Below are 57671 nucleotides of genomic sequence, written 5' to 3' on the forward strand. Positions count from 1 at the left end.
CTTCCTTCGCAATGGGGGGCGGGGGGGAGGAACCAGGAATCTTTAAATTTTTTGTTGGAGTGGGGGAAGTGGGGGGAGCCGTCTGGCGGGTGAAGGGGATTGTGTCACCCGCCAAACAGCGAACGGGGGGATTTCGTAATTCGACACCTTGAGAGCGTTGTCATCACGATATGTATTTTGCCTAAGTCTCAAAAGTCACTTTCATTCTCGGGGGGTGAATGTCTGTTACTCTCAAGACGTCTGTACAATACGAATATGTCCAGAAAATGTATTGAATTATCTTGCTCTTTTCGAGGGTGTTTTTGAACAGTCGTATAAAATTAAATGTTCATATATTGAGTTCTGTAAATCTATTTATTATATAGCTTTTTGTTATTTAGTGAAATTATTACCTGTGTTTTTTTGGGTGAATTTTGAACGATCTTGCTCGTCTGAAAATGGGTGAAAATGCGTGGGTGATGGGCTGTGAGTGTATGGGGACTAGTGGGTATGAGGTGGGGTGAATGGTGTGGGGAAAATGGTGCATGTCAGACTTTGTGAAAAAATTCACAAAGTCGTGCTTGTATCTCTGTGGGAGTGAGACTAGAGGCTGCGCATGGCAGTTTCTGAAGTGAAGAAAGTAGTGATTATTGGGGGTGGGTTTGCAGGTTTGGAGTGTGCGAAGCAGCTTGCGAACAAGTCGAGCTTTGAGGTCACTTTAATTGACAGAACGAACCATCATTTATTTCAGCCTTTGTTATATCAGGTTGCGACAGCGACATTACCCTCACATGACATTGCACGTTCTTTGCGCAGTATATTGGCTGATGCGGAGAACATCACAGTATTGATGGATGAGGTGACCGAGATTGATGCTGTAGGCAAAGCGGTGCATGGCAAATCTGGGCGTCAGTATGATTTTGACACTCTGGTGGTGGCTGCGGGCGCTAAGACTGGGTATTTTGGCAACGACCACTGGGCTGAGCATACGATTGGGATGAAGACTTTGGCGGAAGCCTATGAGATTCGTGAAACTGTGCTGAAGAATTTAGAGAAGGCGGAGATGAGCGATGATGAGGTGGAGCGTGAGCGATTGATGACGATTGCGATTGTAGGTGGAGGACCAACGGGGGTTGAGTTATCCGGAGCTTTTGTTGAGTTGATCCAGCGTTCGATGAAACGCAACTTCCGGCGCATCGACACGAGTAAATTGAAGGTGGTATTGATTGAGGCGGGGCCACGTTTGTTGCCACCCTATCAGGAGGAAAGTTCGGAATATACGCAGAAGCGATTGGAGCGTCTGGGGGTAGAGGTACGGACTGGGACGATGGTGACCGATATTCAAGAGGGCAAGGTGGTGACTGGTGACGAGGTGCTAGAGGCTGGAGTGATTTTATGGGCAGCTGGTGTGCAAGCTGAAGGGATTGTTGCGAAGTTGCCTGTGGAGGTGAACCGTGCTGGCAAGGTGACTCCGGAGGCGAGCTTAGCACTTCCTGGATATCCAGACATTTTTGTCGCTGGGGATGTGACTTTCATGAAGGATGCTGAGGGCAAGCCAGTACCTGGCGTGGCTCCAGCGGCGTCTCAGATGGGGCGCTTTATTGGTAAACTTTTGGTGAGTGAAGCAGTACCGAGCAACGAGGGGCAAGAACGCCCAGGCTTTGTGTATTGGGATAAAGGGTCCATGGCGATTGTGGGACGCTCACACGCTGTGGTGGAATTTGGCAAGATTCAGCTCAAAGGCATTATTGCTTGGCTGGCGTGGTTGTTCATTCACATCATGTTCTTGGTGGACTTCCGCTCGAAGTTGAGTGTGTTTATCCACTGGTTGTGGAACTATGTGACTGATGCACCAGGGGTGCGCGTCTTCGAGTACAAGCCCGAAGATTACGAGGCGCAGTAGTTGTCTACTTTCTCAGGTGCCAGCTCCTTTATGGGGCTGGCATTTTTTATTCAAGGAGTCGGGTGTCATCCTGGGTAAAGAAGCGTTTATCTGGGCCAGCGCTGATCACTTCCATTTGTTTTTTGCTTAATGCGTGGAAGCGATAGGGGGTGCCCCACCGATCGAGTAATTCACCATTGGCTGAGAGTGCGTTGGCGGGGGGAGCGAGTGTGGCGAGGCCAAGCTGGTTTTTTCCCATTAATTGGGAGGTGATTTCGTCGTTGAAGCCAGTGGGGTTGCCGTCCAAGGCTTTGCGGTGCACTCTCAAGAGAGATTGGAGGAGGGCGAGGTCCTGATCCACGGAGTGGGATGGGGCGTTGAGATGTTCACAGGTTCGGGTGATCGGGTGTCGTGTGACGGTTTTTTGGGGCGCAGGTTTATTTTGCGGGGGAGAGTTGAGGCTGGTTGCCTGTTTTTTTGGGGGGGATGGAGCGTGTGTGTGGGGGGCGCCACGCCAGAAGTACGTGGCAATGGCTGCGACAAGGATGAGGATGGCAAGGGTGAGAAGGGAGTTTCTCATAGTGCCTTAGAGGAAGTTCAGGTTGGCTGAGCTTGTGCTGATGGGGTTGTCGAAGCGATGGAGGTTTGGGAGGATAGCATCGAGGGCTGAGCTATCGATCCCAAACCAATGGGAGAGGACGGCTGAGTATTGGTCGACTGAGGTGTCAGGGATGAGTCTGCCGCGAGAGCTGTGGGAGTCGATTGAGCCTGTGGCGTCGCCGACTTTCAGTGATGGGAAGTGGCCGTAGAGGTTGCGGCCTTGGACTGGGCCGCCCATGACGATGGCATTGCCTCCCCATGCGTGGTCGGAGCCGTCGGCTGTGGTTTGACCATTGGGCGTGAGTGTGCGGGCAAAGTCGGAAGCTGTGAAGGTGACGACTTTGTCGAAGGCGTTGATGCTTGGATCTTTGAGGGCATTGCGGAATGCTACGAGGCCTTGAGAGAGTTCGTCCATGAGGTTAGCGTGGTCATCGAGCATGGATTGGTGGGTGTCGAAGCCGCCAATTTGGACGAAGAAGATTTGGCGGTTATTGCCGAGTGGGTCACGGCCTGCGATGAGTTTAGCAACCATTTTGAGTTGGTCTCCGAGGTCGGTTTGGGCATTGAGGAAGTGGGAGTCGAAGTCGACGCCAGTGGTTGCGGCGGCGGTGAGTGAGGCGCCAATGATTCCTTCATTATCGCGGGCGGACTGGACGATTTTGTTGTATTGATCTTCGAGGAGATTTTCGTGGGTAAGGCGCATGATATCCTCGAAGGCTTTGAGGCGGCGGCCTGTATCATTATCCTTGTAGCCTGAGTTAGGGTCTCCGGCGATGTTGTAGGCATTTGAGTAATTGGTGCCGAAACCAGAGAGTGAGACAGTGCCGCTAGGGTTAACGGCATATTGGGTCACTCCGCCAGCGGTGCCCACTTGGAAGGAATTGATACCATCGATGGAGATGGACATCGAGACCTTGCTATTGGGGTTGTAGGAAGCATTGAGAAGGTCGGCAGTGCGGCCGCCCCAGCCGGTGGAGAATGGTTTGTCAGCGATCGATGATTGCCATTGGGTTTGTTGATCTGAGTGGGAGAAGAGTTGGTGGGGGACGGGAATGGTTTCGTTCACGAAGTCGCCTCGTGTTGGGATAGGGTAGGCGAGGGTGCCGACGTTGCAGACGAAAGCCAGCTCTCCGGCATTGTAGAGGTCGGCGAGGCCTTGGGCATTGGGGTGGGTGCCGAGAGGTGGGAAGGCGCTGGCGTAGTGTTTTTTGAATGCGTCGGTGGGGGTGTCAGGTGCGGCAGTGGGGGTATTGAGAGGGTGAGCGAGGTTGCGGTCTAGGGCTAAGATGCCACGAGCAGCCTCGTAGTCGGCACGCGCTTCATCAGAGCTGGGGTCGCCAATGGGGACGAGCATATTATAGGAATCATTGCCACCGGCGAGGAAGAGGCACACGAGAGCCTTGTAGTCGGAGCTTGGAGTGGAGGAGGCTTCGGCAGCGATCGCTGCGGTCATGAGGCGCACTTGGGCAAGGGCGTTGACGAGCCCGGTGACACCTAGGCTGGCACAGGCGGACTGGCGAAGGAAGTGGCGGCGGCTTTGCTGGGCTTCTTTATCGGATGGTCGCATAATTTCGGTGCGTTATTTTTGGATGATGGCCTGTGGGCTTGTCGTGATGAGGTAGAGGGCTTGTTGGAGGCGAAACCTGAGGATTTTAGCTTGGTCTTCGAGGTTATCGTTGTCATCGAGGTAGGTGGCGTAATTGGCCACGTGATGGAGGATGATGTCGCGTGGGTTGTCAGCTCTTGGGCTGCCCTGGGTGTAGCCGGCGGCGTACTCGGACTGAAGGCGACCAGAGCAGAGGAGGAGGTCGAAGTGATTGACGATGGCCTCACTGGCTTGGTGAATAGTGGCGCTATCATCGAAGCTTGTGTCTGCAGAGCTTACGAATCCATCTCCGTTGGTGTCCATGATACTGAGATAGAGTTGGCCGGCAGTGGAGGCGCTGGTGAGATCAGCGAGGATGTGGTCATCTTTTGCTGCGTAAGCGTAGGGGTTGTATGTCGGGTGTGGGTTAAGGTCGGCGTCCAGCTCCCCTTGGTTGGGTACTTCTGACGCGCCAATGCCACTGCTTGAGAAGATGAGTGAGTAGTGGAAGTTAATATTGGTGACGACGGAGGTCTCGGTACAGATTTGGAATTCAGGGATGGCGAGGCCAGCATTGGCGATGGGGCCAGCGAGGGAATAGTCGGGGAGGAACCAGTTGAATACGGTGGGGGAGGCGAGTGGGGTTTGTCCTAAGCTGCTGTCAGTGCTGCTGATTCTGACGCGCGTGGTGTCGGCAGGGAATTTAGCGAGGTCGTCAGCGAAGGCGGCAAAGCGGGTTGGCATGGTGGCGAAGGTGCTTAGGTCGGCAATGCTAGTGTCTGTGGGGTCGAGATCTGAGAGTGGCATTTGGCTCTGGGCGTCGAGGGCGCGCATGAGGGCGACGGCATGAATGATGGGCTCCTTCTTCTTGCCGAATGTGATTGCTTGGGTAGCTTCGAGTGAGCGGGCTTCGTAGTCGAGGAGAATGGCTTTGAAGACTTCTTGAAGGTTGCCGTTGTGGGTGGACCAGGCTTGGCTCACCCGATGGATATAGCCGGCAGAGGGGTTGGAAGTGACGAGTCGCTGGATGAGGCGTTTGCTGATGAAGGGGGCGGTATTTGGGTGTTGGGCCAGGTAGTCTAAGGTCAGGTCTAGGTCACTTTCGCCGGTGCCGCCTGCTGGAATATCAAGGCCGAGGAGTGGACAGGACTTGGCGCCGTTGTCGTGGTACTCAGGGAAATTTTTGAGGCGGGTTTGCCATTGAGTTTCGTAATAACGTTTTCCATTACCGAAGTTGAAGTTGGTATTGTCTTCGACATTTTGGCTGTCGGTTGGGTTATGGATTTTGGCGAAGGACCAGCCGGTGAAGACGCGTGAGAGTTCAGAGATATCGTCTTGGGCGTAGGTGGGGATGGGGAGTCCGGCATTGTCGAGTTTGAGCGAGCCATCGGGGTGGAGCTGGACGAGGCCGATAGAGAAGAGCTGCATGATTTCGCGTGCATAGTTTTCATCGGGCGAAATGATGACATTGCCTTGGTTGTCGTAGATGGCCTTCGAGTTTCTGAGGTGCGAGAGGTACTGGGCCATGATGGGGTGGGTGGATATATGCTCTAGTAAGTTTCTATAGGATCCAGAGCCTTGGTTCTTGAGCATGTCGTAGTAGCTGGCATGGCCGTAGTGGCGGGTGTCTACCGTGTTTTCATTTTCTGAGGTCACGAAGATTTCGCTGAGGGTGAAGGCGAGGCGTTGGCGCGCTTGGTCTGGCGCGTGGCGTGCGAGCAACCACCAAGCACGGCGTCGGTTTGTAGAGCGTGGTTGGGTGTCTTGGCGGAAGTCTGGTGAGCCTGGGATGCTGTAAAGGTAACGGATTTGGGCATCTGCGGCGTGGATGTAGGGTTCGAGATCTGGGGATGGGGTGGAGAATTGGGAATCGAGCCATGCAGTGTAGGCTGAGATTTGGTCTCCATTATGGCTTGGGCTATTGATAAGGGTTTTAAGTTCGGCGATCAGGTCTGGGGTGGGGCCAAAGGTCGACTGGGTGAGGAAGCGGGCTATATCGCGTTCTAGGGCATCGCCAGTGAGAGCGGGGATAGAGGGGGCAGCTGCGGGTGGGGTGAAGGTGTTAGTGCCGTCAGTGAGGGTGAAGTCCCCGCGGATTTCTCCTGCGGGGTAGTTGCTGGAGTGGACATTGATATAGAGTTGGCCATTAAAGAGGGCGTCCAAAACGGCTTGGTCGGTATTGAGGAAATGGGCGGCGCGGATATTCCAGTTATGTTCATTTACTTGGCCCATGGGGAGGCTTTCTACGTGGGGGCCAGTGAAGGGGTTTTTGATATGGATATGGACGGCAGTTTGTGGGGAGGTCATGCCGTAGAAGCTCAGGTTGACGAGGCCGATAGAGTTTTCACCGTTGACGAGGATGGTGGATAGTCCTGAGGCGGATGAGGTGACCCCGGGCTCAGGGCTGAGACTGGCGAGGAAGAGTCGGGCGTTTGCGCTAGTATTTTGGGCATCGCAGATCTGGATGCTGGCGCTGGCATTGGTGGCTCCGATTTGGCAATGGAGGCGTTCAGGGACTTCTACTTGGTTATCGGTGGTGGGGTGGCAGAAGAGGGTGATTGCGCTTTGTCCTGCTGGGATGGTGATTTTATCGCTGATGGGGGTATCGTCGGCCGTTTTGAGTTGGTAATCGGTAGGTGCGGCTGAGCCTTTAGTGGGGTCGGTGTCGCCACTGAAGTGAAGTTGAAGCGTGAGTGGGTATGCTGTGTCACCGCTGCGCGTGATGAGGAACTGGGCTGCTATTTGTTCTTTTTCGTAGGCTTTGGGGACTTCTGCAGAAATGGTGACTGCGTTGGACTGGAGGGCTTGAAGTTGGCTGGTAGCGGCAGTGAGGTCGGAGTTTGTCTGACTCATGGCGAAGGAGTCATTGTTTTGCGGGTCGAAGCCATCAAGTTGGGCCTCCTCCCAGTCATTGACGCCATCATTGTCAGAATCTACGTCCACGATACTGAATCGATAGAATACGCGTTGGTTGGTTTGGCCCGTAAGGATGGATTCGATAGCGTCTGTGGTAGCAAGGATGGGCGGACCGTGGTTTACCCATGATTGGGAAGTCAAGTTGGGTGAGAGAGCGAGTTGGTAGCTTTTTCCTGGTTCAGCAGCTGCGGACACACGGAGCTGAGTGAGATTTTTTTCTAAGCTGTGAATCTTGCTGTGAGAGCTGGCGTCACGAGGGTCGGTTCCTGCGAGAGATTCCAGGTAATTGCTGTGGCCGTCGCCATCGAAGTCACTCGCTTTTTTGGTGCTGTCAGCGACCAGAGCGGTGGCATTGTAGCGGTGTTCCCAGATGTCGCTGACGCCATTGTTGTTGAGGTCGATCACGGCAGCTTGAAGTGGAGCTGAGCTCAGGGCGACGAAAAGAAGGCTTGGGCGCAAGATGGTTGGCATAATCTGATATCGGTTATGGAGCTCAGGTCAGAGACTTGAGGCGAGGTGAGGATCAGCGGCCGGGGGAATGCGAGAGGCGAGCTCTCACAATCACATCTGACAAATTGGCAATCGCCAGATCGTTACACTAGATGGAGCGTTGGCCATTTGTCGAGATCAGAATGAGCGGGGGCAGAAACTTAAGTAAACTAAAGGGTTTGCGTGAGCTTGTCTGAAAAATGTTCCTCCGAACACCATTTTTGTGTTGACCAGAATGAGGGAAAGGAGCAGTGTGCAGGTATACGACTGACCACTTACTATTGTGTCTGCCCAACCTGAACTTATTAGCCATATGTCTACGAAAGAATCAGCAGCTGAAGAGAAAGCTGCCCAGAAGCTCCAAGAAGCCCGCAAGAAGAATCTAGATCTTGCGATCACGCATATTCAGAAAGAATTTGGCGAGACAGCCATTATGCGGATGGGGGATGAACACCGTGTGGATGTGGATGTCATTCCTACAGGTAATTTGTTAATTGACCGAGCATTGGGCGTCGGTGGATTTCCACGTGGTCGTATCATTGAGGTCTTTGGACCTGAATCATCAGGTAAGACCACTTTGACGCTGACTGCGATTGCTCAGGCTCAGAAGAAGGGAGGTCTTGCTGCTTTCATTGACGTTGAGCATGCATTGGACCCGCAGTATGCGCGTCGTCTGGGCGTCAACCTCGATGATTTATTGGTATCGCAGCCGTCTTCTGGTGAAGAGGCCTTGCAGATTTGTGAGACATTGGTGCGTTCGAATGCGATTGATGTAGTGGTGTTAGATTCGGTAGCGGCCTTGGTTACGAAGCAGGAACTTGATGGTGAGATCGGTGACTCGACGGTAGGGGCGCAGGCTCGTTTGATGTCTGCAGCGATGCGCAAGCTGACAGGTTTCATCTCGAAGGCGCGCACGGTATGTATTTTCACCAACCAGATTCGTGAGAAGATCGGGGTGATGTTTGGTAGTCCTGAGACGACACCGGGTGGTCGAGCTTTGAAGTTCTTTGCATCGGTGCGTGTGGATATTCGTCGTATCGGACAGATCAAGGCGACTGACGGTTCGGTGCAGGGCAACCGTACGAAGATTAAGATTGTGAAGAACAAGGTGGCACCTCCATTCACGGAAGCTGAGTTTGACATCATGTACAACGAGGGGATTTCCTCTGTTGGTTCATTGTTGGATCTAGCGCTTGAGTACAATTTGATTTTGAAGCGTGGTTCTTGGTTTTCGTATAATGGCAACCAGCTAGCACAAGGGCGTGATGCAGCGAAAGCGGCGCTTAAAGAAAACGAAGAACTCTATGCAGAGATTGAAGGGCTGGTGAAAGAAGAGCTCGCCAATCGCAAAGGGAAGTAGCCGAAGATAGAATATTAAGTTTGAAGGCTGCCTGGGAGAAATCTCAGGCGGCTTTTTCTGTAGAGGGGGGGGAGTGCTGGGCTTGGTGGTTTTAGGAGTAGCTATTTTGGAGGGGGCAAAAAAAATTAGCGATTGATGTCACAAATGACGTCGCCAGTGCCAATGCTAGATGAAAGACTATGGAAGCTCTAGTAATCATGAATAAAACCAAACAGGAGACCTTCGCGGAATTGGCGAGGGAACATCACCGTGAGATACTGGTGTATGCGCGTGTGCTCACCAGAGAGGATCACCAAAGCCGAGACATCGTACAGGAGTCGTTTGTGACGGCATGGGAGAATATGGAGCGGTTCGATGTGACTCGCGATTTCGGGTCGTGGCTGCGCGGGATTGTTCGGAATAAATGGCGTGAGACGATGCGCCGAAACAAGAAGCAGGTAGCTCTGGAGGATGAGGCGCTGGAGTCTATGGAGGCCGAGATGCTGACGTGGCAAGAGCTCCGTCAGGATGGTGGCCCAAGCGTCTTTGTTAGGCTGGAGCATTGTATCAGTAAGTTACCTGATGCACTGGCTGGAGCTGTGAAGCGTTTTTATTACGAGGGGTGTTCGACAGATGAAGCAGCCGAAAAGTTAGAAATAGGAGGGGCGACCTTACGCAAAAGGTTAGAGAGGGCACGCCAATCGTTAGGTGAGTGTCTTAAAAATCAAAATCAGGAGGGATAAAAAATGGATAAGAAAGATCAATTATTAGACGAGTTGTTGAAGGAACATGCAAAGCATGGGAGTGGGCAGGATGAGAAGTTTCTCAAGGAATTAGAGGAACGTATCGCGGCGAAAGAAAAGGTGGTAGAGATGACGGAGGATCCTGTTGCAGGAGTGAAGAGCCCTGGTATGCGCTGGGCGATGGGAAGTGGTATTGCTGCTTGTTTAGCCTTTGGAGTGACGGTGTTTTATATGCAGAGGAGGGATGTGGAAGAAGATCAAGGAGTGCATAAAATTTTGAGCTATTCGGATGTTGAGAATGAAGTTGCACCAATGAAGGTCGAGTCGCCGAGGGCTGTTGTTGAGGGAAAGAAAGAGATGCCTAAAGCAAGTGCTGAGATCGCACGCGTTGAGGACACTGTACTGAGAGATAAGTTGGCATTCCGCGCTGATTATTCTGGTGATGGGGCCTTGGCTGACCAGAGTGCGTCACGGGTTGACGCATTTGCGGCTGCTGATTCAGCCATAGCGGCGAATTCCGCAGCGCAGCCTCAAATGCGGATGCGATTGCAGAAGCAGATGCCTGGGGCAGCAAGTGCACCCAAGCCGGCTAGGGCGATGGCTTTAAAAAGAGAAGAAGCCTTTTTTGGGCGTGATGTGAGGAGACCGCAGATTGCGATTTGTCCACCGCATCCAGGAGAGCCGCCATTGGAGAAGCCCAATGCTGAGCGTTACGGTGAGCTAAGCGACAACAAATGGACAGCTCCTGTGGATGAGCGTAGTGCACTTTCTACCTTTGCTGTGGATGTGGACACTGCTAGTTATGCGAATTTGCGTCGGATGATCAACCAAGGGCAAAAGGTTCCAAAAGATTCAATTCGTATTGAAGAGATGGTGAATTACTTTGACTACTCATATCCTCAGCCCAAAGGTGAGCATCCATTTTCTGTGCAGGTGGATTCCATGGCAGCACCTTGGAACCAGAAACATCGTCTCGTGCGCATTGGCCTGCAAGGAAAAGATATGGTACAGGAAGAGCGACCAGCAGCGAACTTGGTTTTCTTGTTAGATGTTTCAGGGTCAATGAATAATTCTGCGAAGCTACCCTTGCTGAAGGAGTCCATGAAGTATTTGTTAGAAGAACTGAATGAAGAGGACACAGTGAGCATTGTTGTCTATGCAGGGGCGTCAGGTTTAGCCTTGCCGGCTACGAAGATGGATGATGTTGGGCGTCAGAAGGTCTTGGCTAAGATGGACAGTTTGAGGGCTGGAGGTTCGACAGCCGGTGGGCAAGGAATTAAGCTAGCCTATAAGGTTGCTCAGGAGCAATTTGTTAAAGGAGGGGTGAACCGTATCATTCTGGCTACAGATGGGGACTTTAATGTTGGGGTGTCAGATAGAGAGGCGTTAACGAAGCTCGTAAAAGAGAAAGCGAAAGGTGGGACCTATCTATCAGTGTTAGGCTTTGGATCAGGGAATATCAACGATGCGATGCTTGAGTCCATCACCAACCATGGAAATGGGAACTATAGCTATATTGATACGATCAAAGAGGGGCGCAAGGTGTTGCTAGAAGACATGATGGGTACTTTGGTGACGATAGCCAAAGATGTGAAGGTGCAGGTGGAGATGAACCCGAGTAAGGTGAAGGCGTATCGTTTGATTGGTTATGCGAATCGCATGTTGCCTCCAGAGGCCTTCTTAGATAAGAAGGTGGATGCTGGAGAGATTGGTGCTGGGCACAGCGTGACGGCACTCTATGAGATCATTCCTGCGGACGGAAAGCCCTTCGGGCCTGAGATTGATGCCTCTCGTTATTTTGAGAAGAAAGAAGAGGAGGCGAAAGTGGCATTAAAAGAGAGTGATGAGATGTGCTTTGTGAAGTTGGCATACAAGCAAGCGGAGCAGAAGGTCGATGACGAGAGTACCTACTTGACTGTGCCATTTGTTGATGGGGCTGAGAGTGATTCAAAGGTTGATCTTAATTTCGCAGCAGCAGTGGCTTTGTTTGGGATGCAATTGCGAGAGAGTGAGTACAAAGGGAATGGCGACCTTAAGATGGTGCAGGCACTCGCGGAAAAGGGATTAGGCAATGATGGGAAAGGGCTGCGTGCTGAGTTCATCAAGCTAGTAGAGAAATACGAAAAGTAGTCATGTAATATCAAGTCGTGTGTGTCGCAAGTCAGCCTCCTCGGGGAGGCTGGCTTTTGTGTTGTGACTCAAGAGAGCATGCTAGCGCATCATGGCTGGTGCATAGAGATGTGGTTTAGTCAGAAGGGCTAGTAGTATTCTGTTAGTTAGGGGTGCAATGGTATATACTTGATAGGGAGAGTGTGTTCATTTAGATAAGGAATGTCGTATTTGAAAAGCACCCATAGATTATGAAGAAAGCTATTTTATTGAGCCTCATTACGAGTTTACAAATCGGATCACTCGCAGCCAACACGGCAGTGAGAGAGTGGCAGTACCTAGATGGTAAGAAGTTTCAGGCATTGGTACTGGATTGGAACAGTGAAACTGATGTGGTTACATTAGCAAATGATGCGGGTGAGAAAAGTGAGGTGAAGCGGATGGAGTTAAGTCTGAGTGATCAGGCATATGTGAGGCAATGGTTTACCCACCGTGAAAAGTTAGATGCCAAGTTGACCGAAATGGGAGGGGGTTTGGAGTTCAAACAAACCACTGGGAAGTACACGATTGATTACTACGTTTATAAGCCTTCCAGTTATGTTGCTGATGGGAGCGCGCCGATGATGATTTTATTTTCTTCATCTGGCACGGGATACCGGATGATGTTGCGGCATTTTGAGGCAGCTGAGAAGGCTGGCCTGGTGTTAGTGACTGCGGATTACTTTAGTAATCACACTTTCGATTTTTATAACAAAAAGGGGTTGCGCAAGGTAAGCGAAGATCATTTTAGAGAGATGTTGCCGCAGTTAGAGGTCATTTCGCATGACCCGAGTCGGGTGTATTTGGGGGGAGACTCAGGCGGGGCGCTGAGGGCGTATTTTTACTCGGCAGTTATTGAGCGGCCATGGGCAGGCATTTATGCGAATGGTGGGTGGCTAGCACGTGATTACACGATGCAATGTCGGGAGGGGATGCGTGTAGCGATGGTGAATGGACATAAGGACCACGGGGCAATCGCTTTTACGAAGCCTGATACAGATTATCTGTCAGAGAAACGTGGTTGTGAGGTCGCCTTATTTTCCTTTGAAGGTGGGCACCAGTTAGCAACGACAGATGCTCAGTTAGAGGCTTTCGAATGGCTGCTGGGAAAAGAGGGTGAATGAGAGGTCGAGCTATTCGCTGTGCACTGGTGCGTGGTCGAACTTTCCAGCGAGGTGGTCGGCTGCGATATCTTCTAACTCGTTGACTGAGATGACGGTGCAGAGCTTTTGGCGGAGGGCCTTGGCTCCGGAGAAGCCTTTACAGTAGGCCATGAGTCGTGAGCGCATGGCCATGATAGTGTGTTTTTCTTCGCCACCGTAACGGTCTGATTGGGTAGCGAGTGAACAGTGGCGGATAATGAGTCTCCAGCGTTCTTCAATTTGGATTGGGGGAAGGTGTTCGCCAGTTTCAAGGTAGTGTTTGGCTTCACGGAAGATCCATGGGTTTTGCATGGCGGCGCGACCGATCATGAGGCCTGATACGGCGGTGGAATTTTTACGACGTTCCACGTCTTCGCCTGAAGCTATATCACCATTGCCGATGACTGGCAGGTCGGTCGACTGGGCGCAGGCATCGATGATCTCCCAATTGGCCTCCCCTCGGTAGCCCTGTGAGCGGGTGCGGCCGTGGATAGCAATTTGTTGCATGCCGCAGTCTTCGAGGGTTTTGCACACCTCGATGGCATTGATACTTTTCTCATCCCAGCCGACACGAATTTTTGCGGTGACGGGGACTTGGTCACCGACGGCTTTAGCGACTCCCGACGCCACTGACGCCAAGAGTGGGCAGTCTTTCAGCAAGGAAGAACCGCCATTTTTTGAGACCACTTTACTGACTGGGCAGCCAAAGTTGATATCAATGAAATCTGGTTGTTTCCAATCGATGATTTTTTTAGCGGCTTCACCCATGCGTTCACCATCGGCGCCAAAGAGCTGCACGCCAACCGGGCGCTGGCCTTCATGGAATTCGGTATACTTACGGGTGCGGTCATCACGTCGGACGATTCCTTCTGCGGAGACAAACTCGGTGACCATGACGTCTGCGCCGAGCTCCTTGCAGATGGTACGGAATGTGACATCAGTCACTCCAGCCATAGGAGCGAGAAAAAGAGGGAATTTGCCGTTGTCGAACCAGGGAAGCACGATGGTAAGTAGGTGATGGGTGAAGGGCTTGGGCGGGATGCTATTCACCAATTAGCATCAATGTGCAATCACGAATTAGCAATATAAAATGCGTCCGCAGTTCTCGCACTGGGCCACCGATTTTTCTGACTGGACGGCGACGACAGTGGAGGCAGTCACTTTCATGTGGCAGCCACCACATTGTGATCCTTTGAGCGGGGCGACTGGGTCATCACCTTTGCTTTTGAGCAGGCGGTCATAGAGTGCGAGAAGTGAGCCATCTACGGCTTTGACAAGTTCGGCGCGTTCGGATTGGAGTTCCTGGAGGCGTTCTTTGTTTTGGTTGGCTTTTTCGTCGAGGTCCGCGATGTCTTTATTGACTTCCTTTTGAGTGAGCGCGAGTGCCTCCATGGCTTTAGAGTGACTAGCTTTTAGTTCATCAGCTTTTTCCATCAACTCGAGCTCATTGGTTTCGAGTTCATCGACCATTTCTGTGTAGCGGATGACTTCATTACCGAGTGCGGTATATTCGTCATTTTTTTTGGTCTCGAATTGTTGTGTTTTGAGTTTTGCGATGGTATCGCGGCGGGTAGCGATGTCGAGTTCGAGGTTTTTGATCGCTACTTCGTTGTCTTGGTAGGCGGTTTTGGCATCGGCCACCGCTTTTTTATCTTTGCTGAGTTTGTCTTCGGCGCGTGCTTTGTCGCGGGGGATTTTCGCGAGGTTTTGCTGGACCGTATTGATCTTTTGGTCGCGGTTTTGGACGATGAGAAGGGACTCGACTTCAGGTAACATAGAGAAAGCTCTATCTGGCGAATTCCTTGTACGCAAGTGCTACCCGTCGGATTGGAGAAATTTTGTGACTCGCCATCCTAACAAGGGCACAGTAAGCTCAGTCTAAGAGTTGAGCGAAGCTATGAGTGAGATAAAGATCCAATGCCCAGAGTGTCACGAGCGTTTTGAAGTCCCAGAAGAGCTGATGGGAGAAGCGGTAGAATGTGGAAGTTGTGGGCATCCATTTGATCTCTCAGAGGAGCACATTGATACCCTAGCGATGCGGCATTTTCCGGGTGAGAAGGCAGATCAACTTGCGAGTTTCACAAAGAAAAGTCCAGATATAGGTCAGGTTGCGGATGTTTCTTTTGAGACTGCTGAGTATGACCAGCAGGTTGACCCAAGTGAACTCACGCCCTTGGGGCCGAGAAGGATTCTCTCGATTTTTATTGGGATAGGTTTCATGTCAGGAATGATTCTGCTGTTTGTCTTAGGGGGAGGAGAGGGGGGGATTTTGACCGATGTGACTGATGATAAGCGCTGGGTTTTGGCGGGGTTTGCTGCTTTACTGGGTAGCTTGTTGATTATCTTTGGTTTCAGGAAGTATCGTGTGGTTGGAGTCATCCTTGCTCTATTGTTAGCAGCAGGGGTGTGTTCGATGCCGTTACTTTATCCTGAGCAACTGTCTCCTGGTTCGGAGGGTGACATTCAGATCAATGTGGAGTCCACTGAGGGAGAGCAAGAAGATGCCGAACTAGCGTTAGAGCGCTATAAGTTAGGCATCGGTTACGATTCTATTGAGAGTAAAATAGCTGATGCTCAGTCTCCGGAAGATGTACTGGCCATTACTTTGATTCGGTCCAAGCCCGCGCATACGGACACCATCATCAAGTACTTAGCATCTGCCTTGAAGAGCGATGAGTTACCTCGGGTGTACAAAAATCGGAAAGTTAACGAAGTCCCAGCCACGGTGGTCCTGTATTTAGAGGCAAGTGTCGACATTGATCAGGCTGCAGAGGCTTTGAAGCGGGTGGGGGCTGTGGCTAAGGTGCACCGCGAGCTCCGAGTGATTGATGTGTACGTGGATTTAGAATCGATGAAGGTTGCTGATTCGGACGCTTTGCTAGATGAGGCGCATCCAAACTTTTACCGGCTCAATTTAAAAGAGCTGAAGCATATTGATCCCAAGCGGCAGCATGATGCAGTATTGAGGTTAGCAAAGGTGAGTAAGCTTTCGCTCAGGTCAGATATTGCGAATCAGTTATTGGTTCTTTCTGAGAATGTTTCAGACGAACATTGGGAAGATCTAATGGGGGCGATGACTGTGTGGAGTGTTGAGGGGGACGGAGCTGCAGACATTATATTGAAGCGGGCTAGAGAACTGGCCTTGAATCAAAAAACGGTGTCGCGTGGTTATGTGGATTTTATCATTGGCCAAAAGGTGCGTGAGGGGGGAGATGTAGTGCTTTACGCGTGGATGCGGGACCCAGTGGGGATGGAGGCAGAATTGGTAGAAGCGGGGCCAATGGTGGAAGAAATTTTGATAGAAATGATGCCAGAATTAGAGCCCATTCAGCTGCAATCTGCTGCAAATGCGCTGAGAAAGTTTGGGAGTAAGGCTGCGCTTCCTGCGTTACTCACTGCGTATGAGTCATCTAGTGGGGATGTGAAAAAATCTCTAAAAGCAACCATTGACGAGATTGAATCTCGCGAGTAGGCTGCGCCCCGCAGGTTGCATATGGGACCATCTACTGGGCCCTGAATTGCAAAGCCGTCGTGGCGGAATTGGTAGACGCCGCAGACTTAAAATCTGCTGTCCTTCGGGACGTACCGGTTCGAGTCCGGTCGACGGTACCACTGCACTCTAAAAAATGCGCGATCTGAGAGGGTCGCGTTTTTTGTTGGAAAGAAGCTTGTGTGGCCATTGTGTGGCCGTTTTGAAGGATGAGATTTTGGGTGGGCGTTTACAGAAATCAGCAGGAGCTACAAAAACAGATGAGGTACCAAGAAAAGTTTAAGCTAGGTTGCCTATTCCTAGCACCGCATGTGAAATAAGCTAAAGGTGGAGATTAATACCATCTCTCGACACTGAAAAGACGAATGGAGTGTGGTTCAGTCTAGTGAAGTTTGCGCTATGCGATTTTAGCGTAAATCGGATTATCTTACAGAATGCCATCGTTGTCATTCAGTAGTCCTGCGCGTGCGGATCTCCTTCACTCCGCCTTGACATTCTGCACGCTCATTCCGGGCGTTCGTCCATTCTGTTTCGTAGGAGTATGAGCTCGATCGATAAGCTCAATTGCAGCTAATAGCATGAGTGGTTTGTGGGGGCGTTCGTGCCGATTGGCACCTGTACCGATACATTCGACGTTGAGGTCATAGAGCCCTGTAAATGAACGATTTATTGGTTGTTTGACTTTATGTGTTAGATTCGACGAGGTAGATGAGCAGACAAATTAAACTGATGAAAACCAAGATTGTGAACCATGGAATAGGCAGAGGCTCGGCTTTTCTTTTTTTCTCAGGATGAGAGGGTGCGGGAGCTTGAGGAGTTATGCAGGAATGTAGATCAGAGTGGGAACCAAAATCTCTTTTTTCAGAAAGTCGTTGTTGAGAGGTGGGATCATATGCTGAGATTGATGTCTGGATATTAGTATTTTTACCGGTTGCACCTTGCCCGTCTGCGGTGGCGTTGTACCCGTTCTGATGACTGTCGAACTTACTGATCCACTTTTCTTCGGCTGAGCTAAAATCTGAACCTTCCATACTCTCAAGAAGCGAGAACTGGAAATCCGAGGGCGTGTATGAATTCCATGCTTCCTGCAGTTGTTTGTTTGTATGTCTTTTGTGTTTAAGGTCCTGTATGTGCGTACGGAAGCGTGCATCAATGTTCTTAGCTGATCCTATGTAGCACCTTCGCTCAGGAATGCAAAAAATCCGATACACGCCCCTCACGTTCTTGTACGAACCAGCTTCTGTTAGGATTTGCTCTATGGCCGAATCTGCATAGGGATCTTGAATGTTGATATTTATAGAGACTCCGGGGAAGCGTTCTAGATTTGGGGGCTTAGGCTTCTTTGAAGTGACGCGAGAGATCTTTGCTGAAGCTTGATTGCCTACATCCAATAATGGAGCTAGTTTCTCTGCTAGGTCTTTGGGGATAAAACCTATCATCGATCCTTCCAGATGGACGGAGATAGCATTACGGTCATGTGGATTTTTTGGCTGACGATAGAGCTGTACCGAAGTTCCCGCCTTGAGCAGACCGGATCTCTTTAGGGCTGTTGCCTCGTAGGCCCATGTCCCTTGAAGCGGTGTTTTATATTCAGTCATCGTTTGTAATCCCGTATTACTCTCAAATCATTCAACCCAACGCCCGTGATGTTAAGTCAAGCTCTAGAAAACTGAATCATGCGCATTGTCGAATGTTTCAGAAGTCATTTTAGTCTACGGTTACCCAGCTACCTGGTTGAGTTCGTCGATCTTCTCAAAGATTCCATCTAGGACATTTGCGTTAGGGAAAACCGCATCAGGGCCTTCTGCGTGGATACTAGTGAAGGGCATTTCGTAGAGGGCCGCGGCAGATACCACCCCATTCGCTGTGAGTTGTGAGACGATAAGTTCTACGAAGCGAATTTGAGTGGAGCTAAAGCTTTGGCTGTCTAAATAAGATGAAAAGTGTTTGAGAGCAGCTTCTCGTGACATACCTACACAGCTCCGGATGAAGAGAAGTAAGTTTGGAGCCTCATTGCGTACAAGCATTTCGTCGAGTAGCTGAGAGCCTGCTGTGTCGCCCAGTTGGACAAGCATATTCTGTAACTGCTCTACATCTTGAGGTGTGAGAGGTTTGCCTTCGCGGAGTTTCTTAATCTCGATACGGTCAAGGTTTTGTTGTAAAGAAGCTCTGACTTTCTTCTCGTACTGTGCTCCGGTCATTACAGGGATGTCGATCACTGAATCTTCTCTCACAGTGAGGACTTCGTCTTCGAAGTTCGTATAGAGAGTGGCCTGCGCTGATTTGTCGATCAAGTAGACGATGTCTCGGAGCTTGAGGCGAACATCCTCTAGCATGTCGAGCGTGATGCCTTCCCAAAACTCCACCTCCTGCATCGCTTGGAGGAGTGCCAGCTGTTCTCTGACCGCTGGAATGTTGTTCTTCTCCTCTAGTTTACTGGCTATTTCAATCAGAACCTTACGCTTGCCCTCGAACCGTGAAGCTTGTACCGTGATAAGGGCTAGCTGCATAGTGAGCATCGTTGCATCGAACTGCTTAGCCTCCAGTTTCTCCGCTTCTAGGGTGTCAGGAAGTTGAGCGATCTCATCTGATAGGGTGAGTAGGTCAGCGCTTGGGAGTTTCTGCTGATTCCAGAAATCTTTCGACTGCAAGGGTTCTAGCAGCTCGCGTTTCAGGCGAACCTGAAAGTTATCCATGTGCATGGAGGTGACCTGTTGCTGCAGAGTATTTCGGATGTTCTGGAGTGTCTGACTCTGAGCGGCGTTCTCTGAATCTTGAGCAGCCTCTATGAAAGCGACTCGATTACGGAAGAGCCGTGAACTCAGAGATTCGCCACTACCTGCGACTAGGCCTTCTGGACTTTCTCTAAAGAAGTCGAAATTGCCACAGAAGTCGAATACTCTGAAGTCCTGTTTGTCATGACCATTGCCATAGAGGTTGGGACAGAGGCGGGTGCCACGTCCGATCATTTGCCAGAATTTGATCTTCGAGTATACAGGTTTGAAAAATACTAAATTACAGACTTCAGGAACATCGATTCCAGTTTCGAGCATGTCGACGGAGATAGCTATGTGTGGGTCTTTCTCTGCAATTGAGAAGTCATCGATCAGAGACTGCGGGTATTTGCTGTAGTTGTCTATGATTCGAGCGAAATGCCCTTTGAGGTCAGGATAGTGGTGATTGAATCTTTCTTCGATAAATTCGGCATGCTTATGGTTGCGGGCGAAGATGATGGTCTTAGCGAGGCGGTCGCCACCTTCTACCTTGTGGCCATTCTTCATTAGCTCCTGTAGCACCTTGTCAGCAGTGTCGATGTTAAAGAGCCACTTGTTTACGGCTGATGCGTTGACGTGGCTTGGCGTAGTGCTAGCCTCTCCATTCCCCCAGTCGAGTGATTCCCATTCCTCTTTTTCATCTTCATCGAGTTCGTCGTAGGTAATGCCTTCCCGAGGAAACTTCATGTCGATGATCTTAGCCTTCGGAGGAACGAGGAAACCGTCACTCACGGCTTGTTCTAGCTCGTAGGCATCGGTAGGGACGCCTGGTTCGAGGTCGAAGAGTTCGTAAGTGTTCTTGTCTACTTCCTCACGGGGCGTGGCAGTAAGTCCTACTAGCAGGCAATCAAAGTATTCGAAAATAGCTTGGTACTTCTTGTAGATCGAACGATGTGCTTCATCGATCACGATGAGGTCGAAATGGCCGGGTGAGAATCTTGCTTCACCACATTTGAGTGAGTCGATCAGCCCCATCATCGTCGGGTAAGTGCAGGTGTAGACGCGGCCCTGTTTATCTTTCTCAGTAACGAGGTTGACAGGGGTTGCCTCTGGGAGGTGAGTTTTGAAGGCTCCTGTAGCTTGATTGACGAGGGAAATGCGATCAGCGAGGAAGAGTACGTTCTTGGCCCAGTTACTGCGTTGTAGGAGGTCTACAAGGGCGATAGAAGTTCTCGTCTTTCCTGTACCTGTCGCCATCACTAAAAGTGACTTACGTCGCTTGCTAGAGAGAACCTCTCCGATACTTACGATTGCTCGTTTTTGGTAGTAGCGGCCAGCTATCTCTTCGTTGATGTCATCGGTCCTGAGTTCCTTGAGAGAACCTCGTCGGTTGATTAGACGCTCCAGCTCATCGCGTTTGTAAAAACCTGAGACTTTACGAGGTGGGTAGGCTAAGTCGTCCCATAGCCAAGTAGAGTAGCCGTTCGTGTAGAAGATGAGTGGGCGTTGTCCGTGCATTAGCCCGAGACAGTCGGCGTAGAGTTTGGCCTGCTGCTGGCCCACCTTCGGATCTGTAGTCGTGCGCTTGGCTTCCACCACTGCGAGCGGTTTACCGTCTTGGCCCCAGAGCACGTAGTCTACGAAACCTACACCTTTGTTGTTCGGCATGCCTGTGACCTGATACTCGATGACATTTTCAGCTTCCAGGTCCCAGCCACTACGCTGGAGCTCAGCATCGATGATATACTTTCGCGTTTCAGCTTCGGAGTAATCGTGGCTATCAGGTACCGTTTCGTTGGCTTGCTTCGCTTCTGCGATCTGTAGTTTGAGAGCTTCTAATTCAGCATCCTTCTCAGCGATCTCGGCCTCTTTCTTAGCGAGGTCCTTGGCATGCTTATTGAGGGCAGCTTCTTGCTCCTTGAGCTTGGTCTTGTCAGCCGGATTTGCGGTCGACTTAGGGAAGGGGATCAGTTTGGTGTCGAATGTGATTCCATGAAGCTTTGCTGCTCCTAGGCGAGTGTAGGTGCGTGCAACCCAGTACAGGATGTGATGCAGCTCGCTGACCATCTGCTGCGCCGTAATTTGATAGACTGGCTTGTTGCCATGTACTGCTTGGTTACCAGTCTTTTGTAGTAGTCTTGCTTTCTGAAAGACTGTCTCTGGTAGGAGGTTCTGAAAGCTTGGCTCATGGAGCAGTGACCCCAGGGTGTTGTCATACGGTTGGCTCAGCGAGTTATCCACTTTGTATAACCAGTGGACTACGATCTCAAGTGCTCGTCGGCAGTGAAAGCATGCTCCATGTGGATCTGGATATACTGCACGCTCGGCCAGCATCGCTGCCTTAGCGAAGTCGGGAAATTCAGATTTAAGGAAGTCGAAATTAGAAGGCTGTGACATACGAGGGAGGTGAAAGCTAACAGAAGTTAAATTATCAGATGCGTCTATTGCGAGAGGAACATATGATATGAGAGTCGTGTAGGTTAGAGGCTACTTAGTTTGTCACGCAGATCGGGTGCTGGGTAGTAGTAGTAAGTTTTGCCATGCTTACGTGATATAAGGAGCTTGAGTTTCTCAAGGTTCATCAGATCACTGCGCGCCGTGCCGTAGGAGATACGGTGGCTCATTTGGTGGCTCTGGGCTGTGAATCGGCTATTGGGCTCTCTTGAGGCTTTGTTAATGATAGTTTCCTGTCTGTGGTTGAGCGGTGTAGAGAGGTTGAGTAGAGAGGTGCGCACTTGGTCGACTTCCTTTGATTTCTTATCGATGAAGGAATGGAGGTTTTGGATACTTTTCTGGATGACTTCTAACTGGTAATGGATGAAGTAGTTGAGGTCGTTGTCGTCGGTTTCAGTGAGTAGGTACGAGCGTGCATACTTGACTGGAGCATTCACGAGGATTTCTGAGATGGAGAGAAACTCGAAGAGCCAGAAGCCTTGACGTAGCATAGACCAGTAAAATAGGGCACGTGCAGTTCTGCCGTTGCCATCTACGAATGGGTGATCGTAGGCCAAGCAGAAGTGCAGGATGATGGCACGGATGACAGGGTGTACGAAAGGATCTGAATTAGTATCGTTGGCGAACGCACAGAGTTTGTCGAGTCGCTGCTCAAGCTCAGATGCGGACGGTGGCGAGTGTAGCACTTCATAGTCGCGTTCATCCACGATTTCGACATTTTCACCTTCTAGGCGGAGGCGGCCAGAAGCATCTTCTTTATCAAGAGTGCCTTCGGTGATCACCTTATGGATTTCAAAGATGAGCGCAGGTGTGAGTTCATGATCCTTCCACTCCGCGAGACGTTGCATCGTGCGGTAGTTGTTCATGATCATTTTTTCGCCTTTGTCATTAGGCTCGCGCTCCGAGCGTATCATTTCTTTGGCTACCTCACGCGTCACTACGGCACCTTCAAGCTGACTGGACGTAATAGCTTCCCTAATCAATGAACTGACATAGTAGTAATTTTTTGTCGCCTCGTTAGTGACAGGCTCAGGTGTGCCAATCATGCCTCCAGCGCCGAGGTCTATTTTGTGCAGAGCTGGGCTCATGAGTTCTGTCTGAAAGAAGGTAAATGGGCGACCTTGGGTATCCAAGAGGGGAATAGGGATTGCTTGGCCTGTACGCCGGATTTTGAGTGCGAACCACCACTCTCCGGTGCTTAGACCGTCAGGAGCCGTGTGAAAGCGCAGCTTGTCCCAATGGTGATATTTTGAGTCGTGAGAGCTTACAGCGCCAACAGCTGCCAACATGCGTTCCATCGAGATCTCCTTCTGAAGGTCGGCGAAGGTGGGTGGTGATTTGGGGAGCTTCATTAGGATAGATTCATTTCGTATCAATTTGTGATAAATTAATATGAAAGTGATATGAGCCTGTCAATGGGCTTGACCACATGAATACATAGAGCGCTTAGAGATAGTCGAAGCCTCAGACCGCATTTTCTAAGTGTCTTTTGTGTTGGGTTTCCCAGACTTGGGGGACGCTGCGGAGGCCGTCTAGGAAGTCGTCCCATTCCTTTCGGATGTTGGTGCTGCCGCTGATCTCCTTGGCTTTGTGAGTAGTCTCATTGATGACCTTTTCCCATGAGACAAGTTCGTCTGCTAGAGTGTGGTGCATGAAGGTATCTATCCTGCCAGTGTAGGCCGATAGGGTCATTTGCAGCATGAGGCTGAAGTGCATCCACTGGATTGCCTCCAGAGCGGATTCGGCTTCTGTGACCTTCTCACTGAGTGATTTCTTGAGGCTAGCTTCACGAGTGCCCGGGAGCCATTTTTTGAAGAAGCTAGGGTTGGCCTTATCTATCTGCTTGAGCTTGTAGAGATACTTCTCTCGCCATTGGGCTCGTAGCTCCATGAGGTCACGCGTGATCGTGCTGATCTCCATACGATCGAAATCGCTTAGCTTACCATTGCTCGCAGTAATGATCTCTTTGCTATGGCGGTACATGGATTCCAGGCGGGAGCGGAGTTCTGACTCATGGTTATGCAGTAGCTCGGCGACGCCCGCCTCGATCTTACGAAGTTTTTTCATCTGGTCAGCACCGCTGATCATATGTGCCGCTTCCACTACGATGAGAGCGACTGCTGCACCCGCTTTGGCAGCTTTAGCTCCTTTGCCGACAACGCGTGCAGTTTCTACAGTTCTGCGTGTCTTGCTATCTACAAGGGTCGGGAGCTGCCTGCCTAACTTGTCCTTCATGAGTTCGAGTCCCTTGGGTATGCCGTCCTTGAAAACGACCTCCACACCACGTTTGCCCATGACAAAGTTTGCGGAAGCTATGGCGTTTTTAGCCGTACCCTTTGCTGCGAGGTTGAGTTGGTCGCGGATGTCGTCTTCGCTACTTCTCTGAATATGTTCAGCGAAGAGGGAAGGGCTTGCCGCTTGGTCAAAGGGTAATTCTAGCAGAGAGGTGGCTTGAGCGCACTCATGTAGCTGACTCTCTACAGACAAAGTCAAGGAACCTGAATCTACTACAGTGGGTGTAGTAGGCGTACAGACGATTGTGTGCCGAGCCTTTGGCTTAGGGCGAGAGAAGAGGGAATGGAGGAATTTCATAAAGCATGCTGAATACGACCAATAAAAAAGCTAAGAGAAGTTAGATAACCTTACTAGCTCTTGGCGAGTCCAGAATACGGATGAGGTAAATTTATCTCAGTAGGCTTGTGGCTGAGTAAATAGAGGTGCGTTTTCGGTGGCTTCAATTTGCACGTAGTGTTGGAGGTGAGCTATATTGTTCTGCTCGATCACCTCAACACCAGCTTGTTTGAGATCCTCGATCACTAGATCAGCATGCTTTTGTCTGATGTCATCACTTTCAACAGGCCTCTGTACCGGGAAGATGAGTAGCTCTGGAGCAAGGTTGAAGTGTTTTAGTCTACGTACTTTTTGAAGCCATACGTCTCCGTGGTCTAGAATCTTAGTGGCGCTGTCTTGACCAAGGAAGAGAGGCTTGATCGCCCGCTCGACGCGTTCTGCACCTTGCGGTGTGTAGGTGAATGGGAAGGTGGTGTGGTAGTCTTCCTGACCGACACGGCCAGCTTTCCATGCTCCTGCTACATTCCATTCTTTGAGAAGACTGCTGACGTGGTTCGTGAACTTAGTCTCCTCAGGGTAGATGCTGTCTAGGTCGATTCGTAGAACCATCTTTGTGAATGCTTCATCTAGCCAAGCATTGATGTCTTTACTTAGAATTGTGCCTCGTTCCTTGTGACGGATCATCCCTTCACGTGGTTGCACGATTGCTTTGAAAATATCGGCACCATCTACTTTAGTGAGCTCCCTGAACTCTTCAGTGTGGTCACCCTTGTTCACCATGTCTGCAAGACGAAGCCACTCTTCATGAACGCTCTTGAGAGTCCGAGTGAAAAGTTTCCGTTCTAATTCCGGAAAAAAACCACTGAGTCGCTTCGTTTTTCTGGGCTCTTGTAGACGGTAATGGATTGTACGAGCTTGAGCATCGATAGCGAAAACACCTACAATACAGAACTCACCATGCTCAGGGTAGGGCATGAGTTCGATAGTACCTGTATTGTATGCTTTTATGTTCATGGCATAAATGGACTCCAAAACGTATCAGGGTCGGTAAATGCGACTTCGAGTATCTCTCTGTATTGGTTGAGTGTGTAACTCGCTTCTTCAAGATTGTCGAGATCAGTATACAACCATTCTTCCGGAATTTCTTGCCAAATTTCCTCCAGAGCATCACATGCTGCATGTGCCTTCATCAGCCAAGCGCTGCGTTTAGCTGCGACCATCCAGACTTCCTTCACTCTCAGCCCAATATGTAGGCAAGTGTCAGCTTCGAAGGAATAGGCAGGGTCAAAGGCATTGTCATGATCGATCAGACGAAAATGGTCGCGCAGATAATGGACGAGTGTGTTTGGATTGCCTGCTGCCGGTCCCATTTTTCGGTCCCCATTACGAATCCAGTAATCGAAAAGAAAGACTTCAGCGAGTTGCATCGGGTCAAGATGTGTAAGGTCGGTAGCTTGAAGGTCACGATAGTCAGAGCCAAGGTAGAATGAACCGAATCCAAAGCCTGCTTTAAGATCATACCATTCTGGGTTGCGCGTAGCTTCGACGAGAATCTGTGGTATCTCGACAATAGTGATATCAGCACATGGTAGGTCCATTAGCTGAGCGAGACGGCCGCCAATCCATTCTGCTATGAGAGACGTGGGCAGAACTCCAAAGGGTTTCACATAGATCTCTCTACCATGTTCAGTTTTACAAAAGAATGGATTCACAGATACACCAGTATCTGCTCTTCCTAAAACTTCTGTGATTATTTCTGCCATCCTTTGTTAGATTGGTGTTAGTTTTATGATGGTCAACATAAAACTCAGCTGCGGTTAAGCTTTGATGGTGCGATAGTTATCTTGTTTGAGCTATATCTGCCGTCCAGAGCGATAAGGTAACGGCTTCTGACTTTCCTTTCGGATGGCTTTTACGTGTCCTTTTATTTGTCGCTTAATCTCTGGGGCATTCATTCGCTTTGCTGCGTCGAGAGCGTAGGTGATGAAGTTTGTTCTCCCGTGTGCTTTATCTTTACGGTTTTTAAAACGCCTGCGAATAAGATAAGAGTACTGAATCTGAACCTTGCGAGTCTTAAGGGGGCTGGGTCGGAGTCCCTTACTGAGTTCAATCTTGTTATGCTTAAGTTGATGTAGCTTAGCTAGTCGTACACCTCTGCGCATCTTGCTGTAGTAGCGCGACAATGAGGAGGCGCGGATGAGTTTTTTTTGACCATCGAAGGTGAAGCCTAAATACTGGAGGGCTTTACCATGCGTGGCTGCTAGACTTGGATCAGAAGGGTATTCGACAACGCATACTTTGTCTGGATGAATCTCTAAGTTGAGCCTTTGAATCTCGTCACGGGCGCATTCGTGAACATCATGTCGATGGTTAGGGGGGACAACGAAGATGATGTCGTCACAGTATCTTCGATACAGTCCGTTGATATCTTTAGCCTTCGCCAGCATAGTGGTATCAAACTCCAACATGTAGATATTGGAAAGAATGGCACTGATAGGTGTACCTTGAGGGATGCCACGACGGTTGTGGTGTTCAGGGTTAGGCTTTATGAATCCCTCTCCGCGTATGACCTCTCTAAACTTTTGTGAGGAGCAGACTCGGCGACGGTTGATGTGCTTCGGCATCGGGTTATGAACGCTTATCTCAAAACGTTCGTAGACGTCCTTACGTTCCACATAGCAGAAGGATGTTAGGCTTTTGTAGATGGCATAGTGATCACTGGGTAAGCGCTCTACTTCGAGTAATTGCTTCCACTGTTCGAGGAGAACTGTGTGGTCTAAGTGATCGAAAAACTTTCTCACATCAAGACCGATGGCAATACATGGGCGGTTCGCCTGAATGTAGCGGAACACTTCATCTGCAAAGGCTATATTGTTCATCTGCCTTCCGGGTAAGCTCCTGAAAGCTGTAACAGCATTAGTTAAGTTTCGGATCTCGAGTTCAGCTTCATAGAGCTCACTCAGCTGGTGTGCGTAGTAGGAGTAGATAGCAGCATCGCTGTGAGCACAGACTTTGATCGGGCGATCTTTGTCCTCCCTGAGAAATTCACCATTTTCACCCTTTGAAATACGAGGGGTAGTAATCGTGTAACCAATGAGAGGATAGAAGGCGTGTTGTGTCACGCGCTCAGTTGAGGTAGCTAGTGCTAACGCATTCTCTTCAGAGAGAGGACTATCAAAATGCAGATAACCTCTCTTCTTGTATCGAAAGCTAGACACGACACCCTCCCGTCCATTCATTACACTCAACAGAAGGGAGACCTGCTTGCGCAGGTTCGGATACAGGTAGCGGCGAGTCCGTAGTCCATCCCCTCTGCTTTAAAACCCTCTTGCGAGAGCTATCACCATGCCGGAGCATAGGCCGCGATTCAGTGTACTGTGTTACAATACTACTATGAATACGAATACACGCATCCACAGTGTGATCGAAGACAACTGCGCGGTGGCGATGACTATTGCTAGTATGCTCACATTTGGAGTTGACCTCATCAGCTGTACCCTTAAGCCCATAATGTCTCAAGGCAGATATAGTGTTAGTGGTTGGGAGGATAATGGAAAGCATAAAAGTCTCGCTTAGAGTTCGCCTTTGAAGGCGCGGGATTGGAGGGAGAGGAAGAGGGTGTCGAGTTCGGCGAGCTGGGTGCGGTAGCGGGACTTCTGGGCTTCGATCTTCTCGACGGTGTTGGCGAACTCTTGTTGGAGGGCTAGTGGGGGGAGTGGGATGTCGAGAGAGTTGAGAATCTGCTGATTGATGTTCTGAATATTAGCTCCTCTTCCGCCGCTAAGCATATACTCTCTGAAGCTCTTGCATCTAAATAGGTGGACTAAATATGAAGAGGTTAGTTCATGGGATTCAATTCTATAGCGAATGCAGAAGCCACTGTAAGATACTTTATGAGTATCTGGTGTAACGCTTAGGCAGCGGCCTACTAAAGCTTTGTTGCCGTTAGAGCGTACTAACAGGAGATCGCCGTTTTCTAGCAAGTAGTCATCACTTGGTGGTTTATTGAGGCTTATTTCACTGAGGGCAGTCACACCTGATATGTTGGTGTGGTTTTTGAAGTCACCCACACCAATAGAATACAAGTTATAGCCTGATTCGCCTTTGCCGAAGTTAAGTCCATTTTTGAACACACCATATTCCTTCAAGGAACAGTGCTCCCAGCCTTTTGGGTTGGTGACGGGGTCGCCGAAGAGGTGGAGGAAGGTGGACTGGATGAGCTGGTCGAGGAGGTCGATGCTCTTGCGGCGTTGTTGGCGGAGGGCGTCTGCGGCATCGAGGATGGCGGAGATGCGCTTCTGCTCCGCGAGTGGGGGAAGGGGGATTTCGAGTTTTAGAGTACGCTTGTGGTCCAAGTTGGAAATGTTGGTTGTCTGATTTCCGAAGGACCTAACGGTTGTCTGTGTTCTAGGACTATTAAACCAATGGTATAGAAATCGAGAGTCGACGCTATCCTTGCCCCTTAAGATAGAAATAAACCCACCAGCTACTGCATCATATTCTAGCTCTGGAACCCAACAGCACTTGCCGACAAGGTTCCAACTATTTGCACTAGATACTAGGATGTCCTCAGACTTGAGGTACTTGTTTTTGTTCTTAACAACACTCGACGGAATGGCAATTAGATCACTCTGATCGAGTACTTTCTGTACATTTTTAGTGCGCATGCAAACCACTGCATCGCTCGCTGTAGTTTCACATTTATCAGAGGGCTTAAAGGTTAGGCCTCGGATAAATTCAGCGTGTTCAGATAGAGGTGCTGAAGATATCTTCATTTCAGCATGTCCTCCAGTTCGGTGAGGCCGTTGGCGATCTCTCGGTCGAGGGCTTTGAGGCTCTTGAGGATGTCTGCTGGTGGGTCGTAGTGGACTTCTTCGTATTCGACTTCCTTGTAGCGATTGATCGACAAATCGTAATCATTGTCCGCAATCTCCGATTTCGGGACCATGAACGATTGGTCAGTTCTCGCTCTTTCGAGCTCGGCAGTGTTCAGTTTGCAGTTTTCAGACTGAAGGCTCTGCCAGCGTGTGAGGATGTCTGGGAGGTCGCTGGTGTCTTGCGGGGTGCGCTTGTCATCGAGTGAGAAGCCGTCTGCCTGCATGTCGTAGAACCAGACATTGTCGGTGCCGCCGGAGTTGGTCTTGGTGAAGAAGAGGATGGCGGTGGAGACGCCAGCATAGGGCTTGAAGACGCCGCTGGGCATGGAGACGATGGCATCGAGCTTCTGGTCTTCTACGAGGATCTTGCGGATGGTCTTGTGCGCCTTTGAGGAGCCGAAGAGAACGCCATCAGGAACGATGACGGCGGCGCGGCCACCAGGTTTGAGCAATTTCTCGAAGAGGGCGAGGAAGAGGAGTTCGGTCTTCTTAGTCTTGACGACTTGGAGGAGATCCTTGGCGGTGGATTCGTAGTCGAGGCTGCCTGCGAAGGGTGGGTTGGCGAGGATGAGGGAGTACTTTTCTTCATCCCCAGCGTGGGCTTCCTCGAGCGAGTCCTTGTAGCGGACGTCTGGGTTCTCAATGCCGTGGAGGAGCATGTTCATGCTGCCGATGCGGAGCATGGTGGTGTCGAAGTCGTAGCCGAAGAAGGTCTGTTCTGAGAAGCGCTGCTGGGCGGCATCGTCCTTAGTGATTTCCGCGAGGTGGTGCTGCTGCATGTACTCAGCGGAGGAGACGAGGAAGCCGCAGGTGCCACAGGCCGGGTCACAGATGGTGTCGGTGGGTGTGGGCGCGCACATGTCGACCATGAGCTTGATGATGTGGCGCGGGGTACGGAACTGACCGTTCTGCCCAGCGGAGGCGATCTTGCCTAGCATGTATTCGTAGAGGTCGCCCTTGGTGTCGGCGTCGCTCATGTCGATGGCGTCGAGCTGGTCGATGACGTTGGCGAGGAGGGATGCCTTAGGGAACTGGAACATGGCATCCTTCATGTGGTGGGCGTAGGTGGAGTCTTCTGCGCCTGTGGTTTCAGCGGTGCCGAGGGTCTTGATGAATGGGAATACCTGAGTGCTGACGAGCTCGAAGAGTGTCTCAGGTGCGAGATCGCGGAAGCGTGACCAGCGGAGGTCTTGCTGCTCGGAGGAGAATACTGGGTCTTCGATCGGTTCACCGAGGCGGTTGGCCTTGCGCTCGCGCAGGGTGTGGAGCTCATCGAGCCGCTTGATGAAGAGGAGGTAGGTGAGCTGCTCGATGACGGTGAGCGGATTCGCAATGCCGCCGGCCCACATGGCATCCCAGATGCGGTCGACTTTGGATTTGAGTTCTCCTGTGATCATGAGGTGTTAGTAAGGGAAATGGGTGAAGGATAAAGGATGAAGTTTTAGTTAGAGTGGCTGGACGTTAAATGAGGTAGATTTGGCAGACTGGTATTAGAGCTCTGAACAAGTACGAGGGGGGAGCGTTTACTCTTTATGTTTAATGTCGAGTGTATGCACGTTATGAACAGAGTGGTTAGTAGTGTTGGTGTACATGAACGCGCTGTTCTATGTGGAATGTAGACGACATTGCAAAAATACGATTGATGGGGTGTAGATAATCCAAATGGCCGTTTCAAGTGGAAAGTTTAGGGGTGTTAGGAGATTTCTGATAGTAAGGGGGCTGGTTTTATCTAGATGGATGGTGGCGTGGGGACTAGCTTTGCTTTCTTTGGTGGGGTGTAGCGGTTGTCGATGTGGCCAAGGAGCATGTTTTCTCCATAGAGAACTGCGACGCATTTTCCGTTGTCGGCTAGCTCCTTTAGCTTTGCTGGGTTATCGGTTCGGTGTACTTGTTTCTTGCATGTCGTGCACCAACGGTCATCAGAGTCATCGAGCTCGGTTAGAGTGTTCCAGGTTACAGGGCATTTCTTACGAAATCTGGGCGGGCAGGTGAGTTGTAAGATGGTTTTGTGCATGATCTGTTCGATTAGGGTGAGGTTAAAAGGGTGTGGATGAGCTTGAGGGTGTATGGGAGTCATTGCAGAGAAAACTAGTGAACGAGCCACGGATACTCTTTCATCTTGATTAAGTGATACCTGTTATCGGCACACTTTATGAAGGGGAAGATGTAGCCTTCACCTGCAGAGTCACCAGCGTAAAACCCGTAGGTGAGATGGAGGATGTCATAGGTTGCTAGGGGGATGTCGCCTTCTACGGGTGATGTAGACTCGTCTACGCATTCGAGATAGTAAGCTGCGTCTGGTCGGCCAGGTATATCAGAGAAGAAATCATAGACTGTGTTGGGTTCATGCAAGGGGGCAGTGAGAGATTGGACTAGCTGGTTGTCCTGGGTGCGAGTGATCTGCGTGAGCATGTCGAGGAGCTGAGCCATTCCGCCCACACGTTTGATTACTTTGTTGAGTTCAGATCGAGTCATGATTCCAAACTAAGTGGAGGGGTGGGACATTGCTGGGGTGAGGGTGTGAAATATGTGTGTCCATGTGGTAGGGGCTTTGAGAGGAGTTGAGTGTCGCCCGTCATTTGCATGAATCATGGAGTCCTTTGAGCTAGCAACTTTTGTGCGGGGGGCATTGAAATGAAAACGGCCAAACTAATAACATCTTTCGATTCAATGGTGTAAGACCGCATTTTCGGAGGAATTGGTGCTGGTGCTTTTTGGGGGGATTATCCAATAGTGGTGGTATGTTTTTTAAGCATGCTGTGACTTTGTTGAGTTGGGCGGCACTTTTGTCAGTTCCCGTGTTGGCTGATGCTAGTGTTAGAAGTTGGCAATGGAGTGGTGATGGTGATGAGCTTACTATGTATCGAGCCAATGGGTCTGTGACTTGGGAGCTGAGTGAGGGGAGCCTTCTATTAGATAATTCGAAGAAGTCGTTAGTTGCTGGCAAAGTGCGTCGTCCGGGAGGGTTTGTGTTGGCACCTGGCAAGTGGGGCGATGTCACTTTCTCGGTGGATGGACGCAGTTTAGCATCTGAAGTTACGGTGAACCGGGACGTGTGTTTGATTTTTGGTTACCAAGACGAGACGCATTTTTATTATGCGCACCTGAGTCGCAATTCGGATGGGAAGTACCACACGGTGTTGATGCGGGTGGATGGTGATTCACGCACGGTGATTCATGAAGCTATTGAGATAGGCGTCGACAAAGGGCCACTGGTCTCAAGTAAGGAGAATAAGCGGTGGCAGAATTTTCGTGTGACCCACCGGAAGGATGGGAGGATAGCGGTTTATGTGGATGATATGCAGGTGCCAGTTTTAAAGGCAAAGGATGTTACGTATCCCGTGGGGCGTCTAGGGTGTGGGACTTTTGATGACCCCGCGATGTTTAAGAATTTGCGGGTTTCGGGAACGCGTCTGGACGGTTGAGTTCGAGGGTGGATGTGAGCTCTGGGTTGGGGGGGGCATTTTTGGTGCATTCAAGCACCATGAACTGCTGTCCCATCATGGTGGGGTGTGTGAGGGTTTGGAACTGCCGGATGAGCTTATGGGGGAGTGTTTCTGGGTGTTGTTCGATGTGGGCTAACCAGGCTTTGGAATGGTGGGTGAGGAAGCGGGATTGGGAGTTGAAGTAGGTGGGGATGAGCTGGTGTTTTTGGAAGGAGGTTGCGAGTTGGGTAAAGTCGACATGGGCGGTGATGTCTTGTTGGGTGGGGAGATCGAGCGGGTTCTCTCCAGCTTTGTGGCCGTGGTATGTTCTGAGGGTGCCGGTGGAGCGCTCTGGGTGGTAGTAGGCGGTGTGGGTGTAGCCATAGTCGATGGTGAGTACCATGCCTTGCTTGATGAGGCGCGCACAGTTCGCGGTGAAGGCATCGAGGCCGGGGCGAAACTCGGTGGTGTAGCCATTGGGGAGTGGTGGGAGTTGGGCTAAAAATGCTAGGGCTTCAGGGGATTGGATGGGGTGTGGGCTAAAGTGGAAGCCGAGTTCTGGGGTGTGATCGACATAGAGCTCAGCCCACTGTTGCTCTGTGTGTGTGATCAGTTTGACTGGGAATGCGTCGATGAGTTCATTGCTGAGGATGATGGCGTGGTCAAAGGGCGATTTGATAGCGGCAAGCGAGTCGTGGTGGGTGAGTTTGTGAGCGTGTGCGGCGAGGGTTTTGGATTGGGCATTGCGCGGGATTTCGAGTGGTTCGCAGATGTGGTAATGGATTTGGGAATAGACTTCTGGTGCAGAGGTGAGGAGGTGGTCGAGGATGTCTTTAGCGAGTTGTCCGTTATTGGCACCCAGTTCGATGAGGTGGAGTGGCTGAGCCGTTTTTTCTGTTTGCTCGAGGTAGTTGAGGACACGCTGGGCGAGTAGCATACCGAAGCAGGCTCCCACTGAGACGGAGGTGAAGAAATCGCCGTCTTTACCAACGTGCTGGTTCCCATTGAGGTAGTAGCCCGATTGTGGGTGGTAGAGGCAGAGGCTCATCCAGCGGTCAAATGGCATGGGGCCACCGCGTCTGATTTGTTCAATGAAGTAAGAATCGATGCAGCTGGGGGTTGCACGATCCGCTGGAACAGAGTAATGGTCTTTAGCGTCAGTTGGTTTATTGGCTGGCGGATTGTAGCTCATCATGATTCGAAAGAAGTTTAACTCGCGCAGGAAAGTGCGCAAGAAGGCAATATTCCTGAGAAAGTGGTTTTTGGCTTTGGTGTTTGTTTTCTTCTTAGGTGTCGTGGGGGCCTACACTGCCTATGTGGTAGTGACGGAGCCGTATCGGGAGCGTGCCAAGGGCTATGACATGACTTTGGTGAATGTGGTGGAGTTACCGAGTTTGATTTACGACCGGGAGGAACGTGAGATCGGGCGTTTATTTGTGGAGAACCGCAGTCCGATCAGCATTGAGGAAGTACCCCAGAAGATGATTGATGCCTTGATTTCAGGTGAGGATTCACGCTTCTTACAACACAACGGGGTGGACTACATGGGGATCGTGCGTGCTGCGATTCTCAACTACAAGTCGGGGAGTCAAGATTCTGGGGCGAGTACTTTGACGATGCAGTTGGCGCGAAATGCTTATAACCTTAAAGACGAGGCATTGGAGCGTGGGGAGAGTGGCTACGAGCGCAAACTGGTAGAGATTTACTTAGCACAGCGGATTGAAAAGCATTATACCAAGCAGAAAATTCTGGAGTTTTATCTTAACCGAGTGGCCTTTGGTAGTGGCTATTTTGGGGTGCGATCCGCGGCTTTAGGTTACTTTGGTAAGGAGCCCAAAGATCTGAATGTTGAAGAGTGTGCTTCCCTGGTGGGGTGTATTAAGAACCCTTCCACTTTCTCACCCTTACGCAGTACGAAGAATAATAAGAAGGCGCGGGACCATGTTCTCAATCGGATGGCGATTGAAGGGCGGATAACCATTTCAGAGAGCAAGAGGTTACAGGATTTGCCAGTGGTGACGAATCCCAACCCGATTCAGCGTAATACTTCACATATTTATGACCGTATTGCAGCTACGGTGAAGAAACACGTGGCAGCGGACGAGCTGGCGCGAGGAGATTTACGGATCTTTACTTCGATTGATAGGGATATCCAGCGGTCTTTGGAGAACCGTCTAGCAAAGCAACTAGCGATTGCTGAGACGCAGCCAGGTTATAGTCACCCGCTTTACGCAGAATACAAGCGCACGGAGAATAGCAGGCCGGAGTACCTTCAAGGTGCCGCTCTGATGATTAACAATAAGACGGGTGAGGTGATTGCCTACATCGGTGGTCGCGACTTTTCTCATTCTCAGTATGATTTCATTGAGGCTGGTAAGAAGCCCTTGGGGACGGCATTTTTCCCTTTCATTTATGCTGCTGCATTGGAGGCGGGAGAGACACTTTCCTCGAGGATGTTAGATGAGGCCATGGATAACAGGCAGGTGATGATTGATGGGGTTGAAGGGATTTTAGGAGAATGGGGTGCAGAGGTGGAGGACCCACGCTATGAGGGAGATATTTTGTTACGCAAAGGGCTGGCTGACTCTAAGATTGCAGCGACTGTGCGTTTAGGGCGTAAGGTGGGACTGGATAAGGTGCGGGTGATGGCGAAGCGCTTTGGTTTTACGATGCCCACCACCAAGGCTTTACCGCGGGAGTTAATGGGCACGGAATCGGTTTCTTTGTCTGAAGTGGTTCGTGCGTACGCGGCGTTTGCTAATAATGGAGCGACACCGAACTCTATGGTTTGGGTGACACGTATTGAGCGAGGTGATGGCACTGAGGTGTACACGAGTAAGGGGCAAGGGGGGGCGCAGACGGCAACGTTGCATCCGGCCACGGCTTACTTAACACATTCCATGCTAGAGAGTTCACTGAAGGAAGGGAGTGGCCAGCGTGGGTATGAGGCTGCGGGGATGAAAGGGTTTACGGGAGCAGGTAAGACTGGGACGACGAGTGATTTCGCGGACAACTGGTTTGTGGGATATAATGCGGATGTGAGTTGTGCGGTGTGGGCAGGATTTTGGGATGGTTCACGCAAGGAGATTTATCCGGGGGCCTTCAGTGTGGACACGGTGATGCCAGTGTGGGCTGATGCGATGAAGGTGTATCAGAAGAAGTTTAATCCGAAGCCGGTGTCGAAACCAGCAGGTATCGAATCGATGCAGATTTGTAAGTCATCTGGTTTGAGGGTGACATTGGAGTGTGAAGATTATGTGCGTAATTTGAAGACTGGGAAGATGGAGACGATCAGCACTGCGATGGAGGAGCTTTATTATGAGAAGAATAAGCCATTAGGGTATTGTGATGTGCATGGGAGTGGGAGTCGTGGTGCAGATGCATCGGCATTTTCGCTCACGAAACGCGTGGGGAGTAAGCAATACAGGAATATCCAGCCAGTGCAGCCGATAGCTCCGACTTTGTTAGGTGATGACCCGTACAATTCGAGTCAACCAGCGTTTGTGCCACGCGATGTGAATGTTTCCTCGACCTCTCGAGGGTTGGAGGCGATCAACCCAGATGTGTTAACGGATCAGGATGACATTTCTATGATTCGAATGGAGCGACCTGGGAGGGTTGAGATTGTGGCGGATTAGAGGTGGTCGATGGGCTGACAATTCCGCATTGGTGGCTTGCCTAATGAGGGTGACTGGTTAGTGTTGCGTGTGGCTAATGCAGATGCAGAGCAACTATTAGGGTTTGTATGCCCAGAATGTCGCCTATTGTTCTCAGTTCTAGAGGACACGAGGGGGGCTGAGATTGTCTGCCCTGGTTGTTTGTCAAAGCTGAGGGTGCCGGATCTTAGCGACCCGGTGCATCCTATCGGCTTGGATCTCAGAACGCAGCCAGTGAGCATGAAGATGGCGGGGTCGCTTCAGGCGGGGACTCCAGATCTAGGGGATTGGCAAAGCGATTTGCCAGTTGAGATTTTAGCTGTACGAGCGAAAGGTCTGCCATGGCAGATGTTGACACCAGGGATTTTGTTAGGTGTCGGGATGTTAGGTTTTTTACTCTATCTGCTTCGTGAGACTAAGGTGATGCCACCGCAAGCATCGGGTAATTTAGCTCAGGGCAAGGTCGAAGCTGTGGAGAGGAGAGTAAGTCCGCAAGTGGTGCCCAGCAATGAGCGTGTGCAGGCAGTGTTTCAGGATTTATCTAAGGTAGGGAGTGTGACTGAACTGGTTGGAATGGTGCGAGGTGGAGACAGTCAGTTAGCGAAGCTGCGCGAGTACTATGGGGACGAGAAGGTAGAGTTTTTACCATTTAGTGGTGAGTTGGCCGTGTCACCGATTCTTGGAAGGGATGGTTTTTTCATTGTGAACGGGGTGTTGAGCAATGGGGAATTTAAAGCAGCGGTCTTGACTCGTGGTGCAGGTGGGGGGCTTTTATTGGATTGGGATTCGTATGTTGGATATGGGGAGTTGCAATGGAATGAGCTATTGACTCAACAGCCGAAGGAGCCGGTGTTGGTGAGAGCGGTGCGCACTAAGATCGAGTATTATAATGCGGGTTTTGATTCGGATCAGTGGCAATCATTCGAATTGGAATACCCAGGGGAAGAGGTGAGATTAGTGGGTTATGCTAAGAGGGGGAGTGCCTTGGTGCATCAGTTGCTACCGATAGGAAATCGTTATGGATCCATGGATGTGACACTAAAGATTCATTATCCAGAGGAGGTTGAAGACCCGCGCTTAGTGATCATTGACTCGATGCTCTCAGCGGATTGGGTAGTGGATACACAGGAATAGACTTATGAAAACAAGAGAGGTGTTGAGCTCATATAACAAGGCTCTGAGGATTAACTTGGATCAGACCAAGTATGGTACTTTTGCGGAAATTGGAGCAGGCCAGGAGGTGGTAAATTGGTTTTTTAAGGCGTCGGCGACGGCGGGTACGGTGGCCAAGTCGATCTCAGCGTATGATATGACGATGAGTGATGAGATCTACGGAAAGTCGCAGAGGTATGTCTCGCGCGAGCGTGTGACTGCGATGTTAGATCATGAGTATGAATTGCTTATTGAGCGTCTTGCGGAGGAGCGCAATGATAAGACAACATTCTTTAGCTACTGCAATACTGTTAGGGCACGTGGTTATAAAGATAAGGAAGAATGTCACGGGTGGATGGGAGTGCGTCTACAGCTTAAGCCGGGGGGGGAGCCATGTGATATTCTGTGTCACGTTCGTTTGTTAGACGAAGAGAACATGGATCAGATGGAGGCTCTGGGGGTGATGGGCTTGAACTTGATTTATGCATCATTTTACCACCGTGATAATCTTGAGCGCTTTGTAGAATCCTTAGTCGATAATATTCCGAGGGGGCGTGTGGAAGTGGACATGCTTAAGTTTTTGGGAGAAGGGTTTAGGTTTGTAGACAACCGCTTATGCTCACTTCAGTTAGTTCGGAGTGGATTGACTGCGGCGGCGATGTTTACCCCTGATGGGGAAGTGGTTCAGCCGGCGGAGGTTTTGTATAAGCGTTCGGTGGCCTTGTTACGGGGGAGTTTTGATCCTGTGACGAATCTTCACATGGATATGTTGACTCAGACCAAGGAGAAATTTTGTGCTGAGCTCAATGAGAAGCAAAAGGGGAGGTTTATTAGTTTATGTGAGATTTCGATGAATAACTTGCTGCGAGGTGAGGGGGGAGAGATTGATCATGTGAAGTTTTTAGATCGTGCGGATGCCTTGCAAGCATTAGGGCAGACCTTGTTGATTTCTAACTGCCCAGAGTTCCATCGCATTGCCGCGTATTTGTCGGTATACACGCGTGAGCCAATTGCGATTATTTTGAGCATTGGTTTGCTTAACGAATTGTTTAAGGAGAAGTGGTCAGAGAATTTGGATGGGGGGATATTGGAATCCTTTGGGCGACTCTTTAAGCATTCGTTATCTTTGTATGTTTACCCATGGAAGAACCGGAAAGATGGGGAGTTGGTGACTGCTGAGAGTTTCAGGGCGAGCGATAATTTTAAGTATTTATATCAGCACTTGTTGCAGAACCGATTGATTCGTTCGGTCGAATCTGGCAACGAAGAGTTGTTGAATTATACTGGGAGAGATATTCAAAAAATGATTGCAGCGGGTGGTGAGGAATGGAAAGAACTTGTGCCTGAAGTGGCACACCGAGCTGCGATGCATATCCACTAGGTATGGAGCGAGAGAAAACGGCAACGGACTTGAGGGGGCTGCTGCATTATGTGCCGCAGTTTCGCGGGAGGGTATTTGTCATTGATCTTGAATGGTCGATGATGAATGAGGTGGCGCAGGCAGAAGTGATCATGGATTTGGTCGCCCTTCAATCTATTGGGGTACAGCTTGTGGTGGTGGCTGGGGTGGAGGAAATGGAGGGGATTGTCGACTGGGCTGTGGACCATGAGTTTCGATCAGCAGTGGTCAAAGAGTCTGAGGGTGAAGACCGGGTGCTTGATGTGTTAGGCCGTGGACAAGCAGTTTTTTACGAGCGCAATGGTGGGGTGATTTCAGCCAATGTGGTGCAGCTTTCGGTTGCGATTCAGGCTGTGAAGTTGATCGCAGTATCAGATTTTAAGCCCTTGGAGACGCAAGGTGGGCAGCTTAAGTTCTTGAGAGTATCTGAGATTAGTGGTTTAGGCGGTTCATTTTCCGCTGAGGAAAGAGCCATGTTAGAAGTGGCCGCCCAGGCGTGCAGTGCAGGGATTGACCGTGTGCATTTACTGGATGGCAACGAGCCAGGGGTGATTTTGGATGAATTATTTTCGAATGAGGGTGTTGGAACGATGGTGTATGCGGGGCAATACCGTCAGATTCGGATGCTTCGGGAGGAAGACATCTCTGAGATGTTGGCCTTGATTGGGAGGTCAGTGCGGCGGACGCATTTGGTTCCGAGGAGTTACGAGCAGATTGCTGATTCACTGGGTGATTATGCAGTGATGGAGGTAGATGGTCACGTTGTGGGCTGTGTGGCGCTGTATCTCTATGAAGGGCAGGCCGAGATTGCGTGCTTGTATGTGAAGCAGACGCATGAGGGAACTGGGTATGGAGCGGATTTGGTGCGCTTTATGGAGAGGCGTGCGGCTGAGCTTGGGGTGACGAGGGTGTTTGCTTTAACGAACCGAGCCGCGAAGTTTTTTACTGAGCAAATGGGATATGAATCATATGCGATTGAGGGGCTACCAAGGGAGCGTTTCGCTGAGCTGGAGGAGAGTGGACGAGGATCGCAGGCTTTCGTAAAGGAGGTTTAGCTGGGCTGCAGGGGGGGGGGTGTCGTGTGGCGTGAGGGAAAATAAGTGCGGGTGGCGACTGAGTAGGGTCTTATGCCATCTCTCGACTCGGAATAGACGAATGGTATTAGCGCATGTTCAAGATGAGCGGGCGGTGGTCGCTGGCGGGGTCATGAGTGGGGAGGGTGAGAATGAATGATTTCGAGTGGTTGATTCTGGGGCGTGCGTGAGTTGACACGAAGATGTAATCGAAGCGTGAGTAGACGTCTTGGTATGCCCAATGCTGGGTCCAAGCGGCACCTTGAGTATCGGTGAGTCTCAGGGGGAGGAGGTAGCCGGGCGCTTGGTTGGAGCCAGAGATTGCACGGATAGTTGGCGATTGTTTCGTGTCGTTGAAGTCGCCGTAGAGAATAATCGGGGTAGTGGAGGATTGCGTGAGTGTGTTGATGTGGTTGCGAACGCACTGAGCCTCGTGGCGGCGGATGCGTTCTTGATCCCAGAATTTGCTTTCGCGTTTTGATTTTAAATGGACGCCAATGAAGCGGACTGGGCCAGCGGGAAGTGCAATTTCGGCATCGAGAATGCCGCGTAGCATGAGGTGCGATTTGCCCTCCATTTTGTAATGTTCTGTGGCGGGGTAGGTGGCTTCGATGGGAAAGCGGGAGAGGATGGCGAGTCGGCGGTAGGTATCGGCTGCACCATGGAGGTGGGTGTGGGGTAAATCGACCCCGTGTTGTTTAAGCCGGCGTTGGAGGTCATCAAGGTCTGCTTGGGTACCAATTTCGCAGACACCGAGGATGTCAGGGGAGGCGCTGGAGATGTTCTGAACGAGTGCGCGGATTTCGTTTTCAGGTTTTGGGCGCATGGTGGCGGGGGATTTCCCACGGGGCATGCTCAGGTAGTTTTTTAAGTTGTAGCTCATGAAGGTGACTTCGGGACCTTCTAAAGGAGCAGGTGGGGGGGAGGTGGGAGCGGGTTCTTCGAGTTTGGGAGTGGAGGTGGGCCAGTCTGGGGTGGAGCGTGATTCATCACAGCTGGTAAAGAGAGTGAGAAAGAGCAAAGAAAAAGCCCCACAGAGCAGGGCTCGTGGGGCTAGGAATTGTTTCTCTAAAAACATTCTGAAGTGCTTAAGCTTCTTCTTTGTCTTCTTTTTCAGCTTTGGCAGGAGCTTTTTTGTCAGACTTGGTTGTTTCCTCGTGCTCAGCACGTGTGATTTCATTTTCGAACTCTTCGCGAGCGCGTTTGAACTCACCCATGCTTTTACCGACTCCGCGAGCAAGCTGAGGCAGCTTCTTAGCACCGAAAAGGAGGAGGATAATGATGAAAATGATGATCATCTCGCCGCCTTGGGGCAATGAGACGAAGGAAAGTGGTGTGTTCATAATTATTATACTAATTTGGGTGAGGCTGAAATGCAAATGCATTCGCGGTGCTGGAGAGGGACTTGTCAAGTCCATCTTGTGTTGTCAGCTACGCTACTTTTGTCCCAGTTCTTTCGCTTTTTGGGTAGCCGAGTTGACGGCGGCCATGGTTGCGGCGCGGAAGCCATTTGCTTCGAGGGCTTGGACTGCGGTGATGGTAGTTCCACCGGGGGAGGTGACCATATCGCGCAGGATGGCTGGGTGGAGGCCAGTTTCAGCGACCATTGAGGCGGCTCCGAGGACGGTTTGGGTGGCGAGTTCGAGTGCTTGTGGGCGCGGGAGTCCATTGAGCACGCCGGCGTCAGCCATTGCTTCGATGAAGGTGTAGACGTAGGCGGGTCCGCTGCCTGAGACTCCCGTGACGGCATCCATGAGTGATTCAGGGACTTCGATGACGGATCCTGCTGCGCCGAGGAGGGAGCATGTGGTTGCGGCGTCTGTGCTTGTAGCGTTTGAGCCGAGGGTGTATGCCGCAGCGCCTTTGCCGATTAGCGCGGGTGTGTTGGGCATGCAGCGTACGACGCGGGCGGAGTCAGGCAGGGCCTGTTCAATCGTGGCGAGTGTGAGGCCTGCAACGGTGGAAATGAGAAGGGTGCCATCGAGACATTCAGCGGATTCATTGAGCTCGAGGAGAACAATGGGGGTGATGTTGGGTTTTGTGCAGATGTAGACGACATCGGACTGGGCACAGAGGTCGGTATTTGAGCTGACGGCATTGACTCCGAGGTCCTTGGCGAGTGATTCACGGGTTTCGGTGGTGCGCGACGAGACTGAGACGTCTTTTGCTTTGACAATGCCAGCTTGCAACGCGCCTTCGAGCAAGGCTCGACCCATCTTTCCACATCCGATAAGACCAAGTTTCATGGGCTCAATGTTAGATGGTGATTGACCTAGTGTCGAGAAAAGCTTGATTTAGTGGTGTTGTCAGTTTGCTTGGACTAGAAAAATTCTGGAATTGGAATAATTTTGCTGCAGCTGACGCTAAGTACCTAAACAATTGAGCCACCAGAGATGTTAAGAGAATCGTTTATCAAGTCATGGGAGTTTCGAGTGATTTTGACCACAGGGATGGTTGGGATGGCGGCTGGAGAGATGTTGGCGGCGGAGTGGGTAGAAGTGACTCAGAAGAAGTCGGGCAAGAGTTTGGAGGTTGAGGTGGTCTCGATGAACGAGAAGCAGTTGAAGTTTAAGACTAAGGCGGGCAAGGTATTTTCGGTGGCTCCGAGTAGTTTGACGGCTGCATCTGTGGAGCGGGTCCGCGCTCAATTAGCAGCAAAGGAAAAGGAGAGTGCTGGGGTCAATGAGGCCTTAAATAAGGTGATAGGGCACCGTCTTTTTGAGGGTGGGAGTGACTTGTGGGACCAGCAAGCTGGCGAGGTGGCGGCGCGTATCAAGTGGCCCAAGGAATCGAGCACCAACCAATCGAGCAGTTTTCGCTATTACACGCCGAGTAGTTATCAGTTTTTGAATGCGCATCCGTATTCTGCGACTTTGTACGGAGGTGCTGATGGCAATACGAGTCACTTGTCCTTAGTCTTTGCGAACAAAGGAGATTATGGGAGCACAGCTGGAAGTGCTGAGAATCATTTCAAAAAGATGCATCCGGACAAGAAGCCACCAATGAGCTTAGAGGAGGCGATTAAGTTGGATGCTGAGTTGATTAGCGAGGCTCTGACGGGGGTGCTTGGGGAAGCGGAGAAGCAATATTACGGGGAGAAGGAAGATAGGCGTCGAGTGCGGCGATGGGACTTTGGCAATCATGCATTTTTACTTTCGGAGAAGGATGAGGAATACGTGAGTGTTTTGGTAGTTCCCAAGAAGAATGCTGATTTGGAAGGTAAAGTAGCCTTTGTGAAAGACGCGGATTTGAAGAAAATTGTCTCTCAGAATGTGGAGAAGAGTGACAATGGAGATGTGGTGATTCGCAATATTCCGATGGTTGATCAGGGGCCTAAAGGGTACTGTGCGCCAGCGACATTCGAGCGAGCGATGCGCTACATGCTAGTCCCAGCTGACATGTATTTATTAGCGACCTCAGCAACCAATCCAGGTGGCGGAACTAACACGATGTTGTTAGCAGATAGCTGTAAGCGCATTGTGAGAAGCAAGGCGCGCAGGATTAAGGATCTAGATTTAGATAAAGACCTCAAGATGCGTCGAGTGAAGCAATATATCGACAAAGGAGTGCCGATTCTCTGGCAGATGAGAAGTTTGGAGAGCTACAATCAGTTGGCAAATAAGCGGACTAGAGAGAGAGGGAGTGTCGATGACTACACGGCTTGGGCTACGCAGTTGCAAGAAGAGGCAGATAAGGTGGCACCGGGGATGGAGCATAATGAAAGTAACCACCACATTTGTATGATCATTGGTTATAACGAGCAGACCAATGAGTTGGCAGTGAGCGATTCTTGGGGAGCACGCTATGAATTACGTTGGGTACACATTGATGTGGCGAAGGCAGTGACGAGCAGAGGTGGGTTTGTGATTGATTTATGATGGGGGATCTCTGGGATTGTGGGTTGATTGATCGGCTGAATGGTGGATAGTCGCTCGTATGAAATGGATCTTGGCATGTGGCTTAGCGATACTACCAACTCTGAACGCTGAGGAAGCTGGAGGGGGCGACTCAGAGGAGCAAGCGCAGGGGTTTGATGTTAATGGGTTGATTGCGGCACCAGTGGCTGCATTAGCGAAGCCGAGCTTCCTACCTGAGGCGGGAGAGCCTGGGCTTTTAGTATTTTCTAATAGCTTAGAGGCTCAGGAGCACGTGCGTCAGGGGTTTGCATTGATTCATGCTTCGTGGGATTTTGAGGCCTATCGGCATTTTTGTGCAGCGGTACAGGCGGATTCCCAATGTTTGATGGCATACTGTGGGATGGTGTTATCGCTGACGAACCCTCAGCATGAATTTCATGAGCAGAGGGCTCGTGCGTATAATAGGATGTTGACGCTTGCGGAATTCAAGGTGGATGGTGAGTTCTACTATCCTGAGAACGAGCGGATGTATGCTGTTGGGGTGGCTGAGTTGATAGCCAATGGGGTGGTGAATAGTGTTAGAGTGTTTCGTCAGTTAGCGAAGGATTACCCGAACGATATTCAGGCGAAGTTATTGGCGACCTTTCTAGGGCGAGGAGGGTATAACGCTTTAGGGAATCCTCGTTTAGCCCAGAGAGAGGCTATTGCAACGTTCAGAAAGCTATCTGAGCAACTTCCTCAAGATCCGATGGTCGCAAATTTTTTGGTGATGGTGCAGGCTGAGGCCCCCTATCAGGCAGTTGACTTCAAGGGGGAGTTATTGCCCTTGGCCGAGCAATTGATTGAGTTGAGCGAGGGGAAAGTGCCGAGTTGGTATTCTTTGTTAGGCTATATTGCGATGCGTAGTGGTGAAGTGGAGAAGTCGGAAGCTGCATACAAGAAAGCGATTGAAGGATACGTGCAGTGGCAGGAACGCGACGGGGTGGGGCTTGCGGATAATGAGGGACGCTTACGCTGTGAGCTTAGTTTGGCAGCGCTTTATCTCCAGCAAAAGAACTACAAGAAGGCCGATAGTCTTATTGCAAAGGTGAATGCATACCAGTTTCCTAAAGAGAGAGAGTATTCAAATGGGGCCTTGACGCAGAAGTGGTATGGGAAGTTGATGCCATTCAAGTCGATGATGGAGCAAGGGCGCTATAAAGAAGCCCGTAAGGTGCTACCGGCGCCATTGACTACTGAGCGCAGGAGTATGGATCCATACAGTGCGATCATTGTGGCGTATCAGCTTTATTGTGATGCGGTGGAACTGATTGAAGCTGATGACAACAAGAAGGCGCGTGTGGCGCATGGAAAGTTAGCATTGATGTTAGCGGAGATGCAGTCGATGCAGTCTCAGGTGGCTAACAGTTATGAGTTTGCAGACTTTATCCGAGCATTGAGCTCGTTAGTGACTTTACACAAGGAACTGACAGCTTTGGTGTCGGAAGGTGAGGGCTTGGCATCTAATTGGTTCAAGTCAGCGATCGAGTCCCAGCAGGTGGGCTCGCGCATTTTGCCACCAGACATCCTCTATCCGGTGGAGTTTCGCTATGGGAGGTATTTAGTAAAGAAGGGCGAGAAGGAGGAAGCGAAAGAAGTGCTAGGTGAGGCACTCAAGAGGCGTCCCTGTTATGTTAAGTCACGTGACCTAGCTGAGAGTCTAGGCGAGTAGGTGGATTTTCTGCTCGTCGCACATGTGTGGGCATGCTAGATGCCTAGCGAATATGACGAAGTATCGTTTGCTTAAGAGAGTCGGGGGCACGGCGGTGGCTGTGTCTGCAATGGTCGGAGGAGTGAAGGCTGAGAGTGCCTATCCTATGGCTAAACAGCAGTCAGCTCACTTCAATGCTGTGGCAAAGCAGCTGGAGATGGGAGGGTTGAGTTTTGAATACAACGACCAAGGCGCGAAGAACTCCATCTACACTGGTGTGTTAGATATGGTGGTTGAGTTTCTCGATCAGCACACTGAGTTCAAAGGTGTAGATGCCAAGAAGCTCGCTGAGCTCTTTACACTTGATGCGGTTAAAGCATCGGGGAGCAGTGCGAGCCAGCGTGATGGGTTCATTCACTATAGGTCGTACCAGTACATGCCAGGTGAGAAGTCGATGTATGCGCTGGCGTATGGAGAGGCAAAGCCATCTGTGGCGATGGAGTTAGCACCGGCGGGGGCGGACCTTGTGTTAGAGATGCACATGAATGGTTCCTATGATCCGGAAGCTGAAGAGAAAATGTACGCAGCATTGGGGCCGGTGGGAGAGATGGTGAAAGCCATGCAGGCGCAACAAGGAGCGCAGGAGCCAATGATGGCTCTCTACAACGAGAATTATAAGAAAATCAATTCGCGCTTTAGTTTGATCGCTGATTTATCGCCAAAGGGTTTTGATGCTGCGCCGGGGATGCCGATTAGTGGTGAGCTTTTGATTTCCGTTACAAATGCGGAACCGATTTGGCAGATCATCAAGCCCTTGATTGAAGAGCAGGGCATGAAGGTTTCTGAGAATGGTAGTGTGGAGTCGTTGGTTTCACCTGAGGCGATGGGTCCATGGCAACCAGTACTACAATATAATGCAGAGACGCATCAGATATTGATTGGCTCCAGCCAGAAGTACATCGATTTGTGTTTGAGCGCAAAGAAGGGCGAGGTTCCTAATTTGTCTCAAGATAAGGCGGTAGTGAAGCTTAGTGAAGGTTTGCCTGAGCATTTCTCTAACATGGTGTATGTGTCTCCCACATTATCAAGTACCGTTGTGAACTTATCTCAAGCTTTAGTGGTTCCTCAGATTGAGGACGAGGAGGTAGCGCGTCCAGCAGTGAAGATGTTGTTAGATAAGTTGTCGGGATCAGGAGTGACTGAAACAGGAACTCTCTATGTGGTTAGCTTCCAGGATAAGGGGTCGTTACATGTTGTGAATTCGCCGGTGAATTTGGTTGGCACAGCAGGGACTATGACGACTATGGGAGTTGGTCTTGCAACGACATCGACTCTGTTTGTTGGAGCTAGTTACTACCGTGATAGCGCGAACAAAGCGGCTTGTGAGATTAACATGAGTTCCATGACGAAAGCAGCCAGGGCTGTTCAGAATATCAATGGTCATGAGGTCGGTGACCCATTGAAATGGAGTATGTTAGTAGGAGGGGGAGCGCCATTGGCAGATAAGCCGGTTTGTCCAAGTGGCGGGACCTATACTTTGAGTCCTACATTTACTGAAAATGGTGAACCGCTGATTCAGTGCAGTTGCCAATAGAGTTATAGAGAAAAAAGACACGCAGCTGAGGGCTGCGTGGCTTTTTTTATGGGGTTCAAAGAGTGGGGGGCGTGTCACCCGTGGTCTTATATCATCTCTCGACTCGGAATAGACGAATGGAGTTTGGTTCCGTCTTGTGATATTACGCTGCGCGATTTCAGAGTGTATCGGATGATCTTTCGTCCACTCCGTTTCGATCAATGGTATTACCAGCTGAAGAATTGCTGGGGGGATTGGTTTGGAGGTTTGATGAAGTGGACTTCTTTGAGCTCGATGTCTTTGTGGACATCGATTGTCAGTCTAACAGTGTCTGAGGTGTGGACAATATTGGGCATGAGTCCGGTATTTTTACCTTTGCGCAGGAGGGTCCAGGTGTCACCAACTTTGGCTTCAAGAATGAAGTTGGCTTCAGCTCTGGCGGGGCTAGAGACGAGGTCGAGTTTCAGATAGCTACGTTCGATGGTTTGTGGGGAATCAAATTTGAAGGTCAATGTGTGTGAGCCTTTAGTGAGTTTGATACCTTTTTCGAAGTTATTATCGGTGAGGGTGTTTGTGTCTTTGGCTCCTTGAATGGAAGCGACTTTGATGACTCGCTTACTGGAGTTAAGTGGGGTAGCGGAGCGAAGGTCGTGTCCCCAGACACTACCGTGGCTAACCATGAAGCGGTATGTGTCGCCTTTGAGAAGGTAGGGGGCGGGAGCTACGCGTTGTTCGCAGCCTACGACTTGTCCAGTTTCTAGGAGAATATTTGGAGAGTAGGAGCCTGAGTAATCGTCGATGACGGTGCCGACAACAGGGATTTGCGTGAGTTCAGGGACATAACTTCTCGCTTCGAGAGCGGGGATTGGCATGTCAGTGACATAGCTGATAGGGATGCCTTCTACTTGGTAGCTCACTTTGACTTTGAGAGTGGCCTTTTGATCGACATGGAATGGGAAGGTCGCCAGTGCAGGGATGGCATTATCTTTTGAGGTCATACTTCCAGCATTCAGGTCGGGGGTGTGGCGGATGATGGAGGAGAAGTATTTTTTGCTTGGGTCTGCGAGTTCGATCTGCATATTTCCGACCTTGAAGAGACTGGAGCTCAGGGCGTTAGAGCTTGAGTCTCGATCTGCTTGGAGGCGAGTAAAGGGCTGGAGGCGCAGGGCGTGGTTGATTTCCTTGAGTTTACCGGATGAGAGCAATTTTTTTTGTTTTTTCTCAGCGAGCTTTTGTGCTTTTTTATCGGCCTTTTTATCCTTTGAGCTGGGGGCAGTGGCGGCTACTGGAGTGCAACTTGCTTCGAGTGAGATGCCGAGCAAGGTTTCGGCGAGTTGTCCTGCACTGATGGGGCCGTGGAGGTTTTCGACTGTGAGTAAGCTTTTGGCTGCGATTGGAGCTTCGGCTTTGAGGAGGTCTCTGAGTGTGGTGCCCAGTTGTTCATTTGATTCGAGGGCTCGGAGTTTTTTGAGAGTGTTTTGGAAGGCTGGTGTGGCGGAGTCACCGAGGTATGACTCGACGAGAGCCCAAGAGCGAAGGGCATCGTTGAGCAACGCCTTGTCGACGTGGAAGACAAGTTCCTTAGTGCGGGGGGCATGTTGGTATTTGGGTTTTCCAGTGATGGCGAGATTGCGCTTATGGGCATTCATAAGCGTGAGGTAGGCCGCAGTTCTCCAGTAGGGTTCGCCGATCACACCGTCGCCATTGTGGTACTCGGTGCGGTAGTTATTTTTATTCATGAAGCCGTCGGCTTCGCGCATATTGGTGAACCTCCAAAGGAAGGCGCTCATGCTATCAGTGTGGGCTTTTTCACCACAATTTGCTGAGGACATGAGTGACCAGAAGAAGTGGAGGGTTTGTGTGGCGTGACCATTTTCTGCCGAGCCGTACGGGGCGGAGCTATAGCGTGATTTTGCGTTTTGGGTGAAGGTTTCTGCGCCACCTCTGATGAGGGAAGCGATGAAGTATGGGCCGGAGCCGCAGGAGCCACCCTGGCCAGTCTTTGCTGTGGCGTGCTTTGATTTACCTGAGCGACCGTATGGGACGACACCGCCCGCGGCAATTTCCTGAACGCGAACTAACATCTTATCCAGTACTGCTTTGTCTTCATCATTCATGGCAGGGGTGTGGCTAGCGACAGCAAGGGCGCAAGCAATGACGCCACCACCACCGATGTAGCCAGATCCACCGTAGCCAGGCTGGGCAAAGCTATGGCCTGAGGTGTAATCGGACATGATGAAGCGACGGCAGTTTGCGACATGCATTTTCAAAGCGGGAAGGATTTCGGCGTCTCCGGTTTTGAGGTAGTATTCTGCCAGGAAGATCAGCCACATTCCATTTGAATAGGTCCACTTATCGCGTTCGCCAGCCAAGGCTACATAATGAGCGGCCTTTTTAATATGCGAGTCGTACTGTGGGTCATCGGTGGAGAGGAGGGCGATGCCACAGATGGAGGTGTAGAAAGATGGGGAGGCGTAGGAACTTGCTTTCCATGAGCCATTATCTTCCTGTTGGATGGCGATTCGGTGAGCGGTGATGGCGGCATAGTTTTTGGCCTTTGCGCTGAGTGGGTCGAAGTAGGAACCGAAGCTGCCGACTTTTGGGAGGGTGAGTTCGATGCGTTTGAGGTAGGGGGTGTAGGATTCTGGTAGAGTCGGTTTGGGGAGGATGTTAGTGACTAGGGTGAGTGGGGCGTTGGACTCGATAGTTCCTTTGAGCGTCCATTCACCAGCCGGGATTTCGATTTGGCTACCGATGAGGTTACCGGCGCCGCGTTTTCCACCTAAGTCGACGGGCACTTCGAGGCCGTCGTTGTTGACGAGGGTGAGGTCTTCGCACTTGAGTCCTTTACGTTTGCCCTCGGTGCTGAGGAAGCAGAGGTCTGCATTTTTAGGAAGAGGGATGGCGATGCTTGTGCTGCCGTTTATTTCATGGCGTGCTACTTGCTTAACTGTCCTGTTGCTTGGTAAGGGTTTCTTTTTCAGAGCTTCAGGGAGGCGCAGTACATTGACGAGGATTTTCCCTTGGGATTCAGCAGCATCGATGAGGGCGCCGGCATGTAATTCGAGCCCTCGCTTTGTTTTGTTATCGACTGGCTTGCCTAAGTCGAAGTGTTGAGCAGCCAGGAAGGGGTGATTATTGAGGCCAAGGATGAGGTCTCCAGGTTGGAGTTTTCCCTCAGCGGGGGAGTTGGGTTTGGCAATATTGACTTCAAAGGCATTGAAGGCGAGTCCGTGTTTATCGGTGAGTGCTGTTGGGAAAATCTCTTTTTGAGCTGGGAAGATTCCCCACGAACGATCGTGCATGAGGGTATTGATACCCAGTGGACCAAGGTTGATGAACCAGCGTTTGGTACAATCGGTGGAGGTGGGTGAAAAGTAGCTGCGGTGGGGGCTGGGGTTGTATTCTTTCCACGATTTGAGGTCGATGCGTGTGCCTTGTTGCTCGATCCATGAGTCGATTTGGAAGTCGTCGGATTCTGCGGCAACCGTCAGTTGAGGTGCCAGCAGGAGGATGGGGGACAGTTTACGTAGGGTGGGTAGGATCATCATAGGTGTATTACCGTATGTGACGGCCGCCTGAATTATTACATGATCTCTGAGAAATAATCTCATCTCTCGACTCGGAATAGACGCATGGAGTGTGGTTGAGTCTTGTGAAGTTTGCGCTTCGCGATTTTAGAGTAAATCGGATTATCTTACCGAATGACATCGTTGCCATTCAGTTGTTCCGCGCATGCGGGAGGCCTTCACTCCGCATTGATATTCTGCAAGCTCATTCCGACCATTCGTCCATTCCGTCTCGCTCAATGGCATAATCTCCGACATGAGTCGAATGGCTCATGGGGATAGGCCGTCTAGCCGAGCGTTTGGGAGCCGCCATTGCTTTGTGACAGTACACTAGGGTTAGAAGTCTAATTCTTTTTTTAAGTCTTGGATTTCTTGGAATAACTTGAGTTTGATACGGCTGATGTATTTGTAGACGGAGTCAGGTTTGACACCGATCTTTGAAGCGATCTCTATGGGTGATTGGCCTTGGCGGAACAGCCTGAATGCTTCGAGAGCTGGGGCGCTGAAATGTGTCTCAACTTTCTCCATTGCTGCATTGGTGAGGAATAGTTTCCATTCTTGGTCGATGATACGATCAATTTCTGGAGTCTCGATTGAGTCAAGGTATTCGAGTTCGTGCTTTGCACCTTCACACTTCTTTAGGTGTGACTTTTGTTTACGCACGAAACTGATGACTTGGTTGCGCGTTATTTTAGCGAGCCAAACGCGGAACTTTATTTTTTCGTCTTTGCGTTCGTATTTTGGCAGGTATTTCCAGAGCTCTACGAGCACTTGTTGGAGGATGTCGTCGCTATCCGAATGATTGACATTCATGGAGCGGATCACGACATAGATGTATTTACGATAGTTGTTGATGAGCTCTTCCCAAGCTTGGCAATCGTTCTGATCTTTTGCTCGTTCCAGCAAAGTATAACTTGTTGAGTAGGTCGGTTGCATTAGTATGGAAACGTCACGGATATGTGCGGCTATAGAGGTATGATAGCTGAGTCTACGTGCGTGCCTATAGTAAAATGTCATGAGTTCGTCAGATGATAAGCAAGACAATGAGCAATTTTTTCGCCGTCTTGATGAGGGGTTGACATCGTTTTTTACGATGTCGGAGGAGGATATTTCGGCTGAAGATCTCGAGTTTTCGTTTCCGATACAAAAAGATCTTAGCGATTTAGATTCTGAGTATGAGCTAGTGGAACAGGTTGGTAAGGGGGCTATGAAGCTGATCTATAAGGTTCGAGAGTTGAAAACCAATCGCTACGTAGCAATGGCCAAAATGGTCGATGCTCAGACTAAGGAGAGTGTAGAGAGCTTCTTGCGAGAAGCTCGGTTGACCTCTCTGTTAGAACATCCCAACATTGTAACGATTCACGACATGGGAATTGGTGAAGGTGGGGAGCCTTATTTTACTATGGAGTTACTCAAGGGACGCACCTTGGCTGAGGTTATCAAGCAGGCGTATTCTGGTGATCCAACAGTGAGGGGGGAAGTGAGGGATGAGCTACTATCTATTTTCACAAGGGTTTGCGATGCGATGGATTATGCACACTCGAAGCATGTGGTGCATTTAGACTTGAAGCCGCAGAACATCCACGTGGGGGAGTATGGTGAGGTGATTATCATGGACTGGGGACTGGCTAAGATTCTGGTTGAGGACGATGAGGATATTTACCATGAGGTTGACCCGAACGAGCTGAATCATGCGACTCTGCGTGGTGTGATAAAGGGGACGCCTGGCTACATGGCCCCCGAGCAAGCCCGCCCAAACATGGAGAAAGACAAGCGTAGCGATGTCTATGCTTTGGGTGCTATATTGTATTCGTGTCTCACAGGGGGGGCTCCTATTGAAGGCGATAGTGTTGATCGTGTGTTAGAGCAAACGCAGGAAGGAGTTGTTGATTCGCCGAATGAACGTCTAGATAGAGCACTGATTGCCCCAGGGTTAGAGGCTTTGGTGATGAAGGCTTTGGCTGTGAACCCAGATGATCGTTATCCATCAGTGGCGGCCTTGAAGGAGGACTTGGAGAAGTATAGCATGGGCTATGCTACTGAGGCTGAGGACGCAGGCTTTCTCAAGCAGTTGAAACTTTTGTTGATTCGGCACAAGAGAACTGTGGCCATACTCGCTGCGAGTATGGCTGTAATCACAGGCATTGTTGGGTTTGCTTTCACACACATTTCGATGGAGCGGACCAAGGCGGTCATGGCGAGAGAAGAAGCAGTTGGTGCTAAAAAGGATGCTGAGGAGGCGCAACGTGTAGCAGAGGAGAATTTAAGATTACTGAAGGACGAGCAAGATGTGAGTGCGCGGCTACGCGAGAATGTTGAGGGCTTTCTTGAAGATGTGTTAGAGTCTGGCGATGTGAGCTCCGCACAGCGCAAGGTTGAGTTGTTAGATTCTGCGATTGCCAGCGAGACTGACCAAAAGAAATTGAAAGCTTTGTTGAAGCGTAAGGGTGTTTTGCATTTTGTGTTGCAGGATTTTGACGCAGCACTACGGAGTTTTGAAGCGAGCCAGGTGAGGGAGAAATCGAACTATTATCGTTTAGCGCAGTTAGGGAAGAAGTTAAAAGGTGATGCGGATTACTTGGACGATAAAGGTTTGTCTGAGCTTCTGAGCAGAATGGGAGCGAGGCATGCGGATGTGATTTTCAACATGTATGAGCGCTACATGAAGTTTCAACGCGACCCGAGCTCCCCAGTGGACGGATATCGGCCTTTAGCAACCGTCATGCTCAATATGAATAATCGGATTTGGCACCACGAGCGTCATCAGGAGTTCATCTCATTTGAGGGAGGGAAGTTAGACCTCAGTGGAAGGCCTTATCGTAATTTTCGCAATCATTACGGTGAGGGGTATAATATTTTAGCTCCATTTGAAGCGGATCACATTGATGTGAGTAATACGCTCTTCTTTGAGTTTATTCAATTTCACGACCTGAGATTTTCAACACTGAACCTATTGGGGTGTTCGGTGAATCAGATTAACAAGACTCGCTGTGAGATGATGCAGGGCTATGGTATTGAACGTGTGATTGTCGATAGTCGCTTATTGTCTGTGGACGAGGTGGCCTTGCTTACTCAGCAATTTGAGGTGCATGATGTTGCTCCTTTGGTTGAGGAGTAGGCATGGGAGATGGTTTTCTGTATGGAGTCTTGGCGATGTGGGCATTGGTGGTGAGGGGAAGATGTGGCAACAGTCAAGCGGGCACGAGTAGGTGTGGGTATGGACAGGCTATGGGGAGATGTTTTGGAGATAGTTCAAAAAAATCCTCTTTTTTTAATCTTGGCATCCAATCGGGTGAGCAGCTTGCGCTTCATTGGGGTGATGAGACATTTATTATGTGCTACAATTTTCCTGTTATCTGGGGGCGGGCTCTACGCACTTGAGAAGACACCTAATGTGATTTTGATTATGTGTGACGACCTCGGTTGGGGAGATACTGGGTATAATGGCAGCACAGTCATCAAAACCCCGGCTCTTGACCAGATGGCGAAAGAGGGCTTGAAAATGAATCGCTTTTATTCGGCATCGGCGGTGTGTTCGCCGACACGTGCGAGCTGTTTGACTGGCCGTAATCCATTCCGTACGGGAGTACCTACAGCAAACTCTGGCTTTTTGCGCCCAGAGGAGGTGACACTCTCTGAGGTATTGAAAAATGAGGGGTATGCCACAGGCCATTTCGGCAAGTGGCATCTGGGCACACTGACGCATACTGAGAAGGATGCGAACCGAGGTAAGCCTGGTAACACGAAGGACTACAACCCGCCGAAGCTACACGGATATGACACTGCTTTTGTGACTGAGTCAAAGGTTCCGACCTACGACCCTATGGTGAAGCCTGTGAAGTTTGATGAGGGCGAGAGCCTGAAACTTGGTTGGGAGTATGTGAAAGAGGGGGAAGAGACTGAGCCCTACGGGACATTTTACTGGGATATCGAAGGGCAAAAAGTCACCGACCATTTGAATGGGGATGACAGTAAGGTGATCATGGATCGTGTGCTTCCATTCGTCGATAAGGCGGTGCGGGAGAAAAAGCCTTTCTTCTCCGTGATTTGGTTTCACGCTCCCCATCTTCCTTGTGTGGCGGGGCCCAAGCACCAAGAGATGTATAAAGATCAACCGATTCATATGCGCAACTATGCTGGATGCATCACAGCGCTCGACGAGCAGATTGGGCGCCTTCGAGAGCATTTGAAGACTAAAGGCGTGGATGAGAATACCATGATTTGGTTCTGCAGCGATAATGGGCCAGAGAGCCAGGACCGCCCTGACAACGGCAGTGCGGGCCCCTACCGAGGTCGCAAGCGCGACCTTTACGAGGGTGGCGTGCGTGTACCAGGTCTTCTGATCTGGCCTGCGAAGATTAAGCAAGGCCGCGAGACTGACATGCCCTGTGTGACTTCAGATTACCTGCCGACCGTGCTGGATGCCATGGGCTTGGAGCATCCTCAGCCTAAGTTGGAGCTGGATGGTGAGAGCTTAATGCCACTGATTGAAGGGCAGTCAGAACGGCGTAAAAAGCAGCTGGGCTTTCTCTATGCAAATCGTGTGTCTTTCAGCAATGAAAAGTACAAGATTGTCTCTTATGCACAGAAGCCATTCCAGCTCTATGACATGGAGAATGACCCCTACGAAAAAAGAGATGTTGCAGCGGAGAAGCCTGAAGAACTGAAGAAGTTAGAAGCCGACTACAAGGTGTGGTTGGCATCTGTGAAGGAAAGCTTCGATGGTGCTGAGTATGGCACAAAGTCAGTGGATCGAGCCAATCTTAAGTGGCCATACGGAGAGAAAGGGACGGGTGGTAAGAAGGGAAATAAGAGCAAAACTGGAGGGAAATAATGAAAGCACTTTGGATAGCAATTGCGTTGGCCACGGCGGTTTTCTCACAGCTTGAAGCTCGAGAGCCAGCGGACAAACCGAACATTATTTTCATCTTACTCGACGATCTTGGGAAAGAATGGTTGAGCTGCTATGGTGGTGAGAACATCAAGACTCCTAACATTGACCGCTTAGCGAAGAGCGGGATGCAGTTTCACAATGCGTATTCGATGCCACAGTGCACACCGAGTCGTGCGTGCTTTATGACTGGTCAGTATCCGTTCCGTAACGGGTGGGTGAACCACTGGGATGCACCACGCTGGGGTCATGGGTATTTTGATTGGACCAAGAACCCGTCGGTAGCGCGCAGCATGAAATCCGCGGGCTATGCCACTGGTGTTGCGGGTAAGTGGCAGCTTAACGATTTCCGAGTGCATCCAGATGCCATGGTGAAGCATGGCTTTGATGCGTTCTGTATGTGGACTGGGGCTGAGGGCTCAGAGGAGAAGGGGCACATGCAGATAAGCACCCAGCGATACTGGGACCCATACATTCATACCAAGGACGGTAGCAGGACCTACATGGGTAAGTTTGGCCCAGATATCTACAATCAGTTCGTCATCGATTTCATTGGAGCTAACAAGGAAAAGCCATTCTTCATCTACTACCCGATGGCACTTCCTCACGGGCCGCTTGTCCACACACCCTTAAAGCCGGGAGCAAAGACGAAGTTAGAGAAGCACGTGGCTATGGTGGAGTATACTGATCATTTGCTTGGCAAGATTGTGGAGAAGTTAGAGCAGGAAAAGATCCGCAAGAATACTATCATCGTGTGGACTTGTGACAATGGCACCTCTGGGGGGATTTCTAATCAGATGAATGGCCGTATGGTGAGGGGGGGAAAAGCGAAGACGACTGAAAACGGTGTGAACACACCATTCATTGTTAGCTGCCCAGGGCTCGTACCTAGCGACAAGCAGAGCGAGGCCTTGATTGACTTTGCGGACATGCACCAGACGTTTGTGGAGTTTGCCGGAGGCAAGATGGAAGCTGGCTACACCTACGATGGTGTCTCACAGAAAGATGTCTTTTTAGGAAAAGCCGAAAAGAGCAGCCGTGACTGGATTCTAGGTATGGGAAGCCATCCAGCGAAGCTGACGGAGCAGGGAGTGGAGAATGTTTTCTATTTTCGCGATCGGGTGATTCGCAACGAGAACTATAAGCTCTTCATTGGTCCTGATAGAAAGCCTCAGAAGCTGATCGATCTCAGCAAGGACATGGCGGAGGAGAATAACCTGCTCAACGACCCAGAGTATAAAGGTGTGTGCGAGGCTTTGATCGCCCAGATTGAAAAATTCCCGATGAAGGACCAGGACCCACGCTATGAGCGATTGCAGTTAGTGGGCTGGGAAAAGGTTTCAAAGGCTCCCAGTCAAATTCACAAGAAAGGGCATCCAGATAATCCAGGCGGCTCGGAAAAAACTACGCAAAAGGAATCGAAAATATCTAAGAAAAACAAAACGCAATAATCTATGAAACACGTTCTATCACTAATGGCAGCATCGCTTGTGTCGATGCAGGCTGCGGAAAAACCAAACATCCTCTTCATTTTTGCCGACGATCTTGCCTACGACTGTGTGGGTGCGTATGGCAACAAAGAGGTGAAGACCCCTAATCTTGATAAACTCTCAGCATCAGGCACCCAGTTTACATATGCCTATAACTCTGGGGCTTGGCATGGCGCGGTATGTGTGGCGTCGCGCACGATGCTCATGACAGGCAAGCAGATTTGGAATGCTAAGACGACCAAGCTTGGTGACCATGCTGGAGCTGGAAAGTTCTGGCCTCAGCGCATGAATAAGGCGGGCTACACGACCTATTTTGCGGGCAAGTGGCATGTGGGGTCGGCTTCACTCCCAAAGCAGGTGTTTAACCATGTGAGGAATGTTCGGGGCGGGATGCCTAACCAAACCAAGGAACGCTACAATCGTAATTTCACGCCAGGCCAAGATGATTGGTCTCCATTCGATAAGAGCAAACAAGGTTTTTGGAAAGGGGGGAAGCACTGGAGTGAGGTGCTTGCTGACGACGCCACATCATTCTTTAAGCAAGTGCAGAGCGATGAAAAACCCTTCTTTATGGCGCTTTGTTTCAATGCGCCACATGATCCACGCCAAGCACCTGAGTCCTATCAGAAGATGTATCCATACAAGAACATCACGGTGCCTAGCAGCTACATGGACCTTTATCCACATGAGATCGGGAGCAACCGGATTCGCGATGAAAAGCTTGGGCCATTTCCGCGCACCAAATATTCAGTGCAGGTCAATCGCTCTGAATATTTTGCGTTGATTTCGCATATGGACACACAGATCGGGCGTATTCTCGATGAGCTTGAGAAGTCAGGTAAGGCCGACAAGACCATAATTATTTTCTCAGCAGATCACGGTCTGGCTTGTGGGCACCATGGCTTGTTAGGAAAGCAAAACATGTATGACCACTCGGTGCGTGTGCCATGGATTATTTCAGGCCCAG

General features: G+C 50.4%; 40 protein-coding genes and 1 tRNA gene (1 of these 41 running past the window's edge). 19 read left to right on the forward strand and 22 right to left on the reverse strand.

Annotated elements, in window-relative coordinates; translation table 11 throughout:
- Positions 1 to 595 precede the first annotated feature (595 nt).
- Positions 596 to 1882 (forward strand): NAD(P)/FAD-dependent oxidoreductase, encoded by a 1287-nt coding sequence (locus tag ACFSW8_RS05330; RefSeq protein ID WP_377086569.1) that lies wholly within the window; start codon positions 596 to 598, stop codon positions 1880 to 1882.
- 46 nt (positions 1883 to 1928) lie between these two features.
- On the opposite strand, the gene ACFSW8_RS05335 is transcribed toward ACFSW8_RS05330, so the two are convergent.
- From ACFSW8_RS05335 to ACFSW8_RS05345, 3 genes are read right to left on the reverse strand one after another with little or no spacing between them, the layout of a single operon-like run.
- The gene (locus ACFSW8_RS05335) at positions 1929 to 2441 is read right to left on the reverse strand and encodes a hypothetical protein (protein WP_377177645.1); all 513 of its coding nucleotides are present in this window, start codon (positions 2439 to 2441) and stop codon (positions 1929 to 1931) included.
- Between the two features lie 6 nt (positions 2442 to 2447).
- Entirely contained in the window at positions 2448 to 4028 is a 1581-nt protein-coding gene (locus ACFSW8_RS05340; protein ID WP_377086563.1) for a DUF1501 domain-containing protein, read from the reverse strand.
- Positions 4029 to 4040: 12 nt separating this feature from the next.
- Positions 4041 to 7433 carry a DUF1800 family protein gene (locus ACFSW8_RS05345; protein WP_377086561.1) on the reverse strand — a complete coding sequence of 1131 codons (3393 nt, stop codon included), beginning with the start codon at positions 7431 to 7433 and terminating at the stop codon, positions 4041 to 4043.
- Positions 7434 to 7764: 331 nt separating this feature from the next.
- Between ACFSW8_RS05345 and recA the strand changes: the two genes are divergently transcribed.
- The 4 genes from recA (at position 7765) to ACFSW8_RS05365 (ending at position 12805) form a co-directional block, all read left to right on the forward strand.
- Entirely contained in the window at positions 7765 to 8811 is a 1047-nt protein-coding gene (gene recA / locus ACFSW8_RS05350) for a recombinase RecA (protein ID WP_377091371.1), read from the forward strand.
- A 179-nt stretch (positions 8812 to 8990) separates the two neighbouring features.
- Positions 8991 to 9533 carry an RNA polymerase sigma factor gene (locus tag ACFSW8_RS05355; protein WP_377086558.1) on the forward strand — a complete coding sequence of 181 codons (543 nt, stop codon included), beginning with the start codon at positions 8991 to 8993 and terminating at the stop codon, positions 9531 to 9533.
- 3 nt (positions 9534 to 9536) lie between these two features.
- Positions 9537 to 11663: a vWA domain-containing protein gene (locus ACFSW8_RS05360; RefSeq protein ID WP_377086556.1), complete on the forward strand. Its 2127-nt coding sequence runs from the start codon at positions 9537 to 9539 to the stop codon at positions 11661 to 11663.
- Positions 11664 to 11893: 230 nt separating this feature from the next.
- On the forward strand, positions 11894 to 12805 hold the full coding sequence (locus ACFSW8_RS05365; protein ID WP_377086555.1) for an alpha/beta hydrolase family protein: 912 nt from the start codon (positions 11894 to 11896) through the stop codon (positions 12803 to 12805).
- Positions 12806 to 12814: 9 nt separating this feature from the next.
- Here the strand turns inward: ACFSW8_RS05365 and dusB are convergent, their stop codons facing one another.
- Positions 12815 to 13873, reverse strand: a complete 1059-nt coding sequence (gene dusB, locus ACFSW8_RS05370) for a tRNA dihydrouridine synthase DusB (RefSeq protein WP_377091370.1) — start codon at positions 13871 to 13873, stop codon at positions 12815 to 12817.
- 27 nt (positions 13874 to 13900) lie between these two features.
- Positions 13901 to 14599, reverse strand: coding sequence for a zinc ribbon domain-containing protein (locus ACFSW8_RS05375; protein ID WP_377086554.1), 699 nt, complete (start codon positions 14597 to 14599; stop codon positions 13901 to 13903).
- 121 nt (positions 14600 to 14720) lie between these two features.
- On the opposite strand from ACFSW8_RS05375, the gene ACFSW8_RS05380 reads away from it, so the two are divergent.
- Together ACFSW8_RS05380 and ACFSW8_RS05385 are read left to right on the forward strand one after the other, a co-directional pair.
- Positions 14721 to 16295, forward strand: coding sequence for a zinc ribbon domain-containing protein (locus ACFSW8_RS05380; RefSeq protein ID WP_377177647.1), 1575 nt, complete (start codon positions 14721 to 14723; stop codon positions 16293 to 16295).
- A gap of 53 nt (positions 16296 to 16348) precedes the next feature.
- Positions 16349 to 16435, forward strand: a tRNA-Leu gene (locus ACFSW8_RS05385).
- Between the two features lie 561 nt (positions 16436 to 16996).
- Here the strand turns inward: ACFSW8_RS05385 and ACFSW8_RS05390 are convergent.
- The 11 genes from ACFSW8_RS05390 to ACFSW8_RS05440 all read right to left on the reverse strand — a co-directional run bounded on the left by ACFSW8_RS05390 (position 16997) and on the right by ACFSW8_RS05440 (position 31404).
- Entirely contained in the window at positions 16997 to 17911 is a 915-nt protein-coding gene (locus tag ACFSW8_RS05390; RefSeq protein WP_377086545.1) for an HIRAN domain-containing protein, read from the reverse strand.
- A gap of 120 nt (positions 17912 to 18031) precedes the next feature.
- Positions 18032 to 21424, reverse strand: a complete 3393-nt coding sequence (locus ACFSW8_RS05395; protein ID WP_377086543.1) for a DEAD/DEAH box helicase family protein — start codon at positions 21422 to 21424, stop codon at positions 18032 to 18034.
- An 83-nt stretch (positions 21425 to 21507) separates the two neighbouring features.
- Complete coding sequence (locus ACFSW8_RS05400) at positions 21508 to 22833, reverse strand: Fic family protein (RefSeq protein WP_377177649.1); 1326 nt, start codon at positions 22831 to 22833, stop codon at positions 21508 to 21510.
- Between the two features lie 112 nt (positions 22834 to 22945).
- Positions 22946 to 24073 (reverse strand): hypothetical protein, encoded by a 1128-nt coding sequence (locus ACFSW8_RS05405; protein WP_377086539.1) that lies wholly within the window; start codon positions 24071 to 24073, stop codon positions 22946 to 22948.
- 96 nt (positions 24074 to 24169) lie between these two features.
- Positions 24170 to 25066, reverse strand: coding sequence for a DUF3037 domain-containing protein (locus ACFSW8_RS05410; RefSeq protein WP_377177651.1), 897 nt, complete (start codon positions 25064 to 25066; stop codon positions 24170 to 24172).
- Complete coding sequence (locus ACFSW8_RS05415; RefSeq protein ID WP_377086536.1) at positions 25063 to 25815, reverse strand: HipA family kinase; 753 nt, start codon at positions 25813 to 25815, stop codon at positions 25063 to 25065. Before ACFSW8_RS05415 ends, ACFSW8_RS05410 begins: the two co-directional genes overlap by 4 nt.
- A gap of 90 nt (positions 25816 to 25905) precedes the next feature.
- Positions 25906 to 27270 carry an antiviral reverse transcriptase Drt2 gene (drt2, locus tag ACFSW8_RS05420; protein WP_377086534.1) on the reverse strand — a complete coding sequence of 455 codons (1365 nt, stop codon included), beginning with the start codon at positions 27268 to 27270 and terminating at the stop codon, positions 25906 to 25908.
- Between the two features lie 354 nt (positions 27271 to 27624).
- Positions 27625 to 28719: a restriction endonuclease subunit S gene (locus ACFSW8_RS05425; RefSeq protein ID WP_377177653.1), complete on the reverse strand. Its 1095-nt coding sequence runs from the start codon at positions 28717 to 28719 to the stop codon at positions 27625 to 27627.
- A 104-nt stretch (positions 28720 to 28823) separates the two neighbouring features.
- A complete protein-coding gene (locus ACFSW8_RS05430; RefSeq protein WP_377086527.1) occupies positions 28824 to 30326 on the reverse strand; it encodes a type I restriction-modification system subunit M in 1503 nt (500 codons plus the stop codon).
- A gap of 332 nt (positions 30327 to 30658) precedes the next feature.
- Entirely contained in the window at positions 30659 to 30943 is a 285-nt protein-coding gene (locus ACFSW8_RS05435) for a hypothetical protein (protein WP_377177655.1), read from the reverse strand.
- 74 nt (positions 30944 to 31017) lie between these two features.
- Positions 31018 to 31404 (reverse strand): hypothetical protein, encoded by a 387-nt coding sequence (locus ACFSW8_RS05440; protein WP_377086521.1) that lies wholly within the window; start codon positions 31402 to 31404, stop codon positions 31018 to 31020.
- A gap of 266 nt (positions 31405 to 31670) precedes the next feature.
- Between ACFSW8_RS05440 and ACFSW8_RS05445 the strand changes: the two genes are divergently transcribed.
- Positions 31671 to 32354, forward strand: a complete 684-nt coding sequence (locus tag ACFSW8_RS05445; protein ID WP_377086519.1) for a hypothetical protein — start codon at positions 31671 to 31673, stop codon at positions 32352 to 32354.
- Here ACFSW8_RS05445 and ACFSW8_RS05450 read toward each other — a convergent pair.
- Positions 32314 to 33549: a class I SAM-dependent methyltransferase gene (locus ACFSW8_RS05450; protein WP_377177657.1), complete on the reverse strand. Its 1236-nt coding sequence runs from the start codon at positions 33547 to 33549 to the stop codon at positions 32314 to 32316. The two genes, ACFSW8_RS05445 and ACFSW8_RS05450, sit on opposite strands and share 41 nt — an antisense overlap.
- Here ACFSW8_RS05450 and ACFSW8_RS05455 point away from each other — a divergent pair.
- Genes ACFSW8_RS05455 through ACFSW8_RS05470 form a run of 4 tightly spaced genes read left to right on the forward strand, consistent with a single transcriptional unit; the run spans position 33548 to position 39616 of the window.
- Positions 33548 to 35992: a transglycosylase domain-containing protein gene (locus ACFSW8_RS05455; RefSeq protein WP_377086515.1), complete on the forward strand. Its 2445-nt coding sequence runs from the start codon at positions 33548 to 33550 to the stop codon at positions 35990 to 35992. The genes ACFSW8_RS05450 and ACFSW8_RS05455 overlap by 2 nt on opposite strands.
- Before the next feature lie 36 nt (positions 35993 to 36028).
- The gene (locus tag ACFSW8_RS05460; RefSeq protein WP_377086514.1) at positions 36029 to 37144 is read left to right on the forward strand and encodes a hypothetical protein; all 1116 of its coding nucleotides are present in this window, start codon (positions 36029 to 36031) and stop codon (positions 37142 to 37144) included.
- A gap of 4 nt (positions 37145 to 37148) precedes the next feature.
- Complete coding sequence (locus tag ACFSW8_RS05465; RefSeq protein WP_377086512.1) at positions 37149 to 38543, forward strand: TonB-dependent receptor; 1395 nt, start codon at positions 37149 to 37151, stop codon at positions 38541 to 38543.
- Positions 38544 to 38545: 2 nt separating this feature from the next.
- Positions 38546 to 39616, forward strand: coding sequence for a GNAT family N-acetyltransferase (locus tag ACFSW8_RS05470; protein WP_377086511.1), 1071 nt, complete (start codon positions 38546 to 38548; stop codon positions 39614 to 39616).
- 106 nt (positions 39617 to 39722) lie between these two features.
- On the opposite strand, the gene ACFSW8_RS05475 is transcribed toward ACFSW8_RS05470, so the two are convergent.
- The 3 genes from ACFSW8_RS05475 to proC all read right to left on the reverse strand — a co-directional run bounded on the left by ACFSW8_RS05475 (position 39723) and on the right by proC (position 41880).
- Entirely contained in the window at positions 39723 to 40712 is a 990-nt protein-coding gene (locus ACFSW8_RS05475; RefSeq protein WP_377177659.1) for an endonuclease/exonuclease/phosphatase family protein, read from the reverse strand.
- 10 nt (positions 40713 to 40722) lie between these two features.
- Positions 40723 to 40977, reverse strand: a complete 255-nt coding sequence (locus ACFSW8_RS05480; protein ID WP_377177661.1) for a Sec-independent protein translocase subunit TatA/TatB — start codon at positions 40975 to 40977, stop codon at positions 40723 to 40725.
- A gap of 93 nt (positions 40978 to 41070) precedes the next feature.
- Complete coding sequence (proC, locus tag ACFSW8_RS05485) at positions 41071 to 41880, reverse strand: pyrroline-5-carboxylate reductase (protein ID WP_377086505.1); 810 nt, start codon at positions 41878 to 41880, stop codon at positions 41071 to 41073.
- Positions 41881 to 42027: 147 nt separating this feature from the next.
- Here proC and ACFSW8_RS05490 point away from each other — a divergent pair, with 147 nt between their 5' ends.
- The 3 genes from ACFSW8_RS05490 to ACFSW8_RS05500 are packed head-to-tail and all read left to right on the forward strand — an operon-like array spanning position 42028 to position 46775.
- Positions 42028 to 43512: a hypothetical protein gene (locus ACFSW8_RS05490; protein WP_377177663.1), complete on the forward strand. Its 1485-nt coding sequence runs from the start codon at positions 42028 to 42030 to the stop codon at positions 43510 to 43512.
- A gap of 58 nt (positions 43513 to 43570) precedes the next feature.
- Positions 43571 to 45202, forward strand: coding sequence for a tetratricopeptide repeat protein (locus tag ACFSW8_RS05495; protein WP_377086499.1), 1632 nt, complete (start codon positions 43571 to 43573; stop codon positions 45200 to 45202).
- Between the two features lie 52 nt (positions 45203 to 45254).
- Positions 45255 to 46775 (forward strand): hypothetical protein, encoded by a 1521-nt coding sequence (locus ACFSW8_RS05500; protein WP_377086497.1) that lies wholly within the window; start codon positions 45255 to 45257, stop codon positions 46773 to 46775.
- Between the two features lie 206 nt (positions 46776 to 46981).
- On the opposite strand, the gene ACFSW8_RS05505 is transcribed toward ACFSW8_RS05500, so the two are convergent.
- Together ACFSW8_RS05505 and ACFSW8_RS05510 are read right to left on the reverse strand one after the other, a co-directional pair.
- On the reverse strand, positions 46982 to 50305 hold the full coding sequence (locus ACFSW8_RS05505; protein WP_377177665.1) for a DUF6288 domain-containing protein: 3324 nt from the start codon (positions 50303 to 50305) through the stop codon (positions 46982 to 46984).
- Between the two features lie 354 nt (positions 50306 to 50659).
- A complete protein-coding gene (locus ACFSW8_RS05510; protein ID WP_377177667.1) occupies positions 50660 to 51340 on the reverse strand; it encodes an RNA polymerase sigma factor in 681 nt (226 codons plus the stop codon).
- Here ACFSW8_RS05510 and ACFSW8_RS05515 point away from each other — a divergent pair.
- From ACFSW8_RS05515 to ACFSW8_RS05530, 4 genes are all read left to right on the forward strand, one after another.
- Positions 51339 to 53441 (forward strand): serine/threonine protein kinase, encoded by a 2103-nt coding sequence (locus ACFSW8_RS05515; protein ID WP_377086487.1) that lies wholly within the window; start codon positions 51339 to 51341, stop codon positions 53439 to 53441. The genes ACFSW8_RS05510 and ACFSW8_RS05515 overlap by 2 nt on opposite strands.
- A 201-nt stretch (positions 53442 to 53642) precedes the next feature.
- Positions 53643 to 55157, forward strand: coding sequence for a sulfatase family protein (locus ACFSW8_RS05520; RefSeq protein WP_377177669.1), 1515 nt, complete (start codon positions 53643 to 53645; stop codon positions 55155 to 55157).
- Positions 55157 to 56665, forward strand: a complete 1509-nt coding sequence (locus ACFSW8_RS05525) for a sulfatase family protein (RefSeq protein WP_377086483.1) — start codon at positions 55157 to 55159, stop codon at positions 56663 to 56665. Before ACFSW8_RS05520 ends, ACFSW8_RS05525 begins: the two co-directional genes overlap by 1 nt.
- A gap of 3 nt (positions 56666 to 56668) precedes the next feature.
- Positions 56669 to 57671, forward strand: partial view of a sulfatase family protein gene (locus ACFSW8_RS05530; RefSeq protein WP_377086481.1) — the 5' portion only. The gene runs 410 nt beyond the window's last position; the window shows 1003 of its 1413 coding nt (coding positions 1–1003); the start codon lies at positions 56669 to 56671; its stop codon lies off the right edge, out of view.

Origin of the sequence: Rubritalea tangerina (genome assembly GCF_042683245.1) — a bacterium.
GTDB lineage: Bacteria > Verrucomicrobiota > Verrucomicrobiia > Verrucomicrobiales > Akkermansiaceae > Rubritalea > Rubritalea tangerina.

Coding starts and splice junctions, on each gene's coding strand:
- ACFSW8_RS05330 (WP_377086569.1), top strand. CDS start 596: ATGGCAGTTTCTGAAGTGAAGAAAGTAGTGATTATTGGGGGTGGGTTT.
- ACFSW8_RS05335 (WP_377177645.1), bottom strand. CDS start 2,441: ATGAGAAACTCCCTTCTCACCCTTGCCATCCTCATCCTTGTCGCAGCC.
- ACFSW8_RS05340 (WP_377086563.1), bottom strand. CDS start 4,028: ATGCGACCATCCGATAAAGAAGCCCAGCAAAGCCGCCGCCACTTCCTT.
- ACFSW8_RS05345 (WP_377086561.1), bottom strand. CDS start 7,433: ATGCCAACCATCTTGCGCCCAAGCCTTCTTTTCGTCGCCCTGAGCTCA.
- recA (WP_377091371.1), top strand. CDS start 7,765: ATGTCTACGAAAGAATCAGCAGCTGAAGAGAAAGCTGCCCAGAAGCTC.
- ACFSW8_RS05355 (WP_377086558.1), top strand. CDS start 8,991: ATGGAAGCTCTAGTAATCATGAATAAAACCAAACAGGAGACCTTCGCG.
- ACFSW8_RS05360 (WP_377086556.1), top strand. CDS start 9,537: ATGGATAAGAAAGATCAATTATTAGACGAGTTGTTGAAGGAACATGCA.
- ACFSW8_RS05365 (WP_377086555.1), top strand. CDS start 11,894: ATGAAGAAAGCTATTTTATTGAGCCTCATTACGAGTTTACAAATCGGA.
- ACFSW8_RS05375 (WP_377086554.1), bottom strand. CDS start 14,599: ATGTTACCTGAAGTCGAGTCCCTTCTCATCGTCCAAAACCGCGACCAA.
- ACFSW8_RS05380 (WP_377177647.1), top strand. CDS start 14,721: ATGAGTGAGATAAAGATCCAATGCCCAGAGTGTCACGAGCGTTTTGAA.
- ACFSW8_RS05390 (WP_377086545.1), bottom strand. CDS start 17,911: ATGACTGAATATAAAACACCGCTTCAAGGGACATGGGCCTACGAGGCA.
- ACFSW8_RS05395 (WP_377086543.1), bottom strand. CDS start 21,424: ATGTCACAGCCTTCTAATTTCGACTTCCTTAAATCTGAATTTCCCGAC.
- ACFSW8_RS05400 (WP_377177649.1), bottom strand. CDS start 22,833: ATGAAGCTCCCCAAATCACCACCCACCTTCGCCGACCTTCAGAAGGAG.
- ACFSW8_RS05405 (WP_377086539.1), bottom strand. CDS start 24,073: ATGAAATTCCTCCATTCCCTCTTCTCTCGCCCTAAGCCAAAGGCTCGG.
- ACFSW8_RS05410 (WP_377177651.1), bottom strand. CDS start 25,066: ATGAACATAAAAGCATACAATACAGGTACTATCGAACTCATGCCCTAC.
- ACFSW8_RS05415 (WP_377086536.1), bottom strand. CDS start 25,815: ATGGCAGAAATAATCACAGAAGTTTTAGGAAGAGCAGATACTGGTGTA.
- ACFSW8_RS05425 (WP_377177653.1), bottom strand. CDS start 28,719: ATGCGCACTAAAAATGTACAGAAAGTACTCGATCAGAGTGATCTAATT.
- ACFSW8_RS05430 (WP_377086527.1), bottom strand. CDS start 30,326: ATGATCACAGGAGAACTCAAATCCAAAGTCGACCGCATCTGGGATGCC.
- ACFSW8_RS05435 (WP_377177655.1), bottom strand. CDS start 30,943: ATGCACAAAACCATCTTACAACTCACCTGCCCGCCCAGATTTCGTAAG.
- ACFSW8_RS05440 (WP_377086521.1), bottom strand. CDS start 31,404: ATGACTCGATCTGAACTCAACAAAGTAATCAAACGTGTGGGCGGAATG.
- ACFSW8_RS05445 (WP_377086519.1), top strand. CDS start 31,671: ATGTTTTTTAAGCATGCTGTGACTTTGTTGAGTTGGGCGGCACTTTTG.
- ACFSW8_RS05455 (WP_377086515.1), top strand. CDS start 33,548: ATGATTCGAAAGAAGTTTAACTCGCGCAGGAAAGTGCGCAAGAAGGCA.
- ACFSW8_RS05450 (WP_377177657.1), bottom strand. CDS start 33,549: ATGATGAGCTACAATCCGCCAGCCAATAAACCAACTGACGCTAAAGAC.
- ACFSW8_RS05465 (WP_377086512.1), top strand. CDS start 37,149: ATGAAAACAAGAGAGGTGTTGAGCTCATATAACAAGGCTCTGAGGATT.
- ACFSW8_RS05470 (WP_377086511.1), top strand. CDS start 38,546: ATGGAGCGAGAGAAAACGGCAACGGACTTGAGGGGGCTGCTGCATTAT.
- ACFSW8_RS05475 (WP_377177659.1), bottom strand. CDS start 40,712: ATGTTTTTAGAGAAACAATTCCTAGCCCCACGAGCCCTGCTCTGTGGG.
- ACFSW8_RS05480 (WP_377177661.1), bottom strand. CDS start 40,977: ATGAACACACCACTTTCCTTCGTCTCATTGCCCCAAGGCGGCGAGATG.
- proC (WP_377086505.1), bottom strand. CDS start 41,880: ATGAAACTTGGTCTTATCGGATGTGGAAAGATGGGTCGAGCCTTGCTC.
- ACFSW8_RS05490 (WP_377177663.1), top strand. CDS start 42,028: ATGTTAAGAGAATCGTTTATCAAGTCATGGGAGTTTCGAGTGATTTTG.
- ACFSW8_RS05495 (WP_377086499.1), top strand. CDS start 43,571: ATGAAATGGATCTTGGCATGTGGCTTAGCGATACTACCAACTCTGAAC.
- ACFSW8_RS05500 (WP_377086497.1), top strand. CDS start 45,255: ATGACGAAGTATCGTTTGCTTAAGAGAGTCGGGGGCACGGCGGTGGCT.
- ACFSW8_RS05505 (WP_377177665.1), bottom strand. CDS start 50,305: ATGATGATCCTACCCACCCTACGTAAACTGTCCCCCATCCTCCTGCTG.
- ACFSW8_RS05515 (WP_377086487.1), top strand. CDS start 51,339: ATGAGTTCGTCAGATGATAAGCAAGACAATGAGCAATTTTTTCGCCGT.
- ACFSW8_RS05510 (WP_377177667.1), bottom strand. CDS start 51,340: ATGACATTTTACTATAGGCACGCACGTAGACTCAGCTATCATACCTCT.
- ACFSW8_RS05520 (WP_377177669.1), top strand. CDS start 53,643: ATGAGACATTTATTATGTGCTACAATTTTCCTGTTATCTGGGGGCGGG.
- ACFSW8_RS05525 (WP_377086483.1), top strand. CDS start 55,157: ATGAAAGCACTTTGGATAGCAATTGCGTTGGCCACGGCGGTTTTCTCA.